Origin of the sequence: Adonisia turfae CCMR0081 (genome assembly GCF_011009555.1) — a bacterium.
GTDB classification, from domain to species: Bacteria; Cyanobacteriota; Cyanobacteriia; order Phormidesmidales; family Phormidesmidaceae; genus Leptothoe; species Leptothoe turfae.
In genome coordinates, this window is the sequence record NZ_QXHD01000003.1 from 131,488 (window position 1) to 173,975 (window position 42,488).

Sequence of the window (42,488 nt, forward strand, 5' to 3'; positions counted from 1 at the left end):
GGTATTGCCAAAGCTAAAGAAGAAAGAATCTCGCTCATCCACTGTCACCACCATCACCACTTGATCATCAGCGGCAGGTTCGAGGGTCAAGGATGCCTGTTTAATGATGAACATCTCATCAACTCGCTCTAACCCCTCTAGGGCAAGATCAGAGTCATAAACATCACCTGAGTGCAGGTCAAACTCTCGGGTAATAATTTCGTCCTTAGTATTGCCCTCAATAGGTTCACCGTCTCCATTCACAAAGCGAACCTGAATGTCTGAAATGACCTCTCCATTGCTGCTTGGTACGGTCAGGTCATTATTTTTGAGGCTAATGGCTGAATGGGGAGTTGCTTCTAGATGTTCTTCCTGGTCTTGGGCCGCCATCAGGCTGGAGGTGTCGAGTTCAGTCAATTCCTGAGAACTGACAAGGGATTCCTCAGCTTGAAGCGACGTATTGGTTTGTGCCCAGCCAGGAAACGTCAGCAGCAGGGAACTACTGGTAACGCTTAACGGTATTAATAAGACCCATCCATGCTGCTGAAGAAGATAGGATGCCGACAACAGTTTTATTTCCATAAACTTTAGGATGGCTTTACTTGGTTTTAATAATCAATACAAGCGTTAACTATTCGATTTTAATGGAATATCCGTTGAACTCAAAAAAATCTGTCAATTGCTCCACCCTAGATACTAGAAAAGTGCTGCAAAGCTTAATAGGGCAAACAAACCGCACATCTTAAAGCTTCGTTTAAGACTGTTTCTAATACTACTTCACACAAGCACATTAAACTCTGTAATGCTTGCTACATAGCCAGAATCGTATTAATTCCTTAACTTATTGGCAATACCGCTCTGCTATTACGCCTCTATAGCTTTGATGTTCATCTGATGCAGGCGTTCGGCCATCATTGCCATCATGTCAAAGGCAAAATTTGGAGTTTGCTCCACTAGAAATCGAAACCGCTCTTGACTAATGGGAATCAGCTGGCAGATTGTTTTTGCGATCGCACTGGCAAAATGGGGGCGATTTTCTAGAATCGCCATTTCTCCAAGGATCGTTTTAGGACCAAGGGTAACCATATTTTCACCGTCCCGCTGAATGACAACTTCCCCCTCAATCAGCACATACAGGGTCTCACTGACTTGATCTTGTTCAAAGATAATGTCTCCAGCGTTAACAGTAACAAAGTCTGCAGGGTGAATAAACAAATTCAGAGTTTCCATAGTGCTGCTGCGATCCCAGAAGATTGTGACTGTTGTATGTGCAGGGCCGGTTGTTGGTCTTGATTATAGATCACAATAGTACAGTGCTGGGTGGGCCTGCGATCTCATGTCTTTTTGTCACCCTAGTCAATATCCCTGGGGTGTCAACCTAGGCTGAATTCGCGATGGCTGGTAAAGAGAGCTAATAAAATAGTCTTGAGTCTTGTTTGGAAGCATTAAACAGATAAGATTCAAGGTCGTCTTCTGCGGGCTTCTCGTTTTGCTTCTTGTCAATCAGGAACTGACGGCGACGACCGGGCGGTAGTACTTGATATTCACCGTAGGCTTTGCTGAACTTCCAAAACTTATGCAAAAACGTTTTTAACGCTGACTGTGGGTAAGCATATGCCGATACCGCATCAATTTCAGAAGAATAGTGAATTATTATAAACCAAACCATGATAGCGTTCTCTAAAGTGTTTGTTGTCTTGATTTTAGGAAACCCAAACAAAGACAACAAACACTAAGATCGATAGGATCTATACAAAAGATCTATGCAAACGATCGATAAACTCTAATGCATCTGCGGATGCTTAGGGGGCATTAATAATGCCCCCTAAGGCGCTTGCGTTAAATCACCCCGTTACCTCATCACCCATCGACAGCCCCAACCGGGGTCTTTAGTTTTGTGTAGTCCCTTAAGCATCCGCAACAACCAATGGATCAAAGGGCTTTCACCGCAGCTAACACCTCCGTCGGTTCAGCCCGAAGCGTGTAGTCAGCATTCGCATAGGCATAGCGAATCGTACCCATTGAGTCCACAACATAGGTCGCTGGCACAGGCAACTCATAGCTGTCATCACCATTGTGCGCTGGAATATCAATGCCGAACCCCTTATAGAGGGGCTGCAAAGATGCATCTAGGGTAAAGACCAAACCATAATCACGGGCCACTCGATTACCCACATCGCTCAGCACAGGAAAACTCAATGCATGCTTTTCCTGCATTGTCAGTGAACTATCTGGCAACTCCGGTGAGATCGCCACCACCTGTGCCCCCAACTGTTGAAATTCGGGCAAAGACTGTTGATATGCGCGAATTTCCAGGTTGCAGTATGGGCACCACTCACCACGATAAAAATTTAACACCACTGGGCCGTTCGCCAATAGGGCACTGAGTTTAATCTGTTTACCAGTTGGATCAGGCAGTTCAAAATCTGGGGCTTGGGCCCCCACCTGCAAACTGTTATTGACAATGCCGGACTGCTCTAAATCAGAGGTTGCTTTAGCCATTGTCTCAACAGTCTCTTGAGGGGCTTGCCCCAAAAAGCCAGTTTGAAAATCTTTAAGCTGTGAGGCAAGAGAAGATTGAGTCGTCATAATGAGTCTCCTTGAATGGGTAAAGGTCAACACCATTGCCGATCCCTGCCAACAATGACAGTTCAACAATCACAAAAGACAGGAACCAATTGGTCAACAAAAGGGCAAAAAAATGGCCATAATCAGAACACGGCTAAATCAGCAGCTTCAGCAACGTCTCCACTTGCTGTTGAAGTGCATCAACAGCGACAGCGCATTTCGAGCGATTTACTAAACCCTGAAGCAAATTCAGCACTAATAAACTCAACTCTTCCGCTGGAATGTCAGCCCGAAATTCACCTAGGGATTGCCCTTTTGCGATCGCTCGTGTCAGCATCAATTGCACATGGCACAAATGCTCATCTAATAGCGTTTTTACCGCCTCGTCGTGGGGCGCTAACTCCACCAAAGAATTCAGCATAAAGCATCCCCGCCGCGTCTGATCATTTCCCCGTAGAGAAACAATCACTTGCAGCCAACCGGAAACCCCAGCCCTGGGAGAAATGGGATCATCCAAGTACTGACGGCTCAAATCATTGCTTTGATCTAAGTACCGGCGCAAGGCCAACATAAACAACGAGTGTTTATCTTTGAAGGCCTTATAGATACTGCCCTTTTGCAAGCCCGTAGCCGCCATCAAATCTACCAGAGACGTTGCCTCATAGCCGCGCAGCCAAAATGTTTGCATTGCAGCATCTAAAACAGCATCTGTGTCAAATTCTCGCAAGCGAGCCATGGTCGGACTGATGTTCTAACTACCAATAATTATAGCGAATTAAAAACCAAACGGTCAACAATCATCTCAATCCTATGGAAGCCATAGGATTGAGCAAAATTCAGGTGGCAAAACATTAGGTCTTGGCCTCAACTATTAATCGAGCTTTAGCGCCAAACAATATCTCGATATACCTCCGGATCAGTATCTCCCTCGGTGGAGAACAATAGCACTTTTGATGCGGACGTTAAATTTAGCGCTTGCTTAATGTCAAGAAAGTCGGTATTTGAAAGAATTTCAAACAGCGCACCCAGGGTAACGGCCCCTGATTCTCCAGATATTATGCGCTGATCGCCTGTTAAGGGATTGCCCAGAACCTTCATTCCCCTGCGAGCCACATCATCGGAACACATTAAAAATCCACTGGCCGCTGACTTTAATAGGGGCCATCCTAGGTGACTGGGTTCTCCACAGGCCAGGCCTGCCATGATAGTGGGTAAATCCCCTTGAACTCTAAAAAGTTTATTGTGGGTCTTTGATGCAAACAGGCAGGGAGCACCCTGGGGCTCTACAACAACAAATTTGGGCATAGGACGGTCAGATAAACCACACAGACGCGCCAGGATACCCGCAGCTAAAGAACCTACCCCTGCCTGTACAAAGACATGGGTGGGCCAGATATCTGGCTGCTGCTGGCAATATTCAGTGATTAAGGTACTGTAACCTTGCATGATATGGGTGGGTACTGCTTCGTATCCTTCCCAAGAGGTGTCCTGTAAAAGTATCCAGCCTTCTGCCTGGGCCTTTTGAGCGGCATGGAGCACTGTGTCATCGTAATTCATCGTTGTGATGGATGCGTCAGCTCCATATTTTCTGATGGCGTCTAATCGTGCTTGAGAAGCACCTTTTGGCAGATATACAACAGATTTACAGCCCAATAAGTTTGCTGACCAGGCGACCGCCCTGCCGTGATTGCCGTCGGTGGCGGTGACAAAAGTAATCTGCTCGTATTTGGATTTTTCGGCAACTATATGACTAAAGGTCAATTCATCCTTGTTGAGCTTTAGTATTTTACCTAGGTATTTTGCGATCCCATAGCTCGCTCCCAGCACCTTAAAGGCATTTAGATCAAAGCGTTGACTTTCATCTTTGACAAGAATTTCGCTAATCCCCAGGCGACTAGCAAGTTTGGACAGCCTGACCAGGGGGGTTGGGGTGTAATTAGGGAGACTGCTATGAAATTTATTGACATGGTTAGCCGTTTCCCCATTGACAAATGCAAATAACGTTGGCTCAGGTATCTGGGTTATGCGTTGCACCTGGTAAGCAATGGCATCCTTATTCATGGCTAGTCATTTAATAATCTTGCCCATAGGATAACTGTCACACTCCCATAAGCTGATTGGTGCCAGAAAGATTTTGGTTTGGCTAACCGAACAACCCGATACGTAGCAATATTTTTCCTAGAGATTTGAAGACGATTTAATAGAATCAGTGTGTGCTTGAAACTTTTCAAGTTGTTTTAGGATGAGTCCCCCAATCAGGGTACTAAAGGCAGCCGTTATCCATAATCCACGGGCAATGTCTTGATTTTGGTCCAGGGTCCATCCTCCGATCAAGGGGCCAACCAAATACCCAACAGTCCAACACTGGGCATTCAAGGAGAGATATATACCCAGGGATTCTTTAGGGGCGAGTTCCGTGACTAAAGCGACTGAGAATGGATTGTAGGTGACATTTGCGATCGCTAATACCACCACTACCATCACCATCAGCACCCCCTGTCCCCCAACAGATATGCCCACAAACCAGACTAAGAGAAAACCCATCCCCCACAACAGCATGGATATCATCAAAACAGAAACCCGCCGGTAGGGTTGCATGGCACGAACGATGGGTAACTGGAACAGAGCCGCTATCAGCACATAGCCAGAAAACAAAATACCCACATTTTCTGGAGCCGTACTGGAAGCATTGTGAACAAAGTTAGTAAAGTAAAGCGGCATGGTGCTTTCCATCAGGTTGACATAGGTGGTAAACAAAATATTGGCTGCTGCAAATACCAAGAAAACAGGATTTAGTAGCGCTTTACGCCAGGCCGCAATGCCTGGCGTTTCTTCGAAGGAGTGTGTGCGATCTCGCTTATCTTTAAACACAATTGCCAACACCCCCAGAAAGAGTGCAAAGGTGATGCCATCGGCAATAAACAAATGCTGATACGAATTGTCCATCGTCAAAAGCAATCCCCCCAGAACAATTCCTAAGCCTGAACCGAGAGAATCAGCTAAGCCAGAAACAGCAAAGGCCTCTTCGCGCTGATGATTATTGGAATTATCGGTAATCGCTGCCCCTGAGGCAGGCCAATAGAGACTATCGCCTAACCCCATCAGCACATTTGCCACAATGAGCAACGGGAAACCATGGGCCAACAAAAATACACCATCCGCCCCGATAGAAATTAAACAAGAAAGTAACAGCGTACGACGACGTCCCCAAAACAGAGAGTCTGTCATCGCCCCTGCCAGAAAATAGCCCCCGGCACTAGCCATGGCTGCACTACTCAGACCAATACCCACCTGGGTGGGGGATAGCCCCACCTGATTGACGAAGTAGATGGGCTCGTAAAACAACACAGCCCCCGATCCAACCTGCGAAAGAAAGCGCCCCATGACGAGTATCCAAATCTGTGGATTGAGTCGGGGCAACCAGGAGAATGTACCCATAAAGCCTCCATCGTCGACCGCTGGACCGACTTTCTAAAGTTTTTCCTTTATAAAGTACTCTAGCCACCCAGCTCGACTTTGTAAAGAAAGTTCTTTAGAATGTAGCCATGCCCCCAAAACAACCCAAAAAAAAGCGAAGCAAAAAAAATGAGCCCCGGCGGTCGCGGCAGTCGCGGCAGTCGCGGCGGGCCATTATTCAGTTGCTAAAGCAGTCGGGAGCCATGGATGCCCATGCCATTGCTGAGCAGCTGGGTATTTCGGCCATGGCAGTCAGGCAACATCTCTATGCACTTCAGGATGAGCAGTTAATTGACTATGAAGAAGAATCACGCCCCATGGGGCGTCCGGCAAAGCTCTGGCATTTAACGGCGGCAGCCGATCGCTTTTTTCCTGAAGGCTATGCCGAATTAACCCTGAGTCTGATTCACTCGGTGACTGAAGCGTTTGGGGCAGATGGGTTAGAGCGGTTACTGGATATTCGCACTCGTGAACAGCTGGGGGCTTATCTGGCGCAGATGGATGGGCAAGATTCCTGGCAGGACCGATTGGAAACCTTGGCAGATATTCGTACCCGTGAGGGGTATATGGCTAATGTGCTGCCTCAAGATGATGGCTCAATGCTACTGGTGGAAAACCACTGCCCTATCTGTGCAGCGGCAGAAGCCTGTACTGGATTATGTGATCGAGAACTGGAAATCTTTCAAACTGTTCTAGGCGTGGATGTGAAACGGACGGAACACATTTTGTCGGGGGCGAGGCGATGTGCCTATCGGGTTGTGTTGGATGAGAACCAAGACCAGTAGAAAAGTCTGTGCCATGGGTTAGTGGGTACGGACAAGTATCATTTTGGGAAATGCCCAGCTACCAAGGGTGCTAGATGATTCTTGCAAGCAATCAGGATCTACATAGTGGCAAGTAGTGCTATTTTGACAGATCAAAGTCCACCCGGATTGATCAATGTCAACCAACCGATAGGTTGTATCTTGCACAAAATAACCTTGTTGTTTTTTGAACATAAATATGCCTAAATTCGTAAAGGTTGAAGACATCCAGCACGTTAAGGTCCCCAGTAATATCCATCTGTGGCAAGTATTGGAGGGTAAACGGAAAAGTTTGACAAACAGCCAAACCATGAAAACCATGGAATCCCGGATGGGATTTATAGAGAGGTCGTTCTGGGATGATTGGCTAAAAAAATATAATGGAAAGCTTCCTAACGGCTTCTATTGGATCGATCACCAAGCTCAAACCTTTAATGTAGTTCTAAGTAATACTTGGCATGCTGCTGCGTATCAGTTAGAACAAAAAGGCGTTGTTTTTTCGGGATCATAACGGCCTTGGTGGCAGCCTGAAAAGAAAAAGAAAATCCGTTTTCTTGAAAATGCTTTAATAACCAGGTGGTTGCTGTTTGGAGTTTAGGAGTATTGTCATTGGTAATCTCCAGCAAGGTTTGGATTAATGCTGCATCGGGTGAAAGTCGCACAGCAAGAGTTTCGAGAGTATCTGTGTGTTGACTATCAAATTTTTCGAGTTCTGTAACAATATCCATGGCAATTATTAGCATTAAACCACATAAAAAAAGAGGCAAGGTACCCTCCTTGCCTCAAAAATAAACCACACCCGGCGACTACAGAACAAACTTACTTGATAAACAGCATCTCCTGATAAGTCGGCAAAGGCCAGCATTCATCAGCGATTTCGCCTTCTAGCGTATCCGCATACTCGCGCACGTCATCCATCAACGGACGCAAGGTGGACGCACAGTAGCTCATGTGTGCATGGGTGCTGCTAAAGTCATGTTTCTCCAGGGCCTCACTCAACTGCGTAACCTTGGTTACCATCGCATTGGTTAACTCTGCTATTTTTTGAGCAGTCCCTTTTTCAAGGGAAACGCCCAGATTCTCTAAGCTTGAAATAGTCGATGACAGCTTAGACAAATACTCAACAGCTGCTGGGTAAATCTTGGTTTTGGTCATATCGACCACTAATTTAGATTCCACCTCAATCGAGAGAATATATTGCTCGGCATACACCTGAAAACGACTTTCTAACTCAATGGGGGTTAGTACCCCTGTTTTCTGGAACAGATCTCTAATATACTCTTCTTGCAGTATGGGCAGCGCATCGGCAGTAGTCGGTAAGTTGGCTAGCCCCCGCTCTTCAACCGCCATTTTGTGCCACTCTTCAGAATAGCCATTGCCACCAAAAACAACTACGTCATGCTGTTCCATAATCTCTTTGAGCACAGTCAGAATGGCGGTGTTGAGTTCTGCCCCTCCAGTGAGTTCAGCTTCCAGTCGATTCCCCACCCAGGCTAGGGAATCGGCCAGCATCGTATTCAGAACAATTAAAGGGCCTGCCACTGACTGACTTGACCCTACGGCACGAAACTCAAAGCGGTTGCCGGTAAAGGCAAAGGGAGAGGTGCGGTTGCGATCGCCAGCATCTTTAGTCAAATACGGCAGCACATCCACCCCCAAATCCATTAACCCTTTCTTTTTGGAGTCGCTAATGGAGCCAGTTTTGATTTGATCAAAAACTTCTTCAAGCTGGGTGCCTAAATACACAGACATAATCGCTGGTGGCGCTTCGTTTGCCCCTAGACGGTGGTCGTTGCTGGCCGTTGCGATCGCAGCTCGCATCAACGGTCCATACTTGTGCACACCTCGAATCACAGCACCGCAGAACACCAAAAACTGAGTATTATCGTGGGGAGAGTCACCGGGATCAAGCAAGTTACCCTGGGTAGAGTTACTAACGGACCAGTTGACATGTTTACCAGAGCCATTAATACCGGCAAAGGGTTTCTCATGGAGTAAGCACACAAAGCCGTGTTTTTTCGCAGTGTGACGCAGCACCGTCATAATCATCTGCTGGTGATCGCTAGCCACATTTGCCGCTTCAAAGTATGGTGCAATTTCAAACTGTCCTGGTGCCACCTCGTTATGGCGAGTTTTAGCAGGAATGCCTAACTTGTAAAGGATTTCCTCCACATCCTGCATAAACACCTGCACCCGTTCTGGAATCGCACCAAAATAGTGGTCGTCAAATTCCTGTCCTTTGGCAGGGGCTTTACCAAACAGGGTCCGCCCAGCTAAGAGAAGATCAGGTCGCAGACTTGCAAAATTAGCGTCCACTAAAAAGTATTCTTGTTCAGCCCCACAGCTGGAGTTGACGTGAGAAACTTCGGCATTTCCCAGGAGTTTCAAAACCTTCTGAGCCGCTTTGTCCATAGCTGCGATAGAGCGCAAAAGCGGTACCTTTTTATCCAGGGCCTCTCCAGTCCAAGAGACAAATACGGTGGGAATGCACAATGTAGCGCCGTTGTCCGTATCGATAATATAGGCTGGACTAGTCACATCCCAGGCGGTATAGCCTCGGGCTTCAAAGGTGCCACGAATACCACCATTGGGAAACGAAGATCCATCTGGCTCACCCTGGAATAATAACTTACCGGAAAATTCTGAAATGACCGTACCGTCACCCTGGGGCGCGATGAAACCGTCATGCTTTTCAGCCGTTAGATTAGTCATAGGATAGAACACGTGGGCATAGTAGAGTGCCCCTTTAGAAATCGCCCAGTCTTTCATTGCATTGGCGACAGCGTCAGCAATGGAGAGATCTAGTTTTTCTCCAGTAACAATTGTCTTTTTGATTGACTTAAATACGGCCTTAGGCAGAGTGGCCTTCATTTTGGGTAGATTAAAAACATTCTCTGCCCACATTTCTTCAAGACTGGCTGGTGTTTTGGGGGGCAGTGGCTCCCAATGGATAATTTGGTTAATGGCTTGAATCCGACCTGCATTTCCACTCATAATCACTTTTTTAGGGACCAACTGTCTGATGGTACTGAACGCCCCACATAGAAGTAAATAGCAGACATATTAATGGCAAGAAACGCGGGATATTAACGCGTTACCTGTATTCTCAATGGGACAGCTTCCCGCCTTGCTAATGTGGTTATATCTGTCATTAGTGACGAGGAGCCTCCAGTGCGATTTGTTTTATGTACCTATGATGCACATGCCGATGCCATCTTAGCCATCCTCAACGATGCGATTGTCAATTCAACAGCGCTCTATGACTATAAACCCCGCACGTTAGAAAATATGGTCCACTGGTTTGCAGCAAAACAGAACGGTAATTTTCCAGTCATTGGTGCAGTTGACGACAATGATTTTTTGTTGGGTTTTGCCAGCTATGGCACATTTCGCGCCTGGCCCGCTTTCAAATACTCAGTGGAGCATTCTATCTATGTCCATGGGGATCATCGTGGTCAAGGGATTGGCTATGCCCTAATGCAACAGCTGATCGCAGCGGCTGTTGAGCAGCAGTACCATGTGATGGTGGGTGGCATTGATGTTGATAATCCTGGCAGCATCGCTCTTCACAAAAAACTGGGATTTACCCACGCAGGCACCATTAAACAGGCAGGCTTTAAGTTCAATCGCTGGCTGGATTTAGCGTTTTATCAGCTGTTACTGGAAACACCGCTCCATCCTATTGATGGCTAATGCCCATGTTGGGGAAGAAATCGACCCAGACCATGGGTAAACTGCGACCGTCTGCCTAGAAACTGTCCATGTTGGCTCAGCTGTTCTGCGTCAACTAGTTGCCCTGGTTCCCAAGCTTTCGCATTTGCCGCTGCTTTAGACGTACCCGCCGCCGTATGGGGTCGCACAATAAATGCGGCATCCCCCAGCAGGATCACCCGACCAAATGCCATCTGTGGCACGTCGAGATCCAAAATTTCCTGTACAAACGGCTCGCGGGTTGCGGCCACCAGCTTTTGCATGGGTGGGGCCAGCACCTGTTCAGCATAGTCCCGCATCTCTTGTTCTACCAGAAGTGTTGCGACAGTTTTAACGGTAGCCACCACCAGCTCAAAGTTGTTATAACGCCAGAATAGAAAACGAAAACGTCCACTTACCAATGCCCTATACGCCAGCCCATACAATCGTCGCAGCCCCTCTGTGGTATCTATCCCAAAAGCGATTGCCGTTGCCACCACTCATTATTGGCTGTATGGCTCCAGACCTGCCATATTTCCTCTATCTAAATCCCATTTATTCCCCCGGCCACAGCATCAGTGGGCTGATTACCCATGCCGTGCCCCAAGGTTTGCTTGCCCTTGGTTTATGGTATCTGTGGTTGGAGAAATCAACCCTCACACTGTTTGGTCTGGCACCATCTAAACGACAGGTTTCATTATCGTGGCTAGGGCTTGTTATTCTCAGTCTCTGGTTAGGAGCCGCTACCCATTCGTTCCTAGATGCCACTAGCCATGAATGGGGGTGGTTTGTACAGCGATTTGCTGGCTTACGCTACCCGCTGGGCGGATTGCCCATATTCAAATGGGTTCAATATGGCGGTGGTGCTATGGGTTTAACAGCTATCCTGAGCTGGTACTTGAGCGTTGCCAAAGTACCTAGCACAGCTAATCGCTCCGTGCAGGCTGGAGTCACTATTCTCAGCTTTTCAACTTTGAGCTTGATGGGTCTGGCTAACTGGGTACATCAGTCTCAGGATCTGCAGTCTTTTGCTATCAATTCGGCATCGGGGGCAATGTCAGGCTTTGTTGTTGGCCTATGCCTGTTTTCTGTTTTCTATCGAATACGTCGCTTGAGGGTTTCTTGACTACAATGGGCGTATAGGAGTTCGTTTTAACAGAGAACGTTGCGTTCCCCATAGTATTAATCTCAACAATCTCAGCCATGTCCATGACATCTGGTATTCCTGCATATGCCCCAAGATTTAGGTGTTAGCCAATGCGGGTCTGCTTAATGGTCGCAAAAGCGTATGCCATTGGTTCTCGTATAACAGTCTTAAAAAGAAGTTTCCTCAAACTGAATGGCTACAGAATACGCGCTACGTCGCCGATGGCAACATTATCACCACCACTGGTGTAACGGCATCGATTCCTGTGTCCGTGGCTTTAGTAGATGCGATCGCAGGCCATGGGAAAGCGGCCTTAGTTGCCCAGGCGATGGGTATTCAAAGCTGGGGAACAGAGCACCACAGCGAACAGTTTAAATTGAGTGCTAAAAGTATCTTCACGATTGTTGCCAACGGTCTTTCATTCTGGGCTCGTGAAGATATTAATATTCCGATCACTAAAGGTGTTGACGAAGTCGCCTTGTCACTGGTGGCTGACGCCTATTCACGCACGTATCGCTCTAAAGCATTCTCGCTACATACGTCTGATGCAGGTGTAACCACCAGGCGTGGCCTCATGATAGTCCCCGATAAAGTTCACGGCACAAACAAGACTGGCAGCCGAACTATTGAGGTACACAGTGATCTCCCACCTGTCGCGTCGCTGGACATCACTTTACAAGAGATTGAGACATTATATGGCACGAGCACTGCTGAAGTGGCTGCCTTACAGCTTGAATATCCTCATTGAATAGGCATCGACCTCTTGCTCAAACCGAAAGATTCGTAGCCGTCGATCAATGGCATTTTGGATAATTTCTCTGATATGGCTCATAGGGCTAGTTCTGACTCTAATCCTTGAGAAATCTAATAATATTGGCCTCTAGCTTAACGATGGATAGTGTGAATAATCCAGTAGCTTAGGGATAGGGATAGGATTGCGATCGCAAGACCGATCAAACTGATCCCTGACACTTTATCCAGGTCTAAAATAATAATTTTGCGAGCTACAGCAATGAGGGAAGTGACGATTACCAATTCAACCTGAACCACATGCTTTTTCAGGTAAGCCGTAATATTTTCAAGGATTTCGAGAGCAATTAATACACTTAGAAATAATCCAAAAATATCTTTAAGGGTGTCAACAAAAAATCCTTCAGGGCTAGGATTAAACAGGGCTGTCGCCAAAAACAGTATAAGGTCGACCATAATCACCATAATCACAATCAACATGGTGATTGAAAGCAATTTTGAGACGAGGGTTTCAAACTGATCGATCCCGGTTGAGAATCCCTCGTCACTAGAACGCCAGCGAATATATCGCTTAAACCGTTTCAACATTATTTTTTAGACTAAACGTTTTGAATAACTTAGTCTAAATCTCTGATGAAATCTTTGTATAACCGACTATTTGACCTAATACACCCATTTTACAATCATTAAAGAGTAGTTCTAATTCAGCCCTTACCTATATAAACGCAAATTTAAGGAATGATAAGTTATCTTTTGACTTCCAAAGATTACGCTATAACAGAGAGACTGACAACACCCAAAAACCTTGCCATTGAGCAGGTTTCAATTATTCTATTCATAGATGAAAATCTATATTAATTTACTTGTAATTGACTTGAGTCTATCTAAAACGAAAATTATGATGAGCGATAATGAACTTTATGACTAAGTAGAGATGGACTCAGATCTGTATTTGTGCAAACGATTAAAGTTCTAGTCCGTATGGTTAATGTTGTTTAGGCGGGGGCGGTATTCTTTGTTCAAGAATGCTGTTTAAGGCTATGATGCTGTGGCTATTTTTTGCCTTCTTCTCAGGACTGATCTTTGTTGATTACCAATTTAATGATTGGGAATCGGAGTCTTTGGATCAAACGACTCTAGCTGCCCGTAACGTCGATCCGTTGAATTAATCAATCGTTAGCATTAACAAAACCTTGGTCAGGATTTCAGATTAGCAATTCCTTAGACCTTGAATAAAGTTTTGAAGTCCTATAGCTCCATGTTTTGCTAAACATTCAACAGCATGGGTGCCAACCACAGCGATATCTGCCTGGCCAGTTAATTTTTGCACGTCATCGGAAGACCGTATGCCAAACCCCACTGCCATGGGTAGTGAAGTGGTTGCTCTTACCTGACGTAAATATTGGTGAACCATTGTCGAGAACTGAGTCTGTCGACCGGTGACTCCTTTTCGTGCGACGCAGTAAATTAATCCGCTGGTGTCATGGGCGATCTGGTGTATGCGTGTCTGGCTGTTTTTTGGTGTAACTAGAAAGATTGTTGCCAATGCCTGGTCGCGACAGGCGTGAATATAATGTTCTGCTTGTTCGGGAGGTAAATCAGGAATAATGCATCCAGCAATTCCACCCTGGGCAGCAGTTTTGACAAAATCATCAATGCCATATTTAAACAGAATATTGACATAGGTCATGATCACAAAACGAGTTTGGGGATATTGCTGGGCAACCTCTGCTGCAAACTGAAAGCAATCGTGGATCGATGTCCCTGACTGAATAGCCGCATGATTAGCGGCTAACAGGATCGGCCCATCGGCAATGGGCTCAGAGAAGGGAAACTGGAGTTCGATCAGCTCAACGCCAGCCTGGACCAGGGCTGCTACGGCTTGGCGATTATCTTCCCAGGAGGGATAGCCCAATACGGTATGGGACATGAGTAAGATGTCTTTCTGTTGTCGTTGCTGACGGATAAATTCTTCGAGATGCATGGTTATGTGAAGGATAAGGCAAGGAAAAAGGGAAAAAGATCTGAAATCTATATCAAGAGATCGGCTGTGGGGCATAACTCCACGCAGAGTTCAAAAACCAGCACTAATTAGGAGCTGTTTTCAATATCTCCGATTTAAAGTGAATCATCTTGTAGGGGTGGTGCCTTATGCCCACCCTGGGGCGTGGAGTGTTATCAATCAAGATTGCAGGTTAATCTTTAACTGCTCTTCGTCGTAAAAACCTGTGCCAATCAGGATCTTGCAACGCCTCGGCAATAGTAAAAATATCCTTATCCCCTCGGCCTGATTGATTAATGATGATGGCATCCTGAGATGTGTAATTAGCAGCCTCTTTAAAGGCCTGAACAAATCCATGGGCCGATTCTAGAGCAGGAATCAACCCCTCTTTTCGTAGGGTTAATTTCAAGGCCTCAATCACCTCAGCATCCAGGGCCGATGTCACGCGAATGCGTCCTATTTGAGCTAAATTAGCCAGAACAGGTGAAACACCCACATAATCTAATCCGGCGGCAACAGAATGGGTGTCTTGCATTTGGCCATCGGAGTTTTGTAGAAACTGAGTCTTATACCCTTGGGCAATGCCGATGGATGCCTGGGCACTGGCCAACCGAGCAGCATGGTGAGGTGTGTGGGTTCCCAGCCCTCCTGCTTCGACACCGATAAGTTCAACATCGGTGTCTTCTAGAAAACCGCTGAAGATACCGACGGCATTAGAGCCTCCGCCCACGCAGGCATAGACGGCCTTTGGGAGCTGTTGGGTTTGGGAAAGGATTTGCGATCGCGCCTCCTGGCCAATCACCGACTGAAACCAGGCCACCATTTCCGGAAACGGATGGGGACCACAGACGGTACCTATCAGGTAATGGGTGGTTGCCATATTTGCAGACCAATCTCGCAGCGCTTCATTCATGGCATCCTTGAGGGTTTGAGTCCCGCTAGTGACTGGCACAACCTGAGCCCCTAACTGTCGCATCCAAAACACGTTTGGATACTGTCGTTCAACATCCTCAGCGCCCATGTAAACGGTGCACTCTAGACCAAATTTTGCAGCCATGGTTGCAGTTGCCACCCCATGCTGTCCCGCTCCAGTTTCAGCAATAATGCGGTGTTTACCCATGCGCTGAGCTAACAACATTTGCCCCAGAACATTATTGAGTTTGTGGGACCCCGTATGATTTAGATCCTCACGCTTGATGTAGATCTTTGCCCCGCCAAAATAGTGGGTCAGTCCCTCAGCATAGGTGAGCGGTGTGGGCCGACAGGAGTAGTTAGATAAAATTGCCACATACTTTTTCCAGAACTCAGGGTCCTGTCGAGCACCATGGTAAGCCGCTGTTAACGACTCAAATGTTTCGTATAAAATCTCAGGAATAAATCGACCACCAAAGTCACCGTAATAGCCCTTTCGGCTTAACAGTGGGGAGGCAACAGTTATCATTTTTCTGCGTTCTAGCGTCTATAGCCACCCTATGGGCAAATTTTTAATATGTCCAATATTGATTAACTAGCAATACTATATTTTTGAGATATAGTATTGTCCTATGGAACTTCGACATCTGAGATATTTTCTGGCGGTGGCAGAGACCCTGAACTTCAGTCGTGCTGCTGAACAACTGAACATGGCTCAGCCCCCACTCAGTCAACAGATTCAAGCGTTAGAAAAGGAATTGGGTGTCAGGCTATTTGACCGCAATAAGCGCCCATTGCAGCTCACCTATGCAGGGCAAGCGTTTCTGCCAGAGGTGAATGGGGTAATGGCTCAAGTGGAGCGTGCCAGGTATATTGCCCAACAAGCCAGTCGCGGTGAGGTGGGGCAACTGGCTATTGGGTTTAACAGTGCCGCCATGCAAACTGCTTTGCCAGAGATCCTTAAAGCATTTAGACAACAGTTTCCCTTAGTCAATATCAGACTTTGTGAGCTGGACTCTCAGATACAGCTAGAACAGCTTAGCAACGGTCAAATTGATTGTGGTTTTCTGCACTTACAACAGCGAGAACAGTTTAACCATCACATACTGCTCAAGGAACCTTTAGTTGTGGCCTTGCCAGACTATCATCCGTTAGCTGAGCAACAGATTCTTGATCTCAATTTGTTAGTGGATGAAACATTTATTTTACCGCCACCAACCATGGGCCAAAGTTTCTACTATCAGGTCCTTAGTCTTTGTGAGACCCATGGGTTTACTCCCAAAGTTATTCAAGAAGCTAGATTGCTACAAACGGTATTGGGGCTGGTGGTCAGCGGTATGGGAATTGCCCTGGTGCCAGAATCAATAAAAAAACTACAGCGCACGGGTGTGGTCTATCGACACTTGGAACATACGTTTGAGATTGAAACCCTACTTGCTTGGAGACAGGAAAGCCTATCTCCAGTGTTAGAACGTTTTCTCCATGTTGCCTTGAATGATTCATAAAACAGGCTATTATCCTGACAAACTCTGTGACGACTCACCGGCCAATTGCCTGATTAGTTGTTCCAATGCATGGGCAGCAGACTCTAAACTGTGGGCCTTGTCTGGTTGGGAGGCAATCCACAATGCCGCATCGATCATTGCACCATTGAGGAGAACCGCCAGAGCTGTCGGATCAATATCGGGGAAAATGTTTCCATCAATCAGATCAGCGATCGCATCCGTCAGGGGCACAATACTGCCCTGGGCATCGATATCGCGCAGCCTCTGCCCCAACACGGCAGGAGCATCCTGGAAAACAATTCGCTGGATCTCCGGATCAAGGGCAAAGGTCAAATACGAGCGACAGACCCTCACAAACGTATCCAGTGACGCATCATCCCCCGCCATAGCCAGGAGACGTTCAACCATTTCATCGTTGATCTCCTGCACAACGGCCTCAAACAAACCATCTTTACCACCAAAATTGTGGTACAGCGCGCCACGGGTAACGCCAGCGCTAGCGCAGAGCTTATCCATTGAAGTTGCAGCATAGCCAAGTTCAAAAAAGCTTTTTCGGGCTGCGGCCAGCAGCCGAGCAGAGGTCTCTGCTTTTTTTTGCGATCGCAAGTTTGCCATCAGCTCCCCCTACTTGACATACGAATCGTATGTGAGATATCACATACGTAATGTAGGTTAAAAGAGGACCTATGAATACGCAACTAAATGACCCACTAAATAGCAATGATGTGGTGCGCTCAGCAGGTCCTCAAGATGTGTCTTTTCTTGCTCAGATTGATTTAGAAGCTACACGAGCGCCTTTTCAGCAGTCTTTTTGGGAAGACATCCTGGAACCGACAGGTACATCACCGTTGCAGTTTTTAGAATCGATGCTGCAGTGTGGCGCATCCCATTGGGGACAGATTCAGGATTTCTTAGTAATTGAGAGAAATGGTCAACCTGTGGCCGCCTGCGCAGTTTTTCGACCCGCTGATATCTCAGCGGCCCACAGTCCGCTAAATATCGATAAACTACCACAGATAGCGGAGAAACTTGGCTGGACCCCGTCCATAACTGAAGATTTTCGACAGGCTTATCTCAAAATCTGGGAAGGTGATCATAGTTTTCTTAAGCCCCAGGCCGACATGATTGTCGAAACTGTTGCGGTATTACCTGAGCATCGAGGGTCAGGTCTGGGCCATCGCCTCATGCAGGCTGCCTTCAAGCGTGCCCGTGAAGCAGGAGCCTCTTCTCTAGGGGTGATGGTAATTCGCGGTAATGAGCCAGCCCAGGCCCTATACGAAAAGTATTTTGAGCGGTTTGCCACCTTCTATCCCGCATTTTTTAACCATACGTTCTCCGGTGTGACCAAGTATCGAGCCACCCTGAATTCATCCAAGGAGAACACTAGTCACGGTAAGGGTAGTCACTAGTGTTATTCCCCCGAAGGACTACACTGGCCCGTTGTTAGCAGACAGATAATTTGATTATCTCTTAACACTTCCCCCTGCTGGGTGACTTGAGCATTGCCTACCAGGATCAGTCTTTGCTCAGTCATAAAAAACTGGCCTTGTTCAGCCGTTCCTTCAAGCTGATGACGGGGATATTCAAAGAGCACATTGCCACGCAGGTTAATGATATTCGCCTCCGGGTTGGTTTCTTGAACGTCAGCCTGCAGGGTAAGTGTGGCTCCTTTTGAGGATTGGGCATGGGCTGTCGCTGTAGACACAAGGCCGAAAGAGACTAAGGCGGCTGTGAGTAGTCTTAAGCGCTTGGTTTGTTTCATCATGGGTAGCTCCCGTTCAAAATAGTGAAGCACTTAGCGTAAAACAAGCTTGCCTTAGTCAGGTTATACCCTATATCTCCATCCGATCAAAATATTTAATGTTTGGTGGTGATTCAAGAAAATGGGCCAGTTTATTTAATACGCCATTTTGGGTGATGGCGTTGATATATCGTTGGTGATGTTCGATAGTGAGCCATTCTTCATCAAAAATCATCCGTTGAGTCTCTGAATCAAAGTAAACGGTCACTTGCAGGCATCCTGAGAAACCTCTGACATTCGGTAAGTTAGCTGCTAAGAATGGCGTCAATGTGTCCATACTTCCAGCTTTAACTGTGGACTCGATTAGCACTTTCGTACTCATGGTTCCTCTCCTGAGACATTAGAGATTATGAAAGCCACTGTAGAGTGATGCTCAAGGCTCGACTACTCACATCGGGTCAGAAATAACGATTTCTGGTCAATGGGGGGTGTTTTAATTGGGCATTTAGTGAGGGTCAACCGTTTTTATTTGGTGAGGTGTTTGGTGGTAAACCCGCTTAAATGCGGTAATAAAGTGGGAAATGTTGTCATAGCCCACCTCATTGGCGACAGCCGTGACAGACCATCGTTGCTCGACCAATAAGGTGTAAGCGTGGGCAAGTCGTTGTTCAATAATCCATTGTTTGGGTGTGGTTCCATAGAGTGCCTTAAACTCTCGATTAAAGCTAGAAACACTGCGACCTGATAAGGCAGCAAAATCTTTTGCACTAAGATGGGAGATGATATATTTCTCCATCAGGCGTTTGATGTTGCGTTTGGGATTTTCTTGTTGGTTGACAGACAAGTTGGACCGTAGTTGTTGGTCCTCATCATTGATGTCGATGATGTGCAAGATTTCTAATAATTTTAGCTTAAGAATATGGGGAGAATGATGCCAATGCCTGTAGCTAGCGATCAACGACTCAAAAAACAGAGCCATTGCCGGGCTTTTGTCTACTTTGAGAAATGTGCTTGTGCTGTTTGATAGTTTAGGAAGACTAGTACCAGTCGCTAGAAAATCGGTAACAACATCGTCACTTAGAAACAGTAAATAGGCCCTTAATGAGCCATCGGTACTGACGTAGTCTGAATATAGATTTAGCCCTTTGGGTAAGAAGACAGCTTCGTGCTGTTGCACTCGGCAAGCATGGTTATAGCAGTTGGTAATTGTTTCCGTACCTGTTTCGATATAAACAATGCAGGGAGCGCTGGTGTGGAACTCTACATTGATCAGATCTTGCTCAAGGGCCTTATAAAAGATGGCAGAGTCTTGATTGTGAAGGAGAAGCTCTACATCTCTCATGCTGTGTAGAGCAGAGGGAATGTAGAGAATATTATTCTCACAATGCTGTGCTGTTGATTGCTTTAAGCTCATACAGGCATCTGGGACTTATCCACGGCATACAATGGTAGCAAGCATTTTGATTGTGTGATACTGGGGCTCACATGATAGGGAGACTGCGATGAAAACGATTGGTTTGTTGGGCGGCATGAGTTGGGAAAGTACCGTGACCTATTACCGGGCCATTAACGAAGGGGTAAAACAGGCCCTGGGCGGATTGCACTCTGCCAAAATCGCCATGTATAGTGTCGACTTTGAACCCATTGAAAAATTACAACATGCGGGTAATTGGGACGCAATGGCAAACATCTTGTCAGAAGCCGCACTGGGTGTGCAGGCAGCTGGGGCTGATTTTCTACTGATCTGCACCAATACGATGCATAAGGTGGCTCCCCAGGTGGAGGCTGCCATTGATATTCCTTTGCTGCATATTGGTGATGCGATCGCAACCACCCTACTTCAGAAAAATATTCAAACGGTTGGCCTGCTGGGAACCGCGTTTACCATGGAACAAGACTTTTATAGCGGTCGCCTTAGGGATAACCATGGCCTGAATGTTTTAATCCCCAATCACCATGACCGCAAGATTGTTCACCAAGTTATTTACCAGGAACTTTGCCTGGGAAAAATAGAAGCCCAATCCAAAGCGAACTATCTACGAATAATCAATGAACTGGCTAAGCGCGGAGCCGAAGGAATTATTCTGGGCTGTACTGAAATCGGTCTGCTTATACAACAAACTGACACTGAGGTAAAACTGTTTGATAGTACCGTTATCCATGCAGCCAAAGCAGTTGAATATGCCCTACCACAGGTAGCAATAGATTAGCCGCATCGAATTGACAACAGTCACTGACATGGGTTATATGGGCCTGTCCCCCCATGGTTATCCTAGATGTCATTGTTGTCTAGGATTGTTGCCAAGATAGTTAGGTTAAACACAAGATAATCATTGTTAGGATGATGTGCTTTAGCTAGACCAAGCCAACTTTTCATGCACAGTGAGGGTATCTGAGGCCGTTGACGGTAGGCCGATTGTAATGCGCTCAGAATGCGATCGCCAAGAATATCGTCGGTACCGGGGCGTAGCAAACAATGGCTCCTCAGGAGTTGAAAGGGTTGAATGCTATCCTGTTGCTGCGCCTGACTAAGTTCCTCCAAAATCTTCTGAACCAATTTTTCAATTACAAACGCCATCACCATGGGTTGCAAGCTAAATGCGGGTTCATCTGCCAAAAAGTGTCGGGTGATGAGGGCAGCGGCGACTAACTTCGATAAGGACTCAATCACCGCTCCTGGTTCACACATTAATAGGTGTGTTTGCAGTCGACATAGGGAAATTGGCTCTTGCCAAATGGCCAGCCAGAAGACAATTGTTTTTTCCAGCCCAGTCAGATGGTTAAATTGTTGTATTAAAGGTTGCCGGATCGGATTGGTTAAGATCACGCTGCCTTGCTCTAGAAACTGGGTGAGCCGACCACCGAAGGTTGTTTTAATGGTCAATGAGATCAATTTCAAGGCTAGGGGATTATGGCCATAAAGACGAGCAAGGGCCTTGAGCTGATGGGGATGCCCACCACAGCCACAGCTCTCTAACAGCTGAACAGCTGCAATAGGAGATAAACCAGGCAGCGATAACGACTGAACTCGATTTAACGTTTGAAACTGCGAGGGTAAGGGATCGTGGCTAATAACCAGAACACAGCTTTGGTGACGAGCGCCGGTAATCTGGTAGAGAAAATCTAAATAGGCTGTGAAGTTATCAAGGATGATCAGCCATCGTTCCTGTTGCATTTTTTTACGCAGCTGTTTTACCCCCTGATCTACGGTTTCTATGGGAGCATCTAGTAGATCTCCGAGTAGTGTTTCGAGGGATAATAGGGAACCGACTGACCGCCAGATGACGCTTGTAAACTCTGGCTGTAGCTGTTCAGCCAGGGCTAAGGCCAGGGTTGTTTTTCCGCTACCGCCCAGGCCGCTAATATTGACTAGCTTGGTCTGGTCTTCGAGAACCCACTCCTGCAGCTGTTGGAGTTCCTGATCACGACCGTAAAATTGCTCAATGTCAGGAGCATCTCCCCAATCCACGATGGTTTGGCTAGACGGGATGGCCTGGCTAGCCTCCGGCAACTGCTCTTCGGCAATTTCTTGCCAGTGCTCAAGGCCTACGGTCTGACAGATGGCAATAAAGGCCTCTTGCTGGATGCGTTCGCCACGCCAGAAGCGTCGTAAAGTAGCCCTCGATGTGTGGGCGTCCTGCCACCAGCGGGCGGTACTCGTTTTAGTCCAGCCACGGCGCTGACGGGCCTGGTTTGCGATCGCAAGTCCCTTTTCCGAAGCTCGTACCGACTGCCCCATGCTGCTCAACTATCCCAAAATCATATAGTCGTGGGTGACCATGTCCATAACTGGTTTGAGTATACCCCTGGTTTTAAGCACTAAGCCAGATATTGCTTGGCTAGATTTCGACTTGGGTAGTCATCTCACCTCATCCTAGACTGTAATCAGTATAGTTTGCCAACCATTCGTCATTTTTCCCTTGATATAGCTCAAAAACGCCTATACCCCGATGCAAGCAACGATTTCTCAACTCACCCAGATCCAGTTGTTTGTGGCCCTTGACCCAAAAGAGCTAGAACAACTTCAACCCCATACTCACATTCAGCATTATCAACGTGAGACAATTGTCTTGCATGAGGGAGATATCCTTCCTCAAAAATTACACATCCTGATCAGTGGCATACTGCAAGTTCAAAAAAGTGCCACAACCGGTAAGGAAACAATCCTGCGCACCCTTAGAAATGGAGATATTTTTGCAGCTCCAGCTCTGTTTGGAGATGCTAGGGCCCCAGCCACCGTTATCGCCATGGAAGATTGTCAGGTATTGACACTGTCTAAAGCCAATCTCCTCGATACCATTCAGCAATCACCAGAAGTGGCACTACGGATACTAATGGTGTTTAATCAGCGACTGCAACGGTTGCATACCATGGTGCATGGCTTGGTCTCAGAGCGAGCTGTGGTGCGGTTGGCCCAGTTAATTCAATATTCTGTCTGGCAGCATGGCACAGATATCACTGATATTGGAGAACAATTGCGAATTAAGCTGCCCTATTATCAAATGGCTCGCAGTATTGGTATTACCTACGAAGAATGTGCTCGCTTAATGAAAAAACTAGAGGCCATTGTTCAATACGATCGTGGAGGTAAGATTGTCATTCTCAATCAGGATGAGCTGGAGACCCTTGCTGCTGGAGAAATTGATCCCAATCAATAATAGAATTAAAGTGAAAGCTCTCTTTGAGATAATTTTTCCAATCAGAGAGTACCTGTGAAATCATACTGTGCGGGCATCATGTCATCTCTATGGACCGCATTCCTTGCGGCCCAGTAAGACAATCAAGTCGACCGACGTGGATGACGGGTTAGTTTCTGTCAAGATAGAGATGAATGGCTAAGCCCTGGTTTCATCGCTTCATGAAAATGTAAGTGACTGTGAGGCTGAGTCCTACCGTTATCAGCATAATGCTCATCATGGATAGGTTCGTGCTCATGCCAGAGTCCAGTCTGTAGCTGGGTGAGACGTTGAGGTTTTAACCACAGGTATATACCCACCAAAAATACAGATCCAATCAGACTACTGTATAGAAAATGGTAGTCAGGGGAATAGTGACCTAACCAGCCTGCCAGTGGATAGGCTAAGGCCCACCAAAAATGGCTCCAAGCAAATTGAGCACCGTAGACTCGACCCTGGGCTTCTTTGGCTACCCGGCTGGCAATGAGGGTTTGGGTGGGAACATTAACCAGGGTTGTTCCCATACCGGCTAAAGCCCATAACAACAGGAGAACTCCAAACCCGGTAAGATTGGCCGTCATCAGGGTCAGGGTAATCAAAATTCCACCAATGCTGGTTAACAAAATGGGGCTGTGCTTCTTTTTGGCATTGCCTAAACCAATGGAGGTGATGGTGGCACCAATACCAAAGGCCGCCATCACCCAACCATATTCGAGCTTTCCTAATTGCAGAGTACCCTGGACATAGCCCACCGTATTCACAAGAATTTGTGCGCCTGCGATCGCAGCAATCAATTGCAGCATCAGTGCATAACGAATGGGAGGATCGGCAAATAAACAACGAGTCCCGGTTTTGATATTGCGAATAACGGTTTCAACAGTTTTAGCATCTGTTCTCAAATTTGCAGATGCATTGTTGCCTGCTCGCAGGTGTCCTGGCAGGGTGGCAATTAAAATGGCCGCCACCAAAAACGTCATGGCATCTAGAAAAAAGACCTGTCGTGTGCCGACCCAGGCGGCAATACTCCCTGCCAGGCCGGGGCCTAAAACCCCTAACAATTGATAGGTAGCGCTGGATAAGGCAATGGCCTTGGGGCATTCGTCTTCGGTGGTCACTAAGGGAATTGTGGCCTTATAGGTAGGGGTAAAAAAGGCGTAGAACACATTCAGTAAGAATACAATCCCATAGATGTGCCAGGGCTGGGTAATAAAGGGCAGCAAGCAGACAATTCCCATGCGGACCAAGTGTGTGGTAATCATCAGGCGTTTACGATCAATCTGGTCTGCGATCGCGCCTGCAATGGGAGCCAACAACACAAAGGCCAATACCCGTAGTGTGAGGGCTCCCGCCAGAATAGTCCCTGACTTCTCCCCCGCTATCTCAAACGCTAATAAAGCAAGACCTAACCAGGTCAGCGATTCCCCCACCAAATTAATGGTTTGAGCTAAATAAAGTCTGGCAAAAACAGGGTTAGCCAACCCCTGTAGCCATCGAGGACGCTGTTTCCACATACTAAAAATCCAAATGTTATTAGAGCACTTTAAAGTGCTCTGAAATGCGTTAATCAGATGCCCCCCGGGGGCATCTGATTAACGCATTTATTATATCCCCCCGGGGGGATCCGCAAGCTAAAAAAATAGGCTGTTGCTACAAGGGAAACACCAACAGCAAAATATTTGCTAAGCCGCAATTCTCCAACTTTGAGATTGCTGCTGTGCATTCCATAGGTTGGCATAGCGCCCCTTTTGGTTTAACAACTCCCCGCTGGTTCCCTGTTCCACAATCTCACCGTCTTCCAACACTAAAATCAAATCAGCGTTGGTAATTGTGGATAGACGATGGGCAATAACAATGACAGTTTTATCAGCAATCAAATGATTGATAGCGGTTTGAACAGCCACTTCACTTTCCGTATCCAAAGCTGAGGTGGGTTCATCTAACAGCACAATGGGAGCATCCTTAAGTATCGCCCGGGCAATGGAAACCCGCTGACGTTCTCCGCCTGATAGGGTACCGCCAATTTCACCAATGCGGGTATCGTAACCATGGGCTAATCTCATAATAAACTCATGGCAGTTAGCGGATCGAGCTGCTGCTTCCACCTCCATATCAGTGGCCTCGGGTTTGGCCATGCGAATATTGTTGAGGATAGTATCGTCAAATAGATATACATCCTGAAACACCACCGAGATTGATGTCATTAAATGAGTGGCATCCACCTGGCCTACATCAACACCGCCAATGCGGATAGCGCCCTGTTGCACATCGGCAAAGCGGCTAATGAGTCGAGTGATGGTAGTCTTGCCACTGCCAGACGGACCTACCAACGCTGTCAGTGATTTAGAAGGTAATTGAAAAGACACGTTTCGCAACGCCCACTCTTGCTGCTGGGCATAGCGGAAGGACACATGCTCGAAGGTAATGTCAAACTGAGTCAGCTGCGTGGAAGCAGGATGTACGGGTAGGGCAGGAATAGCCATGACGGTTTCGACGCGTTCTAAGCCAACTTCCATCAAATCTAGAATGCTGGTGTAGGCAATTAGTTGAGAGATCGGCTCAGTAAATCGCATAGCGATAACAATTAGGGCAAGCAAAACAGGAATAGAGAGGCTGCCTTGCAAAATAAACAAAATACCTAAACTAATGATCAACAAAATGCCAACTTCTACCAATGTTGCCATGGTCACCAGAGGTAGCGTAATCAACCGCTCTCCTTTAGCTTGAACCTGGCGCTGACGATCGAGGGCCGCTTGCAGCAATTGTGAGCTTGCTCCCACTTGTCCAGTAGATTTAAGGACGGGTAATCCCTGGATATACTCAACAATTCGGGACGCTGCCTCGGCATCGGCCATGGAAACATCTCGCAGGGATCTTTTGACTAAATCCCGTGTGTAGCGATAAATGGGAATGGCCAAGGGAAATGTCAGCAACAGTGAAACCGCCAGTCGCCAATCAATAAATAAGGTTACTAGTACCGTCATCAGCGGTACAATTAAGGTCTGAATAATCAAGGTTGCTAAACTACCAATCCAGAGAACAATTTCACTGACATTGCCACTCATGACAATATTGAGATCCCCTGATTGTCGTTTATTAAGTTCTTCCAATGGCATTTGTCGTAGCTTCTCTGCCAACCGCAGTCTAAGGTCATAGGCCATATCGGTGGAGGTCAGCCATCCAAAGTCCAGCTCTCGCCAGCGAATCGCCCCTTCTCCGATCACCAGAAAACTGAACAGGGCAAGCAACCGCCAAACCTGCTGTATATCAATACCAGGAGAAGCCATTAAGGCCGATAGCAGTGGAAAAAAAAGTGCAAAGATAATTCCTTGAATAATAGAAGCGCCAACAGATAATAGAAGTGTGGTTTGCAGTTGAGGCTGATGGGAACCTGCAACACGCATCATGCGGCGATATGTATTAAGCATTTTTATGAATCTGCAAGTGTAGAATACGGCCACCCTGTTTAAAAAGAGGGATCAGGATAGGAGCAATGTATCTTGCCCATAGGGGTAAACGAGCAGTATGGGCAGCAATCCTGGTCAGATAACAATGTTCGCTCTTGAGCGTAATGCCAGGTTCCCAGTTTTCTAGATCTTTGGAGTTGTCAATCCCTGACTTAAATTCAGCATCTGTTTTAGATACGGTGTCATGATTAGCTGAATTATTGGATATTCTGCGGCTAATCACATCGAAGATGAACTCTGTCGGTGATAGGCGTGTGCAAATTTGTGACATCAGGGCTCGATTATCGGCCTCACTTAAATAACAAGAAACGCCTTCCATGACAATCACAAGATGCTGGTTAGGTAATCGCTGGATTTGATCAATCCAGGAAAAATCTAAAACAGATTTTCCAATAAATTGGTAGCGCTCGTTTTCTTCAAAAAACTTACGCCGCAGCTCAATCACGTCAGGTAAATCTATTTCATACCAACGGACACTGCCGTTATCAATTCTGTCAAATCTTGTACAGAGTCCACAGCCTAAGTTAATAACGGTTGCATTGGGTTTGTCAGTCAGCAGCTCTCTGATGATCTGATCAAATTCCTGTAACCGAACGATAACCCCCAGATTGGACTTCCATCCCTTAGCATACCTATTGAAATCGTAATTAATTTTGTCTAGGACTTCTACTGCTTTAAGGTCTTGAAAAAAGCTATCGGGTCTCTGTGTTTCAAGATATCGGGCATACAGGGTAATTAACAACGTTTCGGTCACCCCTGTTAATTTTTCAGTTGATTCACGTTGATAGGCGCTCATGTCACTTCCATAACAAGTATCGATTCATACTATTCTCAAGAACCGCTGCTGCTGCCAGCTACAGCGTTAGCGCTGATTGATTTTTGTCTGTTTAAGCCCCAATTCTGAGCGGCTTGATGACGCGACCATAGCTGGTTGTAAAGGCCATTGGCAGCAATCAGCTGGTCGTGGTTGCCTAGCTCTATTAAACGACCTCGATCAAGTACAGCAATTTGGTCGACCTGAACAATGGTTGCTAATCGATGGGCAACGACTATCAAGGTTTTATCTCGGGTGAGGGCTGCGATCGCAGCTTGAATCAATGCCTCATTTTCTGGGTCGGCAAATGCTGTGGCCTCATCTAACACCACAATAGGATTATCCTGGAGAATAGCGCGGGCGATCGTGATACGCTGACGCTGCCCCCCCGACAACTGTCCTCCCCGTTCACCCACTAAGGTGCCATATCCCTGAGGTAAATCCAGAATAAAGCCATGGGCCTGGGCCGCTTGAGCCGCTTCCTCTACTTCTTTTTGAGTGGCATCAGGGCGACCTAGTTTAATATTGTTGAAAACAGTATCTTGAAACAAAAAGGTATCTTGAAAAACAAAAGAGACCCAGGACATTAGCGTCTCCGAGGTCATCTGACGAATATCCACGCCTCCAATTTCAATAGCTCCCTTATCAACATCCCAGAATCGAGGGAGCAGACGAGCCAGGGTGGTCTTACCAGCCCCCGATGGTCCGACTAAAGCGGTCACACTGCCCGCTGGCAACTGAAGCGATATGTTTTGCAAGGCAGGAGCCCCATCGCCATAGGCAAACGTGACATTGCGGAAGGAGATCGATGAGTCCGCAGGCTGTTGCGGCTGCATGGGTTGAGGCAACGTCGGCTCCGCTAACACAGCACTAATCCGCAACGCCCCAGCATTGGCCTGATTAATCAGGTAAGAAAGGGTAAAAATAGGTTTAAACGCACCACACAATCGAGGAGCTAGCAACAGAAAAACTAAGAATCTCGGTATTGTTAAACTCCCATGGGAGACCAACCATGTTCCCACCGTAGATACCAATACCAGGGTAGGTAATGGTTCAAATAAGAGAGACCCTAAACGAGCAGAAAACTGAGTCTTATTATTCCAATCCCGCAGGCTTTGGGCAAAGGCATCGAGAGCTGTTTGGAATCGTGCAAATGAACTACTACCATCGTCAAAGGTACGCACCACTTGCATACCCTGAACAAATTCAATAATTACACTATTAATAGACTCATTGGCTTGATCGTAGGCATCTCGCTGATCTTTATAGTCTCGCAATGCTAGTTGAATAAAGATTAATCCTACGGGTAACACCATTAAGGTCGTCAACCCTAATCGCCAATCGGCAATTAGCATGGCTATCAAAGAGACTATCGGAATGGTGTACGCCTGACCGATCAATGGAGTACTGTCAGCCACAAAGGCGTGAAGAGATTTAACGTCGTCTTGTACCAGCTTTTTGATCGCGCCTGAACCAGTGGCAATAACATATCCCAGGGGAACTTTGGCCAAATGTTCAGCAAGTGCGGTACGTAAAATCACCTCAAGGTTAAATGCCCCAATGTGGGAAACTCTAAATGCAAAGCTGCGAGATGTAAAAGCGATAAGCACTAAGACGACGGCCACTGCAACCCAACACCAAATTACCTCTGGCACCGGTGCTACAGATAGTGATTCCGCAGTGATGAAGGGAATAGTCAATAATGAGGCAAGACTGCTACAAGAGCTCAGGGCAGAGAGTGCGATCGCAACAACAATTCGCCCCTTAACCGGAGCCATGGTGCTCCAAATCCCAGTTGGTGGCTGAGTAAAGTGTGACTTAGTCATGGGCTTTTTCATAATGCGGCCATCGTAGCTAATATCAAGCAATACAACATTCTTGAAACGGATTTTTTTATATTGAAAACGGATTTTTTCCCTTGTCTTTTATCCGTTGCTTCACCGTATTTTTAAAACGGACTATTGTGCCAATGTTAGCGTTCGACGCATCAGAAGAATCGTTAAAAAGGCCACCGCTACACCTACTCCGAAAACTCCTTGATAACCGATTGCTGAAGCAACTACACCACTCATACCAGCCGCCATAAAGCTACCCAGATAAACAATGGATGTTTGAGCCGTATAGTCTGTTCCTGGAGCTGCCAATTGACTTTTATCCATCATGACAGTGGATGACACCGTAAAAGTAGCACCACTAGCAAAACCAGTTACTATGGTGACAAAATGGAGAACTAATTGATGACTAATACCCGATGCAGGCAACAGGTATGTCAAAATAGCAATCATTTGTACTCCCCCAAAAAAGATTAGAGAGCGCTTTCGCCCCATGGGCACCACGAGCAATCCTGATATCACAGCGCCTGCAATGCTAGCGCCATTGCCAACTACTCCCAAGAGCCAACCGATATCAGCCAATGACAACCCAATATCCACCAAAAGGGGGCGAAACATGCTATCCGCCATGGTGCCACCAATAAGATATAACGTGAGTAGCATCAGCCAACGCCACACCCCAGGACGACGATAAAAATTGGCCAGATCCATCCAAATAGGTGCTTTATGAGCTACCTTTGAAGAATGTTCCCGATATTGCAATATCGGGAAAAGTGCAACTACTATAATCAATGCCAGGGCAAGCAGACTATGTCGCCAGCCCCACTGATTGAGTAAAACCAGCATGGCACCGCCCCCCAACATCGCCCCCAAATAATTACCTGTCATTTGGATGCCGTTGCCCCAGCCTCTCTCGGTTGGAGTTAGTAGCCTCACTGCCAAAGCATCTGTGGCAATATCTTGGCTAGCAGCTAATGTGGCCATAAGCATCAGTAACCCAAACAACAACATAAAATTGGTTTGGAAGCTTACAAATGCACAGAGGGCAGCCACACCCGCTAACAGTAATTGAAACGTAACAATCCAAAAACGGTAATGTCCCCAGCGGGTATGGCCATAGCGATCAATTAAGGGAGACCAAAACACCTTCAGCAACAAAGGCAGCGCTAGCAGATAAACCAGCCCAATGAACTCCAAAGACACCCCCTGTTGGCGCATAAAAACAGGCAGCGCCTGGACAAAAAACATCAGCGGAATGTACTGCGAAATATACAGACTGCTCAAGAGGAGTAATTTACGGCCCCGTCTGTGACTGTTCATTTAGAAATTAGACTTGAACTGAACACCATAGGTTGCTGGAGCACCAAAGGAACCTGCCCGTTGCCCACCGATATCAAAGCCTTGAATAATATATCGAGTATCAAAAAGATTATTGGCAAAAAGATACACCCCATACTGATCAAATTCATATCCCAGACGAGCATTTATCAATGCATAGGCATCTTGTTTCAAAGTATTAGCCTCATCAAAAAATGTCTTGCCAACACCCTGCAATTCTAACCGGCCAAACAATCCAAACGGTGCTCGATACTGAGCTGCTACATTGTAGGTCAACTCGGGGGCATAGGGTAGGCTGTTGCCATCAAAATCAACCCCCGTATTGGCGTCAGTGAAGTTGGTAAATTCAGCATCAACCAAACCTAATCCCGCTAGCAAATCCAAACCTTCAAGGGGCGTTGCCCTTATATCAAATTCCAAACCCGTGATACTAACATCGGCATTGTTTACACTATCAGTAAATAAGGTGATTGGATTAAATGTAGCCACCTGATAATTGTCGACGGGATTATGAAAAAGAGAGAGATTGACCCCTAGACGATCATCAAACCAAGTAGTTTTAGCCCCCACTTCAAAGTTCCAGGAGCGCTCAGCATCAAACACTAGAGAAGCCTCACTGCCATCTGCAAAAACATTGACACCAGCCGGACGGTAGCCCCGTGAAATGCTGCCATACAGGGTAGCCTCTGGACTCAACCGGTAGTCAATAGCAAAGCGTGGTAAAAGTGCATCAGAACTTTGATCGACATCTTCAAATGTAGCCAAGGGAGTGTCAGGAAAACCTGGAACACGAAATACCTGGTCAAAGCGTGAAAGCTCACTGTCGGTATTCTCGTACCTCAGACCGACAGTGAGACTCAACGGATCAATCGGCCGATAGCTAACTTGGCCAAATGTCGCCCAAGTTGTATCGCGAGAATCTGCGGTATTAATACTGCTAGATCCCGGAATGGTCATTGGCCCCAAAACCGCTGCCGCATCATCCCCAAAAATCGACTTAAAGCCATTATTGTCAAACTCTCTAGACTCAAAGTAACCGCCTACAATCCACTGCAGCTGCTCCGCTGCTTCTGGAGATTGCAAGCGTAATTCTTGAGTCCATACGGTTGAATCCAACTTGCTGGTAGATCGCAGTACATCCGCCACTGTTAGATCAACTTCCCCCAGAGCGTCCTGTTCCGAGAAGCGACGGGTGGTAATCGAAGTCACTCGGAAATCTGGCTGGAGATAGGCAACCTTCAAAGATTGACTATTAGTATTGAGATCGCTGAAGCCATTAAAGTCCTGTTCTATGTCAAAGGGATCATCATCCAACAATACTAACGGATAGGCACCATCTTGATAATCTTCCAAGGATGCATTAATGGAAATGTCCCATGCGTCCGTTGGTGTCCACCGTAACTGTGCCCGACCTGTCCCCCCTGATTTCTCATCAAACTCCTCATCTAAAAAGCTGTTGTCATAAAAGCCATCACGCCGTTCAAAGCTACCGGACAGTCGATAAAACAGCTCATCTTCAATAATCGGGCCGCTTACCCCAGCTTGAAGGCCCAGGTTTTCTTCGCTACCGTAGCCGAGGGCACCATTGAACGACAATTCATTCGTCGGTTTGCGAGTGATAATATTGACTACCCCAGCCTGACTACTGCGGCCATAGAGGGTGTTTTGCGGCCCCCGCAAAACTTCCACTTGTTGAAGATCAGGCAGATCAAGGTCAAGGAAACTGCCATAGTCATAGGGCACATCATCAACATAGAAGGCCACCGGATCCCGAGAGCCAAAGTTTTGGTTAGATAGACCACGCATACTGTAAAACGTAAAACTACGGCTGCCAGTGGCCGAAAAAGAGGAAAAGTTTGGGGTATTGCCAGCAATTCCATCAAGGGTGGTAATGTCTCCATCTTCCAGTTCATCTTCAGTGAGCACGGTTAGACTAATGGGAACATCCTGAACAACTTCAGACGTTTTCTCCGCTGTGACCACAATGCGCAGAGTATTTTCCTCAGCCAAGTTATCCGTCGCTGCTTGTACAACGCTAAACAACAGTCCTGTTTCCTCTACAGTGATATCTGCAAATGGAGCTTCACTGACCCCCGAAATAACTACCCGCACCTGACTGTCGGGTTGATTGCTAACACTGACCAAGGCAATGTCATCCGTCAGATCCACTGCTTGAAACTGTTCACCATCCGCCAAAACTAAAACTGCATTTGGAATATCTGCAATCAAATCATTGCCAACAACAGAGGGGGAAACTGGTAACAGTTGCCCTGTCGAGGCTCGTAAAAACAAATCGACACCCGAGTCGGTAGGAACCAGCCGAACATCTGTAATCTGAGTTAAAGTCTCAACTTGAACCGGCACCTCAATATCAGACCTGGGCGACTGAGATAACCAATCTTCGTTAGCTTCTACCGCAGCATCTACTAGACTCACTGTGGAAGACTCTTCATCTAGCCTTGCCGTTAATCCCACGGATTCAGCATGGGCCGTTGAACAAATAAAAATCCATGATAGACCAGCTAAACATAAGCTCTTTAGCAGATACAGTTGTCTCACGTTATTTCCTCACAACACAATAGGGGTAAAAGTATGAAACAGAAAATGAAAATTATTCTCAATACTATGCTGATGTGATGGTAGGACATGCCAATGGCTATGTCCTCTTCAAGGTGGATTTTTTTCTATTGCAAGCGGATCGCACTCTAACTTAAGAACGGAGTTTGTAGCATCTAGGGGACATTCCGAATTTTTTCTTAAATGCAGCACTAAAAGATGTCGCACTGGTATAGCCGACCGCTTGAGCCACTTCTGTCACCGTTGAATAACTTGCCTCCAGCAACGTTCTTGCTCGCTCCATCCTGTGATGATACAAACAGCCAAATGCGGTAGTACCAAACACCTGACGAAATCCTCGCTTTAACTTATAATCATTGAGTCCAACCTGCTGTGCTAGCTCAATCAAAGACGGAGGGTTTACCAAATTACTCAGCAGTACTTCCTTAGCGTAATGAATTCGATCAACTTCATCCGACTTTAAGGGAGACTGGAGCTGAGTTGAACTATCTGCCGAACGATTTAAAGGCAGTTGCAGAGCAATGAGTTCAAGCGCCCGACCTTCTAGATACAACCGGCGTGTTACTCCTTGGTAAGGACAATTTAAAGTCTGTTCTGCTGCTTGAAATACAGCTTGAGACATGGTTTGGATTCTTGATAGAGGAGTTGCCCTTTGCCCCTGCAAAATAGTTTGCAAGTCCCCAGAAATTTGATCAGTCTGATCAGCCACTAGGGCTTTTAATGTAGAGATTCCAGCAATAACTTCAACATGAATGATGGGTTGACGTGGCTGATATTCAATCCACTGCCCGCAGCGTGCAGCAAAACTCACTCTATTTTGTCTCGGAGTGAGATGATACCCATCTTTAAGGGGTGAAAAATCGCCTCTAACATACCCTGACAGAGATGACTTAAACCCAATTACCTCTCGGTAAAACTGATTTGAGACCTCTACAGTAAAAGGCTCGGAAAACTCAAGATACTCTATCGATATTTCTAAACCCGGCCGCAGCCTAATTTGTCGCCAATACCCCTTACCGACTCGAGGTGATAGCTCTAACACTGCATCAGTGGAATCTAGCTGCACACACGAACCAATCTTCTGCCCCCATTCTGCAAATAAATTATCAACGTTTTTAGCAGAAAAGCTCACTTGCATGCATAAGGCCTCCAGCTAGATTATTTTGCCTGCCAAAATGGCAACCCCATAACAGCGTTGCCATTTTTAATCCGTCTATAGAATCCTACAATTATTTTTTATTATTGACAATTAATTTCAATAATAAAAATTCTAGACCATAAGAGCTATAATCTTTATACATCAAGGTTTTGAGCGAATGTACATATGTATTAATTGAAAGTATGGTTATTTAATAAACTAATAGGATAGTCATTTAATAAACTAATAAATTGAGATTTTTTCATCATTCCAAAAGGAAAACCTTTTGGTTTTTCAAAACTCACCCTAAAGATACATTCACTCTCTAGGGTGCCTATGAAAGGACTGCAATAGTCGGATTCTCATGTACTGAACCTGTGTAAGAGGGTTCTGCCAATGCGTCCGACCCACTGAAAGGATCGCAACGAAGTCAGTGAAAAATGAGAACAACCGTACTTTTTAAAAAATAGGTGTTGAAAATCACACAGGAGTGTGCTAACAATTAGGTGTAAGTCATTTTTCTGAGAATCTTTCGCAATAACTGCTATCAATCAGTAGGTATTGATGCAGTTTCTCCATCTTCAGATGACTGCAATGTTTTCAGGACTTACTCAAAAGCTTTCCAGTTTTAGAGAGTTTATTGCTCTAAGGTTGAAAAGGTTTGAGGATAGAAAGAATATCGGACAACAGAGTGCTGGCGCAGTATAGTTACGCTATACTGTCACCTCACCATTTTTGGGTGATCTAGAAGTATAACACTCTTTACAAGTTATACATCCTGGCTTTGAAAGTTAACTATTTCGCCCAACCAAATAAGTTTAAGGTTGTCAACCAGCATCTTTAATGTGCTGTAGGCCGTTTCTTATTCAAGGTTGTTTGTAATACGGTTCAGGAGGAATAAATAGTACGTCCTTCAGCTGATTGATTTTTTAGTGCTAGAGTATCTGCTTAACAATTATGTTGACAGATATTCGAATGGTGAAGTGTTGTTGATATATGGTGTGTCGGTAAGTCGAAGCAACTAGTCAATTTTTAAGATGTGTTTAATTAGATGAGTACTCAGCAGACAATCAATTCTCTCATGGAGATTCTGGGTGAATTGGGCATTCCTCCAGATAAGATGAAGCCAAGTTCCCTTATTTATAAGGATCTACAGTTAGATTCAACGGAAGTTGTTGAGTTTTCTCTAGCATTGAAACGCCATTTCGGTGTTGGGGTTAAGTTGGAGACTCGTCAAGATAAGACGTTGGAGGAAGTTAGCACCTTGGTCGATTTAGCAAAGGCTCAAGATGCAGGCTAAATAGTTTTTTGCATCCTTTAGAGGATAAAAGATGTGCAATCACAATGCCTTAAGGAGAAACCTTTTTGTTTCTTAGCTCACCATCCATGCTTTGAAGTTAAGGGGCTTGGTATTGACTTAGTCTCTCCAACTAGGATCGCCAGATTGATTGAGCGTTATGCTGATAGCAGTCTTGGCCTTCTATTTACATTGAACGAGCTGCAGTATTGTCGCTTGGCCAGCGATCCTAATTGGGCTTATGCAGTCTGTTTTGGTGCTAAAGAAGCTATCGGTAAAGCCCTAGCCACCGGCCTTGCCGAGATTGATTGGAATGAAATTGAGACAAATCCTAACGGGCAACAACTGACAGTTTGTTTGCGCGGACAAGCCAGAGTTCGCGCTCAGAAACTCAATATACAGCGTTGGTTCCTGAACTGGTGGCATTTAGAAGCTTACGTTTTAGTTCATGCGGTGGCCATTGGAATAGTTAAATCAGGGGAATAGTTTTCTATGATAGGTACCTACCAAAAATTACCTGATACTTTTAATCTTGCTGCTTACTTGCTTGAAAACAATTTCAATCGAGATTGTCGTGACAAGGCTGCCTTTTATAGCAAGTCTGCAGTTTATACCTATGCACAGGTTAGTAGTCTGGTAAAACGTAGCGCGCAAGTATTGTCCGAGCTAGGCATAGAGCAAGAAAACCGAGTGGCCATTCTACTCGAGAATAGAGTTGAGTGGGTATTTTTCTTTTTGGGTGCCATTTGGTTGGGAGCCATACCAGTTCCGATCAATCCTGCTTGCTCTTTGGAGGATGTGGACTATATCCTTCAAGATTCTCGAAGTAGGGTTCTCTTAACAACTCAGGCATGGCAAGAAAAGATCAGTATTACCTCGCTGAGTTATTTGCGTCATGTTTTACTTGTGGATGGGGAAAATCCGTTTCTATCCATAGTTGAACAAAGACAAGAATCGACAGTTCATGCATCGACATCCCCTGATGAGGCGGCCTTCTGGCTTTATACATCGGGTAGTACGGGTCGTCCTAAGGGCGTAATTCATGCCCATCAAAATTTTCTTTTTTGTGCCCAGCATTATGGCCAAGAAACGATTGGGTTAACCCAAGATGATATTATCTATTCCGTAGCCAGTATGGCTTTTGCCTATGGTTTAGGCAATAGTCTGTATTTACCTATGACAGTAGGTGCTGGCTCAATTTTGTCTGATGCTAGCAATGCCTTTGACATTGTTGATGATGTTCAATATTTTCGACCAACGGTTTTCTTCGGAATACCAAGCGTATATGCCAATATATTAGAGATAGAGGAAATCTCTAACTTTAATGTGTCGTCGTTGCGTCTGTGTATATCGGCGGCAGAGCAGCTTCCTAAAAGCATTTGGCAGAAGTGGCTTGATGCTCACCATCTAGAGATTTGCGAGGGAATTGGTACCACTGAATTGCTCTATATATTTCTCTCTAATCAGCTAGGTAAATCAAAGCCAGGCAGTTCTGGACAACCTTTGCCGGGATACGAGGTGCAAGTTGTGGATGAAAATGGATTACCTTGCTCCATTGGAGAAATTGGCGAGTTACAAGTGAGTGGTCCAAGTTTAATGTTGGGGTATTGGAATCGATTACAGGAAACACGTAAGGCAATCAGCGGTTCTACGATGAGAACTGGAGATCGATATAGGCGTGATCGTGACGGATTTTTCTGGTTTGTTGGGCGCAAAGATGAGCTATTTAAAGTAAATGGCCAATGGATTTCGCCATTGGAGATAGAAGATGTCTTACATCAGCATCCACAAATCCATGAGGTAGCTGTTACGTCCTCCGCTGAACAAGGTGAAAAATTGACTGAAGTTGTTGCCTATATTAGGCTCAAATCTCAACAATCATCTACCCTGGAGTTAGAAAGAACCATTTATCAGTTTGCTAAACAACGCTTACCACATTTTAAAACACCTAAGCGAATCTATTTTTTAGATAGCTTACCTCGTACATCCACAGGCAAAATCCATCGTCAACAGCTAAAAAATAAGTTAGCTAATGATGAAGCACTTGCCATTTCCCATTAACTTTTCTACTGAATGTCATTGACAGTAGGACAAGGTTTAAACCATTGACAAATGACGTGCAAATCTAATTAGGAGTTCTCCCATGGTATTGGAATTCAAACCCTCAACTAAGTATTATGAAACATTCATTCCCGGTACAAGAGAACCAACCGTTGTCTTAAATAACCTCCTTCAAGCGGGCATTTTTTCTAAATACGCCATGTATGTGGCAAACGATGAAACCCGTATTGCTGGTGGTGAATTGGCGAGGGTTTCGGTAAGTCAGCAGGAGGTTTCACTAAAAGGCTTAGATATATCCAAATCGGAACCCATTAGCGATCCCCTGAAACAAGTTGAGGATCTTCTGAATTCTTTAGCCCTTGAAAATTGGACAGCCTATGGTTATGTTGCCTTTGACATCACTCGTTTCTACTCTTCATATTCGAAGTCAATTAGTCAACCGCTTTGCCACTTCCTCATTCCTGAAACCGAATTGCATTTTACTAAGGAAGGAGTAAAAATCAAGACAACACAATCCCTAGAAAAAGTTAGAAATCAGCTGTTTGTTAATGCTGACCTACCCAACCTTGAGTCAGTATCACTCACCCTTGATAGTGGCGATCAAGAAACATATCAAAAGTCAGTCAGTGAAATGATTGATGCTATTCGAGGGGGACATTTACATAAGGCGATTATTGCACGGTCGCGTGAATTTACTGGGAATTTAGATGTTTTAGGCACTTATATAGTGGGGGCCAAGGTTAATAATGCAGCTCGTTCTTACTGTCTGGATTTTGAGAATATACAGGCTGTTGGATTTAGCCCTGAAACACTGATAGAAGTGAACCAAGATGGTTTTGTGACAACTAATCCTTTAGCTGGAACCCGGCCACGTGGGAATACTCTTGAAGAAGATTTGAAATTTAGTGCTGAGTTGTTTACCGATGCTAAAGAGGTTAAAGAACATGCGTTGTCTGTTTGGTTAGCACAGGATGAAATTACGGCTATTTGCTTGCCAGGAACAATTCAGATTTTCAACTTTATGGAGGTTAAGCGATATCGCTGCGTACAACATCTGTCGTCCAGGGTCGGTGGTCAGCTGCAACCAGATAAGACATTCTGGGATGCTTTGAAGGTTTTATTTCCAGGTATTACGGTTTCTGGTATCAATAAGGGTAAAGCCCTGGAATGGATTGATCGCCTAGAGTCTCAACCTAGAGGTATCTATGCTGGTGGAATTGGCTGGGTGGATAGTTGTGGTAGAGCAGATTTAGCGATCGCAATTCGCTCTGCCTATCAATATGGAGACCGTATTTATTTAAATGCTGGTGCCGGAATTGTTGCTGAATCAGTTCCTGAGAAGGAATATACCGAGTCGGTCAACAAAATGAATACCATGCTCACCAATTTAGTACTCAAGCCTTAGATAACAGGTGCTACCAATGGAAATGCCGGAAATGATGATAGATATCGAACGGCAAATTTCTCAAAGTTTATCTGATGGTCACCCTAATTATTCTAATGTGGTGAGTCACGGCATTTATCTAGTAGACATTAGTCGTTTCCAACTACTGAGGGATCAGCTAGGTAAATCGCTAGAGCAGCATTGTTTCACAGAACAAGAGCAGCGTAATGCATTTGTAGGTACTCGCCGTTTACATTTTTTTGCAGGTCGTTTGGCCGGGAAAAATGCAGTCGTCAGAGCACTGGGTCGAGATAATGTTCCTGAAAATTCTTGGCAAAGCATTGATATTCAGAAACTGCCCAGTGGTCAGCCATTAGTGGTTCTTAAGGGCGAAGTTCAGAACGTTGCACGTCAGCTGAGGATTAAAACCTGGTTGTTAAGTATTAGTCACACATCGACTTATGCCATCGCAAGTGCGATCGCCCTTAGTTCAAGGTGAAAAACAAGTTCAATACGAGTGACTACGCTATGTGCCATAACACCATGAACTCTTATTAGAACAAAGAGCTTGATGTCATCATCTTTCCTGTCTAGTCCATGGATTCTATCCATTTTTCAATGAATTTGTTCAAAGACAACGTGATTATGTGAGTGTAAACGTGTTCCATGACTGTCTATCAATCAGGAATTAGCTCACTGGCGGTGAGTTTTCCTAAGACTATTCGCACCAATGATTATTGGCGACAACAGTATCCTGAGCTGATTCCTCAGCCGCGTGATCGACGGGTGAGAAAATCTATTCAAGAAAATCCTACGCTAAACAATTTGGATATTTGGTCTCGGGCTGTTGCTCCATATTTATCGGATCCATTTCGAGGCAATGTTGAACGAAGAGTCATCGATGAGCATGAGTCTTCGCTGATGTTAGAGTGCGCGGCTGCAAAAGCTGCCTTAGATGCTAGCAAGCTTGCATCAAATCAGATTGATCTGATTGTTGTTAGTTCACTTTTCTCTAAAGGTGCAGGTGGGGGCAATGCAGTAGCTCTTGCTAATCAGTTAGGACTCAGTGTTCCTGCCTGGAATTTAGACTCAACCTGTTCCGGAGCTTTAATAGCTCTACAGAATGCCTGTGCTTTAGTTCAGACAGGGGAATATGCCAAGGTGTTAGTTGTCGCTTCTCACCTTGGATCCCATGCTGTCGAACCATCGGATACGCTGGCTTGGTCCATGGGTGATGGTGCGGGGGCTTTTGTGGTTGAGGCTTTAAAGCTAGGTCAGGGGTTACTCGGTAGTAAAGTCGTTAATACGGCATCTACCTGCGGTGCCTATATCCATGAATTGGTGATTGATCAGGCCGGTAACCCACGCTATCTCACTCGTACAGGTGAGAATATGAGTATGTTAGCGGCAACAGCTGTCGATTTTGTCCACGACTGCTGCACAGAAGCGATTAAAGCAGCAGGAGTCACGCTAGAGCAGATTGACTATTTTGCGTTTAGTACTCCCACACCATGGTACAGCCAGGTGTGTGCCCGAGCCTTGGGCATCAATTCAGAACGTGTGATTAATCTTTATCCACGCTATGCCAATATCGGACCTGTTTATCCCATCGCCAATCTTTATCATGGGGTCCTGGACGGTAAAATTTGCGAAAATGATTTGGTCTTAGTTTATAGTAATGGAGCTGGTGCAACAGCTGCTGCTATGGTCATTCGCTGGGGGTGTACGGCGCTAGGTCCGGCTCCGGCTCCTCCTATTCAAGTTGTTGTAGAGCAAGAGAAACCTGAGCACCTTCAGCAGTGTGCCCCTCAGCCAGTTTCTCTAATTAGTGGCAAGAAAGAAGCCCAAGTCCATCCTTATCGGGAGAAAATTCTAGCTGCTGAATCAAAGGCTCAAAGACCTCTCTTGGAAACTTACCTGTTAGAAATCCTCAGGGAATTGTTGCAGCATCCTGATCTTCACCTCGAATCGGATGAATCTCTTAGATATTTAGTTGACTCTTTAATGGCTTTAGAAATCAAGCGAAGAATTGAGTTTGATCTGGGCATTCAAGTTCCCATAGCCAAGCTATTCCAGAACGACGAGATTACGCTGTTAGCAGGATTTATATTGAATCAATTGATTGTTAATAATTTAACTACTCAGAGTTCTAGTTCTGATGCTGAAGAAGATTTACAAGAAATTATTCTTTGACATTCAATAATTCAAACAGGGAGCAATCAGGGGGAGAAGCGATGGATTTACAGCAAATGTTACTGGAGCTTTCTGAATTAGGTGTAAAGCTGTGGATAGACAAAAATAATAAGTCACAACTACATATTCGTGCCCCGCAAGGAGTACTTACCCCAGAATTGAAAAAACGTATAGGACAGCAGAAGTCGGAGATTCTGGACTTATTGGGTAACGCTACTCTCGATACCGTTACCCATGCATTACCCTCTGTGAATCCTGCCCCTCAGGACCGTCATCAGCCTTTTCCTTTAACAGATTTACAACATGCTTTTTGGATTGGCCGTAGTGGTCTGTTAGAACTTGGTGGTGTCTCTAACCATGGTTATTACGAAATTGACGGTGACAATCTAGATATCGTCAGGCTTAATCAAGCACTGAATCAGGTGATTCGCAGACATGATATGTTACGAGCCGTCGTCATGTCGGATGGTCAACAGAAAATCTTAGAGGACGTACCTGCTTATCAGATTAAGGTAATTGACTTAAGGTCACAACCGATGGACCAAGTTGATGCTCACGTTAAAACCACCCGAGATCAGCTTTCTCATCAAGTGTTGCCAGCTGATCAATGGCCCCTATTTGATTTTCGGGCAACCTTACTACCAGAACAGCGAGTTCGTTTACACGTTAGTTATGATTTACTGATCTTTGATGCATGGAGTTTATTTCTCCTCTTTGACGAGTGGTTTAAGCTTTATGAAAATCCTGAGCTAGCCCTGCCTGCATTGGAATTATCCTATAGAGATTTTGTCTTAGGTGAGCAAAAAATATCACAAACCAACTTGTACGAACGCTCTCGTCATTATTGGCTCTCACGGCTAGATAATTTTCCTGGGCCACCGGATTTACCCCTCGCCCAAAACCCTAAGGACCTAAAGCAATATCGATGCCAGCGTTACGAAAGTCGATTAGAGTCCCAAGATTGGCAACAGTTACAAAAGCTGGCAAAACAAGCTGGTTTAACGGCAACAGGCATATTGTTGGCTAGTTTTGCTGAAGTCTTGGGGCGATGGAGTAAAAAGTTACAGTTTGTGATGGCTTTGGTGCGTGAATATTCTGTCAGACAGATCAGTCCTTTAGGAGGTCGATCTTAGCCTTCAACAGGGTAGCTGTCCGGCATCC

At 45.7% G+C, this 42,488-nt stretch carries 39 protein-coding genes and 1 pseudogene; 15 read left to right on the forward strand and 25 right to left on the reverse strand.

Features of this window, described 5'->3' with window-relative positions:
• The 7 genes and pseudogenes from DXZ20_RS01380 to DXZ20_RS01410 form a co-directional block, all read right to left on the reverse strand.
• A pseudogene (locus DXZ20_RS01380) lies at window positions 1–561 on the reverse strand (BamA/TamA family outer membrane protein); the annotation flags it as partial.
• Window positions 562–843: 282 nt separating this feature from the next.
• Entirely contained in the window at window positions 844–1,209 is a 366-nt protein-coding gene (locus DXZ20_RS01385) for a cyclic nucleotide-binding domain-containing protein (RefSeq protein WP_163660427.1), read from the reverse strand.
• Window positions 1,210–1,390: 181 nt separating this feature from the next.
• Window positions 1,391–1,648 (reverse strand): hypothetical protein, encoded by a 258-nt coding sequence (locus DXZ20_RS01390; protein ID WP_163660429.1) that lies wholly within the window; start codon window positions 1,646–1,648, stop codon window positions 1,391–1,393.
• A 263-nt stretch (window positions 1,649–1,911) separates the two neighbouring features.
• Window positions 1,912–2,568, reverse strand: coding sequence for a peroxiredoxin-like family protein (locus tag DXZ20_RS01395; protein ID WP_250565548.1), 657 nt, complete (start codon window positions 2,566–2,568; stop codon window positions 1,912–1,914).
• 133 nt (window positions 2,569–2,701) lie between these two features.
• On the reverse strand, window positions 2,702–3,283 hold the full coding sequence (locus tag DXZ20_RS01400) for a TetR/AcrR family transcriptional regulator (protein WP_163695925.1): 582 nt from the start codon (window positions 3,281–3,283) through the stop codon (window positions 2,702–2,704).
• 146 nt (window positions 3,284–3,429) lie between these two features.
• On the reverse strand, window positions 3,430–4,608 hold the full coding sequence (locus tag DXZ20_RS01405; protein ID WP_163695927.1) for a diaminopropionate ammonia-lyase: 1,179 nt from the start codon (window positions 4,606–4,608) through the stop codon (window positions 3,430–3,432).
• 117 nt (window positions 4,609–4,725) lie between these two features.
• The gene (locus tag DXZ20_RS01410) at window positions 4,726–5,985 is read right to left on the reverse strand and encodes an MFS transporter (protein WP_163695929.1); all 1,260 of its coding nucleotides are present in this window, start codon (window positions 5,983–5,985) and stop codon (window positions 4,726–4,728) included.
• Window positions 5,986–6,206: 221 nt separating this feature from the next.
• Here DXZ20_RS01410 and DXZ20_RS01415 point away from each other — a divergent pair, with 221 nt between their 5' ends.
• Window positions 6,207–6,788 carry a helix-turn-helix transcriptional regulator gene (locus tag DXZ20_RS01415; RefSeq protein ID WP_250565594.1) on the forward strand — a complete coding sequence of 194 codons (582 nt, stop codon included), beginning with the start codon at window positions 6,207–6,209 and terminating at the stop codon, window positions 6,786–6,788.
• Between the two features lie 449 nt (window positions 6,789–7,237).
• Here DXZ20_RS01415 and DXZ20_RS01425 read toward each other — a convergent pair whose 3' ends face one another.
• Window positions 7,238–7,534 carry a hypothetical protein gene (locus DXZ20_RS01425; protein ID WP_163695933.1) on the reverse strand — a complete coding sequence of 99 codons (297 nt, stop codon included), beginning with the start codon at window positions 7,532–7,534 and terminating at the stop codon, window positions 7,238–7,240.
• Between the two features lie 91 nt (window positions 7,535–7,625).
• The gene (locus DXZ20_RS01430; RefSeq protein ID WP_163695935.1) at window positions 7,626–9,800 is read right to left on the reverse strand and encodes a glutamine synthetase III family protein; all 2,175 of its coding nucleotides are present in this window, start codon (window positions 9,798–9,800) and stop codon (window positions 7,626–7,628) included.
• A gap of 177 nt (window positions 9,801–9,977) precedes the next feature.
• On the opposite strand from DXZ20_RS01430, the gene DXZ20_RS01435 reads away from it, so the two are divergent.
• The gene (locus DXZ20_RS01435; RefSeq protein ID WP_163659404.1) at window positions 9,978–10,499 is read left to right on the forward strand and encodes a GNAT family N-acetyltransferase; all 522 of its coding nucleotides are present in this window, start codon (window positions 9,978–9,980) and stop codon (window positions 10,497–10,499) included.
• On the opposite strand, the gene DXZ20_RS01440 is transcribed toward DXZ20_RS01435, so the two are convergent.
• Window positions 10,496–10,993 carry a Rossmann-fold NAD(P)-binding domain-containing protein gene (locus DXZ20_RS01440; protein ID WP_348918539.1) on the reverse strand — a complete coding sequence of 166 codons (498 nt, stop codon included), beginning with the start codon at window positions 10,991–10,993 and terminating at the stop codon, window positions 10,496–10,498. The two genes, DXZ20_RS01435 and DXZ20_RS01440, sit on opposite strands and share 4 nt — an antisense overlap.
• On the opposite strand from DXZ20_RS01440, the gene DXZ20_RS01445 reads away from it, so the two are divergent.
• Window positions 10,918–11,622 (forward strand): DUF4184 family protein, encoded by a 705-nt coding sequence (locus tag DXZ20_RS01445; RefSeq protein ID WP_163659403.1) that lies wholly within the window; start codon window positions 10,918–10,920, stop codon window positions 11,620–11,622. The two genes, DXZ20_RS01440 and DXZ20_RS01445, sit on opposite strands and share 76 nt — an antisense overlap.
• Window positions 11,623–11,743: 121 nt before the next feature.
• Window positions 11,744–12,391, forward strand: a complete 648-nt coding sequence (locus DXZ20_RS01450) for a type 1 glutamine amidotransferase family protein (RefSeq protein WP_250565549.1) — start codon at window positions 11,744–11,746, stop codon at window positions 12,389–12,391.
• A 137-nt stretch (window positions 12,392–12,528) separates the two neighbouring features.
• Here the strand turns inward: DXZ20_RS01450 and DXZ20_RS01455 are convergent, their stop codons facing one another.
• From DXZ20_RS01455 to trpB, 3 genes are all read right to left on the reverse strand, one after another.
• Window positions 12,529–12,981: a phosphate-starvation-inducible PsiE family protein gene (locus DXZ20_RS01455; RefSeq protein WP_006513708.1), complete on the reverse strand. Its 453-nt coding sequence runs from the start codon at window positions 12,979–12,981 to the stop codon at window positions 12,529–12,531.
• Between the two features lie 622 nt (window positions 12,982–13,603).
• Window positions 13,604–14,377 (reverse strand): tryptophan synthase subunit alpha, encoded by a 774-nt coding sequence (gene trpA / locus DXZ20_RS01460; protein ID WP_163659401.1) that lies wholly within the window; start codon window positions 14,375–14,377, stop codon window positions 13,604–13,606.
• 211 nt (window positions 14,378–14,588) lie between these two features.
• The gene (trpB, locus tag DXZ20_RS01465) at window positions 14,589–15,836 is read right to left on the reverse strand and encodes a tryptophan synthase subunit beta (RefSeq protein WP_163695937.1); all 1,248 of its coding nucleotides are present in this window, start codon (window positions 15,834–15,836) and stop codon (window positions 14,589–14,591) included.
• A 103-nt stretch (window positions 15,837–15,939) separates the two neighbouring features.
• On the opposite strand from trpB, the gene DXZ20_RS01470 reads away from it, so the two are divergent.
• Window positions 15,940–16,812 (forward strand): LysR family transcriptional regulator, encoded by an 873-nt coding sequence (locus tag DXZ20_RS01470; RefSeq protein WP_163695938.1) that lies wholly within the window; start codon window positions 15,940–15,942, stop codon window positions 16,810–16,812.
• Window positions 16,813–16,821: 9 nt separating this feature from the next.
• Here the strand turns inward: DXZ20_RS01470 and DXZ20_RS01475 are convergent, their stop codons facing one another.
• The gene (locus tag DXZ20_RS01475) at window positions 16,822–17,427 is read right to left on the reverse strand and encodes a TetR/AcrR family transcriptional regulator (RefSeq protein ID WP_163695940.1); all 606 of its coding nucleotides are present in this window, start codon (window positions 17,425–17,427) and stop codon (window positions 16,822–16,824) included.
• A 71-nt stretch (window positions 17,428–17,498) separates the two neighbouring features.
• Between DXZ20_RS01475 and DXZ20_RS01480 the strand changes: the two genes are divergently transcribed.
• Window positions 17,499–18,221 (forward strand): GNAT family N-acetyltransferase, encoded by a 723-nt coding sequence (locus DXZ20_RS01480; protein ID WP_163695943.1) that lies wholly within the window; start codon window positions 17,499–17,501, stop codon window positions 18,219–18,221.
• A gap of 2 nt (window positions 18,222–18,223) precedes the next feature.
• Here DXZ20_RS01480 and DXZ20_RS01485 read toward each other — a convergent pair whose 3' ends face one another.
• The 3 genes from DXZ20_RS01485 to DXZ20_RS01495 form a co-directional block, all read right to left on the reverse strand.
• Window positions 18,224–18,577, reverse strand: a complete 354-nt coding sequence (locus tag DXZ20_RS01485) for an LptA/OstA family protein (protein WP_163659396.1) — start codon at window positions 18,575–18,577, stop codon at window positions 18,224–18,226.
• A 67-nt stretch (window positions 18,578–18,644) separates the two neighbouring features.
• Window positions 18,645–18,935 (reverse strand): putative quinol monooxygenase, encoded by a 291-nt coding sequence (locus DXZ20_RS01490; protein WP_163695944.1) that lies wholly within the window; start codon window positions 18,933–18,935, stop codon window positions 18,645–18,647.
• Window positions 18,936–19,058: 123 nt separating this feature from the next.
• Complete coding sequence (locus DXZ20_RS01495; protein WP_163695946.1) at window positions 19,059–19,967, reverse strand: helix-turn-helix domain-containing protein; 909 nt, start codon at window positions 19,965–19,967, stop codon at window positions 19,059–19,061.
• Between the two features lie 88 nt (window positions 19,968–20,055).
• Between DXZ20_RS01495 and DXZ20_RS01500 the strand changes: the two genes are divergently transcribed.
• The gene (locus DXZ20_RS01500; protein WP_163695948.1) at window positions 20,056–20,763 is read left to right on the forward strand and encodes an aspartate/glutamate racemase family protein; all 708 of its coding nucleotides are present in this window, start codon (window positions 20,056–20,058) and stop codon (window positions 20,761–20,763) included.
• Between the two features lie 62 nt (window positions 20,764–20,825).
• Here the strand turns inward: DXZ20_RS01500 and DXZ20_RS01505 are convergent, their stop codons facing one another.
• Window positions 20,826–22,292 (reverse strand): NB-ARC domain-containing protein, encoded by a 1,467-nt coding sequence (locus DXZ20_RS01505; RefSeq protein ID WP_163695950.1) that lies wholly within the window; start codon window positions 22,290–22,292, stop codon window positions 20,826–20,828.
• Between the two features lie 211 nt (window positions 22,293–22,503).
• Here DXZ20_RS01505 and DXZ20_RS01510 point away from each other — a divergent pair, with 211 nt between their 5' ends.
• Window positions 22,504–23,211 (forward strand): Crp/Fnr family transcriptional regulator, encoded by a 708-nt coding sequence (locus DXZ20_RS01510; protein WP_163695952.1) that lies wholly within the window; start codon window positions 22,504–22,506, stop codon window positions 23,209–23,211.
• Window positions 23,212–23,369: 158 nt separating this feature from the next.
• Here the strand turns inward: DXZ20_RS01510 and DXZ20_RS01515 are convergent, their stop codons facing one another.
• The 7 genes from DXZ20_RS01515 to DXZ20_RS01545 all read right to left on the reverse strand — a co-directional run bounded on the left by DXZ20_RS01515 (window position 23,370) and on the right by DXZ20_RS01545 (window position 34,392).
• Entirely contained in the window at window positions 23,370–24,740 is a 1,371-nt protein-coding gene (locus tag DXZ20_RS01515; protein ID WP_163695955.1) for an MFS transporter, read from the reverse strand.
• Between the two features lie 168 nt (window positions 24,741–24,908).
• On the reverse strand, window positions 24,909–26,654 hold the full coding sequence (locus DXZ20_RS01520; protein ID WP_163695957.1) for an ABC transporter ATP-binding protein: 1,746 nt from the start codon (window positions 26,652–26,654) through the stop codon (window positions 24,909–24,911).
• On the reverse strand, window positions 26,647–27,489 hold the full coding sequence (locus DXZ20_RS01525) for a class I SAM-dependent methyltransferase (protein WP_163695959.1): 843 nt from the start codon (window positions 27,487–27,489) through the stop codon (window positions 26,647–26,649). Before DXZ20_RS01525 ends, DXZ20_RS01520 begins: the two co-directional genes overlap by 8 nt.
• Window positions 27,490–27,524: 35 nt before the next feature.
• Window positions 27,525–29,345, reverse strand: coding sequence for an ABC transporter ATP-binding protein (locus DXZ20_RS01530; protein ID WP_250565550.1), 1,821 nt, complete (start codon window positions 29,343–29,345; stop codon window positions 27,525–27,527).
• A gap of 120 nt (window positions 29,346–29,465) precedes the next feature.
• Window positions 29,466–30,659: an MFS transporter gene (locus DXZ20_RS01535; RefSeq protein WP_163695962.1), complete on the reverse strand. Its 1,194-nt coding sequence runs from the start codon at window positions 30,657–30,659 to the stop codon at window positions 29,466–29,468.
• Entirely contained in the window at window positions 30,660–33,236 is a 2,577-nt protein-coding gene (locus DXZ20_RS01540; protein ID WP_163695964.1) for a TonB-dependent receptor domain-containing protein, read from the reverse strand.
• 151 nt (window positions 33,237–33,387) lie between these two features.
• Window positions 33,388–34,392 (reverse strand): helix-turn-helix domain-containing protein, encoded by a 1,005-nt coding sequence (locus tag DXZ20_RS01545; protein WP_163695966.1) that lies wholly within the window; start codon window positions 34,390–34,392, stop codon window positions 33,388–33,390.
• A gap of 1,051 nt (window positions 34,393–35,443) precedes the next feature.
• Here DXZ20_RS01545 and DXZ20_RS01550 point away from each other — a divergent pair.
• From DXZ20_RS01550 to DXZ20_RS01580, 7 genes are all read left to right on the forward strand, one after another.
• The gene (locus DXZ20_RS01550) at window positions 35,444–35,692 is read left to right on the forward strand and encodes an acyl carrier protein (RefSeq protein ID WP_163659383.1); all 249 of its coding nucleotides are present in this window, start codon (window positions 35,444–35,446) and stop codon (window positions 35,690–35,692) included.
• Between the two features lie 33 nt (window positions 35,693–35,725).
• Window positions 35,726–36,175: a 4'-phosphopantetheinyl transferase superfamily protein gene (locus DXZ20_RS01555; RefSeq protein WP_163695968.1), complete on the forward strand. Its 450-nt coding sequence runs from the start codon at window positions 35,726–35,728 to the stop codon at window positions 36,173–36,175.
• Window positions 36,176–36,181: 6 nt separating this feature from the next.
• Window positions 36,182–37,750, forward strand: coding sequence for a benzoate-CoA ligase family protein (locus tag DXZ20_RS01560; RefSeq protein ID WP_163695970.1), 1,569 nt, complete (start codon window positions 36,182–36,184; stop codon window positions 37,748–37,750).
• 82 nt (window positions 37,751–37,832) lie between these two features.
• On the forward strand, window positions 37,833–39,155 hold the full coding sequence (locus DXZ20_RS01565) for a salicylate synthase (RefSeq protein WP_163659380.1): 1,323 nt from the start codon (window positions 37,833–37,835) through the stop codon (window positions 39,153–39,155).
• A gap of 16 nt (window positions 39,156–39,171) precedes the next feature.
• Entirely contained in the window at window positions 39,172–39,633 is a 462-nt protein-coding gene (locus DXZ20_RS01570) for a holo-ACP synthase (protein ID WP_163695972.1), read from the forward strand.
• A 167-nt stretch (window positions 39,634–39,800) separates the two neighbouring features.
• Window positions 39,801–41,327: a 3-oxoacyl-[acyl-carrier-protein] synthase III C-terminal domain-containing protein gene (locus DXZ20_RS01575; RefSeq protein WP_163695974.1), complete on the forward strand. Its 1,527-nt coding sequence runs from the start codon at window positions 39,801–39,803 to the stop codon at window positions 41,325–41,327.
• Window positions 41,328–41,368: 41 nt separating this feature from the next.
• Complete coding sequence (locus DXZ20_RS01580; protein ID WP_163695976.1) at window positions 41,369–42,460, forward strand: condensation domain-containing protein; 1,092 nt, start codon at window positions 41,369–41,371, stop codon at window positions 42,458–42,460.
• The last annotated feature ends 28 nt before the right edge of the window (window positions 42,461–42,488 follow it).

Excerpts from the sequence above, each read along its gene's own strand:
- DXZ20_RS01385 (WP_163660427.1), bottom strand. The coding sequence starts at position 1,209 with ATGGAAACTCTGAATTTGTTTATTCACCCTGCAGACTTTGTTACTGTT.
- DXZ20_RS01390 (WP_163660429.1), bottom strand. The coding sequence starts at position 1,648 with ATGGTTTGGTTTATAATAATTCACTATTCTTCTGAAATTGATGCGGTA.
- DXZ20_RS01395 (WP_250565548.1), bottom strand. The coding sequence starts at position 2,568 with ATGACGACTCAATCTTCTCTTGCCTCACAGCTTAAAGATTTTCAAACT.
- DXZ20_RS01400 (WP_163695925.1), bottom strand. The coding sequence starts at position 3,283 with ATGGCTCGCTTGCGAGAATTTGACACAGATGCTGTTTTAGATGCTGCA.
- DXZ20_RS01405 (WP_163695927.1), bottom strand. The coding sequence starts at position 4,608 with ATGAATAAGGATGCCATTGCTTACCAGGTGCAACGCATAACCCAGATA.
- DXZ20_RS01410 (WP_163695929.1), bottom strand. The coding sequence starts at position 5,985 with ATGGGTACATTCTCCTGGTTGCCCCGACTCAATCCACAGATTTGGATA.
- DXZ20_RS01415 (WP_250565594.1), top strand. The coding sequence starts at position 6,207 with ATGGATGCCCATGCCATTGCTGAGCAGCTGGGTATTTCGGCCATGGCA.
- DXZ20_RS01425 (WP_163695933.1), bottom strand. The coding sequence starts at position 7,534 with ATGGATATTGTTACAGAACTCGAAAAATTTGATAGTCAACACACAGAT.
- DXZ20_RS01430 (WP_163695935.1), bottom strand. The coding sequence starts at position 9,800 with ATGAGTGGAAATGCAGGTCGGATTCAAGCCATTAACCAAATTATCCAT.
- DXZ20_RS01445 (WP_163659403.1), top strand. The coding sequence starts at position 10,918 with ATGCCCTATACGCCAGCCCATACAATCGTCGCAGCCCCTCTGTGGTAT.
- DXZ20_RS01455 (WP_006513708.1), bottom strand. The coding sequence starts at position 12,981 with ATGTTGAAACGGTTTAAGCGATATATTCGCTGGCGTTCTAGTGACGAG.
- trpA (WP_163659401.1), bottom strand. The coding sequence starts at position 14,377 with ATGCATCTCGAAGAATTTATCCGTCAGCAACGACAACAGAAAGACATC.
- trpB (WP_163695937.1), bottom strand. The coding sequence starts at position 15,836 with ATGATAACTGTTGCCTCCCCACTGTTAAGCCGAAAGGGCTATTACGGT.
- DXZ20_RS01470 (WP_163695938.1), top strand. The coding sequence starts at position 15,940 with ATGGAACTTCGACATCTGAGATATTTTCTGGCGGTGGCAGAGACCCTG.
- DXZ20_RS01475 (WP_163695940.1), bottom strand. The coding sequence starts at position 17,427 with ATGGCAAACTTGCGATCGCAAAAAAAAGCAGAGACCTCTGCTCGGCTG.
- DXZ20_RS01480 (WP_163695943.1), top strand. The coding sequence starts at position 17,499 with ATGAATACGCAACTAAATGACCCACTAAATAGCAATGATGTGGTGCGC.
- DXZ20_RS01485 (WP_163659396.1), bottom strand. The coding sequence starts at position 18,577 with ATGATGAAACAAACCAAGCGCTTAAGACTACTCACAGCCGCCTTAGTC.
- DXZ20_RS01490 (WP_163695944.1), bottom strand. The coding sequence starts at position 18,935 with ATGAGTACGAAAGTGCTAATCGAGTCCACAGTTAAAGCTGGAAGTATG.
- DXZ20_RS01495 (WP_163695946.1), bottom strand. The coding sequence starts at position 19,967 with ATGAGCTTAAAGCAATCAACAGCACAGCATTGTGAGAATAATATTCTC.
- DXZ20_RS01500 (WP_163695948.1), top strand. The coding sequence starts at position 20,056 with ATGAAAACGATTGGTTTGTTGGGCGGCATGAGTTGGGAAAGTACCGTG.
- DXZ20_RS01505 (WP_163695950.1), bottom strand. The coding sequence starts at position 22,292 with ATGGGGCAGTCGGTACGAGCTTCGGAAAAGGGACTTGCGATCGCAAAC.
- DXZ20_RS01510 (WP_163695952.1), top strand. The coding sequence starts at position 22,504 with ATGCAAGCAACGATTTCTCAACTCACCCAGATCCAGTTGTTTGTGGCC.
- DXZ20_RS01515 (WP_163695955.1), bottom strand. The coding sequence starts at position 24,740 with ATGTGGAAACAGCGTCCTCGATGGCTACAGGGGTTGGCTAACCCTGTT.
- DXZ20_RS01520 (WP_163695957.1), bottom strand. The coding sequence starts at position 26,654 with ATGCTTAATACATATCGCCGCATGATGCGTGTTGCAGGTTCCCATCAG.
- DXZ20_RS01525 (WP_163695959.1), bottom strand. The coding sequence starts at position 27,489 with ATGAGCGCCTATCAACGTGAATCAACTGAAAAATTAACAGGGGTGACC.
- DXZ20_RS01530 (WP_250565550.1), bottom strand. The coding sequence starts at position 29,345 with ATGAAAAAGCCCATGACTAAGTCACACTTTACTCAGCCACCAACTGGG.
- DXZ20_RS01535 (WP_163695962.1), bottom strand. The coding sequence starts at position 30,659 with ATGAACAGTCACAGACGGGGCCGTAAATTACTCCTCTTGAGCAGTCTG.
- DXZ20_RS01545 (WP_163695966.1), bottom strand. The coding sequence starts at position 34,392 with ATGCAAGTGAGCTTTTCTGCTAAAAACGTTGATAATTTATTTGCAGAA.
- DXZ20_RS01550 (WP_163659383.1), top strand. The coding sequence starts at position 35,444 with ATGAGTACTCAGCAGACAATCAATTCTCTCATGGAGATTCTGGGTGAA.
- DXZ20_RS01560 (WP_163695970.1), top strand. The coding sequence starts at position 36,182 with ATGATAGGTACCTACCAAAAATTACCTGATACTTTTAATCTTGCTGCT.
- DXZ20_RS01565 (WP_163659380.1), top strand. The coding sequence starts at position 37,833 with ATGGTATTGGAATTCAAACCCTCAACTAAGTATTATGAAACATTCATT.
- DXZ20_RS01570 (WP_163695972.1), top strand. The coding sequence starts at position 39,172 with ATGGAAATGCCGGAAATGATGATAGATATCGAACGGCAAATTTCTCAA.
- DXZ20_RS01575 (WP_163695974.1), top strand. The coding sequence starts at position 39,801 with ATGACTGTCTATCAATCAGGAATTAGCTCACTGGCGGTGAGTTTTCCT.
- DXZ20_RS01580 (WP_163695976.1), top strand. The coding sequence starts at position 41,369 with ATGGATTTACAGCAAATGTTACTGGAGCTTTCTGAATTAGGTGTAAAG.